Annotated in this window: 47 protein-coding genes and 2 pseudogenes; 13 read left to right on the plus strand and 36 right to left on the minus strand. The window is 67.7% G+C overall.

Features of this window, described 5'->3' with window-relative positions; genetic code table 11:
• Positions 1–199 precede the first annotated feature (199 nt).
• Positions 200–841, plus strand: a pseudogene (locus A5658_RS00515) (phosphoribosyltransferase); the annotation flags it as partial.
• On the opposite strand, the gene A5658_RS00520 reads toward A5658_RS00515, so the two are convergent.
• The 16 genes from A5658_RS00520 to A5658_RS00595 form a co-directional block, all read right to left on the minus strand.
• On the minus strand, positions 838–1,161 hold the full coding sequence (locus A5658_RS00520) for a hypothetical protein (RefSeq protein ID WP_067329557.1): 324 nt from the start codon (positions 1,159–1,161) through the stop codon (positions 838–840). The pseudogene A5658_RS00515 and the gene A5658_RS00520 sit on opposite strands and share 4 nt — an antisense overlap.
• Before the next feature lie 71 nt (positions 1,162–1,232).
• Positions 1,233–2,048: a DivIVA domain-containing protein gene (locus tag A5658_RS00525; RefSeq protein ID WP_067329560.1), complete on the minus strand. Its 816-nt coding sequence runs from the start codon at positions 2,046–2,048 to the stop codon at positions 1,233–1,235.
• A gap of 255 nt (positions 2,049–2,303) precedes the next feature.
• Positions 2,304–2,594, minus strand: coding sequence for a YggT family protein (locus A5658_RS00530; protein WP_067329563.1), 291 nt, complete (start codon positions 2,592–2,594; stop codon positions 2,304–2,306).
• A 106-nt stretch (positions 2,595–2,700) separates the two neighbouring features.
• The gene (locus A5658_RS00535) at positions 2,701–3,333 is read right to left on the minus strand and encodes a cell division protein SepF (protein ID WP_067329567.1); all 633 of its coding nucleotides are present in this window, start codon (positions 3,331–3,333) and stop codon (positions 2,701–2,703) included.
• A 28-nt stretch (positions 3,334–3,361) separates the two neighbouring features.
• Positions 3,362–4,204: a YggS family pyridoxal phosphate enzyme gene (locus A5658_RS00540; RefSeq protein WP_067329570.1), complete on the minus strand. Its 843-nt coding sequence runs from the start codon at positions 4,202–4,204 to the stop codon at positions 3,362–3,364.
• The gene (pgeF, locus tag A5658_RS00545; protein ID WP_067329677.1) at positions 4,201–4,908 is read right to left on the minus strand and encodes a peptidoglycan editing factor PgeF; all 708 of its coding nucleotides are present in this window, start codon (positions 4,906–4,908) and stop codon (positions 4,201–4,203) included. Before pgeF ends, A5658_RS00540 begins: the two co-directional genes overlap by 4 nt.
• Positions 4,909–4,953: 45 nt before the next feature.
• Positions 4,954–6,102 (minus strand): cell division protein FtsZ, encoded by a 1,149-nt coding sequence (gene ftsZ / locus A5658_RS00550; RefSeq protein WP_067329673.1) that lies wholly within the window; start codon positions 6,100–6,102, stop codon positions 4,954–4,956.
• Positions 6,103–6,307: 205 nt separating this feature from the next.
• Positions 6,308–6,670 (minus strand): hypothetical protein, encoded by a 363-nt coding sequence (locus A5658_RS00555; protein ID WP_231997155.1) that lies wholly within the window; start codon positions 6,668–6,670, stop codon positions 6,308–6,310.
• 43 nt (positions 6,671–6,713) lie between these two features.
• Complete coding sequence (locus A5658_RS00560) at positions 6,714–7,646, minus strand: cell division protein FtsQ/DivIB (RefSeq protein WP_067329573.1); 933 nt, start codon at positions 7,644–7,646, stop codon at positions 6,714–6,716.
• On the minus strand, positions 7,643–9,088 hold the full coding sequence (murC, locus tag A5658_RS00565; protein ID WP_067329576.1) for a UDP-N-acetylmuramate--L-alanine ligase: 1,446 nt from the start codon (positions 9,086–9,088) through the stop codon (positions 7,643–7,645). Before murC ends, A5658_RS00560 begins: the two co-directional genes overlap by 4 nt.
• A complete protein-coding gene (gene murG, locus A5658_RS00570) occupies positions 9,085–10,290 on the minus strand; it encodes an undecaprenyldiphospho-muramoylpentapeptide beta-N-acetylglucosaminyltransferase (protein ID WP_067329579.1) in 1,206 nt (401 codons plus the stop codon). Before murG ends, murC begins: the two co-directional genes overlap by 4 nt.
• On the minus strand, positions 10,287–11,831 hold the full coding sequence (gene ftsW / locus A5658_RS00575) for a putative lipid II flippase FtsW (protein ID WP_082992844.1): 1,545 nt from the start codon (positions 11,829–11,831) through the stop codon (positions 10,287–10,289). The genes murG and ftsW overlap by 4 nt, the downstream gene beginning before the upstream one ends.
• Positions 11,832–11,837: 6 nt before the next feature.
• Complete coding sequence (gene murD, locus A5658_RS00580) at positions 11,838–13,295, minus strand: UDP-N-acetylmuramoyl-L-alanine--D-glutamate ligase (RefSeq protein WP_231997156.1); 1,458 nt, start codon at positions 13,293–13,295, stop codon at positions 11,838–11,840.
• Position 13,296: 1 nt separating this feature from the next.
• Positions 13,297–14,379, minus strand: coding sequence for a phospho-N-acetylmuramoyl-pentapeptide-transferase (gene mraY, locus A5658_RS00585; protein ID WP_067329582.1), 1,083 nt, complete (start codon positions 14,377–14,379; stop codon positions 13,297–13,299).
• Positions 14,376–15,875 (minus strand): UDP-N-acetylmuramoyl-tripeptide--D-alanyl-D-alanine ligase, encoded by a 1,500-nt coding sequence (gene murF, locus A5658_RS00590; RefSeq protein ID WP_067329585.1) that lies wholly within the window; start codon positions 15,873–15,875, stop codon positions 14,376–14,378. The genes mraY and murF overlap by 4 nt, the downstream gene beginning before the upstream one ends.
• Positions 15,872–17,401 carry a UDP-N-acetylmuramoyl-L-alanyl-D-glutamate--2,6-diaminopimelate ligase gene (locus tag A5658_RS00595; protein WP_067329588.1) on the minus strand — a complete coding sequence of 510 codons (1,530 nt, stop codon included), beginning with the start codon at positions 17,399–17,401 and terminating at the stop codon, positions 15,872–15,874. The genes murF and A5658_RS00595 overlap by 4 nt, the downstream gene beginning before the upstream one ends.
• Positions 17,402–17,781: 380 nt before the next feature.
• Here A5658_RS00595 and A5658_RS00600 point away from each other — a divergent pair, with 380 nt between their 5' ends.
• Together A5658_RS00600 and A5658_RS00605 are read left to right on the plus strand one after the other, a co-directional pair.
• Positions 17,782–18,171, plus strand: a complete 390-nt coding sequence (locus A5658_RS00600) for a DUF732 domain-containing protein (RefSeq protein ID WP_067329591.1) — start codon at positions 17,782–17,784, stop codon at positions 18,169–18,171.
• Positions 18,172–18,385: 214 nt separating this feature from the next.
• On the plus strand, positions 18,386–18,754 hold the full coding sequence (locus A5658_RS00605; protein WP_197503000.1) for a DUF732 domain-containing protein: 369 nt from the start codon (positions 18,386–18,388) through the stop codon (positions 18,752–18,754).
• Positions 18,755–18,756: 2 nt separating this feature from the next.
• Here A5658_RS00605 and A5658_RS00610 read toward each other — a convergent pair whose 3' ends face one another.
• The 5 genes from A5658_RS00610 to A5658_RS00630 all read right to left on the minus strand — a co-directional run bounded on the left by A5658_RS00610 (position 18,757) and on the right by A5658_RS00630 (position 24,126).
• Positions 18,757–20,664, minus strand: coding sequence for a penicillin-binding protein 2 (locus A5658_RS00610; protein WP_067329598.1), 1,908 nt, complete (start codon positions 20,662–20,664; stop codon positions 18,757–18,759).
• Positions 20,661–21,845 carry a hypothetical protein gene (locus tag A5658_RS00615; protein WP_067329601.1) on the minus strand — a complete coding sequence of 395 codons (1,185 nt, stop codon included), beginning with the start codon at positions 21,843–21,845 and terminating at the stop codon, positions 20,661–20,663. Before A5658_RS00615 ends, A5658_RS00610 begins: the two co-directional genes overlap by 4 nt.
• Complete coding sequence (gene rsmH, locus A5658_RS00620) at positions 21,842–22,855, minus strand: 16S rRNA (cytosine(1402)-N(4))-methyltransferase RsmH (RefSeq protein WP_067329605.1); 1,014 nt, start codon at positions 22,853–22,855, stop codon at positions 21,842–21,844. The genes A5658_RS00615 and rsmH overlap by 4 nt, the downstream gene beginning before the upstream one ends.
• Before the next feature lie 142 nt (positions 22,856–22,997).
• The gene (mraZ, locus tag A5658_RS00625; protein WP_067329609.1) at positions 22,998–23,429 is read right to left on the minus strand and encodes a division/cell wall cluster transcriptional repressor MraZ; all 432 of its coding nucleotides are present in this window, start codon (positions 23,427–23,429) and stop codon (positions 22,998–23,000) included.
• A 295-nt stretch (positions 23,430–23,724) separates the two neighbouring features.
• Positions 23,725–24,126: a DUF3040 domain-containing protein gene (locus A5658_RS00630; protein ID WP_067329612.1), complete on the minus strand. Its 402-nt coding sequence runs from the start codon at positions 24,124–24,126 to the stop codon at positions 23,725–23,727.
• Positions 24,127–24,341: 215 nt separating this feature from the next.
• Between A5658_RS00630 and A5658_RS00635 the strand changes: the two genes are divergently transcribed.
• Both A5658_RS00635 and A5658_RS00640 read left to right on the plus strand, forming a co-directional pair.
• Entirely contained in the window at positions 24,342–24,941 is a 600-nt protein-coding gene (locus A5658_RS00635) for an N-acetyltransferase (RefSeq protein ID WP_067329615.1), read from the plus strand.
• Positions 24,942–25,017: 76 nt separating this feature from the next.
• Positions 25,018–25,701, plus strand: a complete 684-nt coding sequence (locus A5658_RS00640; RefSeq protein ID WP_067329618.1) for a DUF3153 domain-containing protein — start codon at positions 25,018–25,020, stop codon at positions 25,699–25,701.
• 5 nt (positions 25,702–25,706) lie between these two features.
• Here A5658_RS00640 and A5658_RS00645 read toward each other — a convergent pair whose 3' ends face one another.
• Positions 25,707–26,597, minus strand: a complete 891-nt coding sequence (locus tag A5658_RS00645) for a mycobacterial-type methylenetetrahydrofolate reductase (protein ID WP_067329689.1) — start codon at positions 26,595–26,597, stop codon at positions 25,707–25,709.
• Between the two features lie 221 nt (positions 26,598–26,818).
• On the opposite strand from A5658_RS00645, the gene idsA2 reads away from it, so the two are divergent.
• Entirely contained in the window at positions 26,819–27,868 is a 1,050-nt protein-coding gene (idsA2, locus tag A5658_RS00650) for a bifunctional (2E,6E)-farnesyl/geranyl diphosphate synthase (protein WP_156751184.1), read from the plus strand.
• A 5-nt stretch (positions 27,869–27,873) separates the two neighbouring features.
• Positions 27,874–29,391: an alpha-(1->6)-mannopyranosyltransferase A gene (locus A5658_RS00655; protein WP_067329621.1), complete on the plus strand. Its 1,518-nt coding sequence runs from the start codon at positions 27,874–27,876 to the stop codon at positions 29,389–29,391.
• Here the strand turns inward: A5658_RS00655 and A5658_RS00660 are convergent.
• Positions 29,378–29,782, minus strand: a complete 405-nt coding sequence (locus A5658_RS00660) for an Rv2175c family DNA-binding protein (RefSeq protein ID WP_067329624.1) — start codon at positions 29,780–29,782, stop codon at positions 29,378–29,380. The two genes, A5658_RS00655 and A5658_RS00660, sit on opposite strands and share 14 nt — an antisense overlap.
• A 91-nt stretch (positions 29,783–29,873) precedes the next feature.
• Between A5658_RS00660 and A5658_RS00665 the strand changes: the two genes are divergently transcribed.
• A complete protein-coding gene (locus tag A5658_RS00665) occupies positions 29,874–31,076 on the plus strand; it encodes a protein kinase (RefSeq protein WP_067329627.1) in 1,203 nt (400 codons plus the stop codon).
• A gap of 2 nt (positions 31,077–31,078) precedes the next feature.
• Positions 31,079–31,180, plus strand: a pseudogene (locus A5658_RS29230) (2-isopropylmalate synthase); the annotation flags it as partial.
• Here A5658_RS29230 and A5658_RS00670 read toward each other — a convergent pair.
• The 3 genes from A5658_RS00670 to A5658_RS00680 form a co-directional block, all read right to left on the minus strand.
• Positions 31,181–32,569, minus strand: coding sequence for a class II 3-deoxy-7-phosphoheptulonate synthase (locus A5658_RS00670; RefSeq protein ID WP_067329631.1), 1,389 nt, complete (start codon positions 32,567–32,569; stop codon positions 31,181–31,183).
• 70 nt (positions 32,570–32,639) lie between these two features.
• A complete protein-coding gene (locus A5658_RS00675; protein ID WP_067329634.1) occupies positions 32,640–33,131 on the minus strand; it encodes a polyadenylate-specific 3'-exoribonuclease AS in 492 nt (163 codons plus the stop codon).
• A 6-nt stretch (positions 33,132–33,137) separates the two neighbouring features.
• The gene (locus A5658_RS00680) at positions 33,138–34,019 is read right to left on the minus strand and encodes a hypothetical protein (RefSeq protein ID WP_067329638.1); all 882 of its coding nucleotides are present in this window, start codon (positions 34,017–34,019) and stop codon (positions 33,138–33,140) included.
• 83 nt (positions 34,020–34,102) lie between these two features.
• Between A5658_RS00680 and A5658_RS00685 the strand changes: the two genes are divergently transcribed.
• A complete protein-coding gene (locus tag A5658_RS00685) occupies positions 34,103–35,416 on the plus strand; it encodes a glycosyltransferase 87 family protein (protein ID WP_067329697.1) in 1,314 nt (437 codons plus the stop codon).
• 17 nt (positions 35,417–35,433) lie between these two features.
• On the opposite strand, the gene A5658_RS00690 is transcribed toward A5658_RS00685, so the two are convergent.
• Positions 35,434–36,786 (minus strand): S9 family peptidase, encoded by a 1,353-nt coding sequence (locus A5658_RS00690; protein ID WP_067329641.1) that lies wholly within the window; start codon positions 36,784–36,786, stop codon positions 35,434–35,436.
• 130 nt (positions 36,787–36,916) lie between these two features.
• Between A5658_RS00690 and A5658_RS00695 the strand changes: the two genes are divergently transcribed.
• Both A5658_RS00695 and A5658_RS00700 read left to right on the plus strand, forming a co-directional pair.
• Entirely contained in the window at positions 36,917–37,828 is a 912-nt protein-coding gene (locus A5658_RS00695; RefSeq protein WP_067329644.1) for a fumarylacetoacetate hydrolase family protein, read from the plus strand.
• Positions 37,825–38,523: a TetR/AcrR family transcriptional regulator gene (locus tag A5658_RS00700; protein ID WP_067329648.1), complete on the plus strand. Its 699-nt coding sequence runs from the start codon at positions 37,825–37,827 to the stop codon at positions 38,521–38,523. Before A5658_RS00695 ends, A5658_RS00700 begins: the two co-directional genes overlap by 4 nt.
• Here A5658_RS00700 and A5658_RS00705 read toward each other — a convergent pair.
• The 5 genes from A5658_RS00705 to A5658_RS00725 form a co-directional block, all read right to left on the minus strand.
• Positions 38,520–39,251: a 1-acyl-sn-glycerol-3-phosphate acyltransferase gene (locus A5658_RS00705; RefSeq protein ID WP_067329651.1), complete on the minus strand. Its 732-nt coding sequence runs from the start codon at positions 39,249–39,251 to the stop codon at positions 38,520–38,522. The genes A5658_RS00700 and A5658_RS00705 overlap by 4 nt on opposite strands.
• A gap of 135 nt (positions 39,252–39,386) precedes the next feature.
• Positions 39,387–39,761, minus strand: coding sequence for a hypothetical protein (locus tag A5658_RS00710; RefSeq protein ID WP_067329703.1), 375 nt, complete (start codon positions 39,759–39,761; stop codon positions 39,387–39,389).
• Positions 39,758–41,011 carry an ArsA family ATPase gene (locus A5658_RS00715; protein WP_082992849.1) on the minus strand — a complete coding sequence of 418 codons (1,254 nt, stop codon included), beginning with the start codon at positions 41,009–41,011 and terminating at the stop codon, positions 39,758–39,760. The genes A5658_RS00710 and A5658_RS00715 overlap by 4 nt, the downstream gene beginning before the upstream one ends.
• 2 nt (positions 41,012–41,013) lie before the next feature.
• Entirely contained in the window at positions 41,014–41,451 is a 438-nt protein-coding gene (locus tag A5658_RS00720; RefSeq protein ID WP_067329654.1) for an SRPBCC family protein, read from the minus strand.
• Positions 41,452–41,564: 113 nt separating this feature from the next.
• Positions 41,565–41,963: a polyketide cyclase / dehydrase and lipid transport gene (locus A5658_RS00725; RefSeq protein WP_067329706.1), complete on the minus strand. Its 399-nt coding sequence runs from the start codon at positions 41,961–41,963 to the stop codon at positions 41,565–41,567.
• A gap of 125 nt (positions 41,964–42,088) precedes the next feature.
• Between A5658_RS00725 and A5658_RS00730 the strand changes: the two genes are divergently transcribed.
• A complete protein-coding gene (locus A5658_RS00730; protein WP_067329656.1) occupies positions 42,089–43,891 on the plus strand; it encodes a long-chain fatty acid--CoA ligase in 1,803 nt (600 codons plus the stop codon).
• A 26-nt stretch (positions 43,892–43,917) separates the two neighbouring features.
• Here the strand turns inward: A5658_RS00730 and A5658_RS00735 are convergent, their stop codons facing one another.
• From A5658_RS00735 to A5658_RS00750, 4 genes are all read right to left on the minus strand, one after another.
• Positions 43,918–45,012, minus strand: coding sequence for a glutamate--cysteine ligase (locus A5658_RS00735; RefSeq protein ID WP_067329659.1), 1,095 nt, complete (start codon positions 45,010–45,012; stop codon positions 43,918–43,920).
• A 197-nt stretch (positions 45,013–45,209) separates the two neighbouring features.
• Entirely contained in the window at positions 45,210–46,346 is a 1,137-nt protein-coding gene (locus A5658_RS00740) for a glycosyltransferase family 4 protein (protein WP_067329663.1), read from the minus strand.
• A 21-nt stretch (positions 46,347–46,367) separates the two neighbouring features.
• Positions 46,368–47,189: a hypothetical protein gene (locus A5658_RS00745; protein WP_067329666.1), complete on the minus strand. Its 822-nt coding sequence runs from the start codon at positions 47,187–47,189 to the stop codon at positions 46,368–46,370.
• A gap of 13 nt (positions 47,190–47,202) precedes the next feature.
• Positions 47,203–47,458 (minus strand): C40 family peptidase (locus A5658_RS00750; protein ID WP_197503001.1); only part of this gene is annotated, 256 nt, incomplete at its 5' end.

Genomic DNA, 47,458 nt, shown 5'->3' on the forward strand with positions numbered 1-47,458 from the left:
ATCGCCAGACCACGACCCGTGTCGTAGACGGACAAGTCCCCCCTCGGACACCGGATTGAGGCGAGCGAAACGAGAGTTCACTCTCGTTTCCGAGCCGATTGACGGTGCGAGCGGCGAAGCCGCGCTCACCCCCGCATTCCATAAGCGGTAGTTGCACTTTCGGCGTGGCTTGGTGCCGTCAGGTCCACACTGAGGCATGCGCACCTTCCGCGACCGTCACGATGCCGGCCGCGTGCTCGCCGAGAAATTGTCGTCGTACCGCGGAAAAAACGGCCTGCTGGTCGAGGGGCTGGCCCGCGGCGGCGTGCCGGTGGGTTGGGAGGTCGCCGCGGCGTTGGGTGCGGAACTCGACGTCTTCCTGGTCCGCAAGCTCGGTGTGCCGCACTGGCCCGAGTTGGCGATGGGCGCGCTGGCCAGCGGCGGCGGAGTGGTGATGAACGACAGCGTGATGGCGAGCCTGCAGATCAGCGACGAGCAGGTGCGCCGCGTGATCGATCAGGAGACCGCCGAACTGCATCGGCGCGAACAGGCGTACCGGGGAGGACGGCCGCCGGCGGACCCCCGTGGCAAGACGGTCATCGTGGTGGACGATGGAATCGCTACCGGCGCAAGCATCCTGGCCGCTGTGCGGGCCCTGCGGGCCAGCGCTCCGGACGCGATCGTCGTCGCCGTCCCGGTGGGACCACCCTCGGTATGCCAAGTGCTGGCAGAGGAGGCCGATGAGGTGGTCTGCGCGACGATGCCCGAGGATTTCGCTGCCGTCGGACAGGTTTTCGCCGACTTCCACCAAGTCAGCGACGACGAGGTCCGTGAGCTGCTGGCGACCCTGCCCCGGCCCTAGTGGTTGGTGTGATCGTCGCTGACGGCGTCGTCGGCAGGCTCAGAATCCGGGTGCGCCGAACTGTGTTCGCCCGCCTCGGTCTCGTCCGCCGGGTACTCGGCGGTCTCCTCGTCGTGGTGGTCGTCGTGCGTCGATGCGTCGTGCGCGGTGGTGCCCGCCTCACGTCGCTGGCGTTCCTGCAGCGCGTCGACGATCAGCAGCACGACACCCAACACGCTGGCGCCGATGCACACCCACGCGACCAACTCATTGCTGGTGATCACCGCGAATACCAGGGCGGCCAGGCCGATTACTGCCAATACCAGCGAGATAATCAGCATCGGTTAACCTCCAGCGGACTTCGGCGACATTGCCAACTGTGCACGATAGCCGCAGTTGGGGTCGGTATCGCCTAGTTATTACCCCGATTGAACTGGTTGAACCCCGCCGCGTCGTTGGTGGCGCTGGAATCCACCGGTGCCGCAGAACCGCGCTGGCCCAATTCTTCGAGCTGGGATTCCAGGTAGGTCTTGAGTCGGGTGCGGTACTCGCGCTCAAAGGTCCGCAGCTGCTCGAGGCGGCCTTCCAGCACAGTGCGCTGCTGGTTGATCGTGCCCATGATCTCGGAGTGCTTGCGCTCGGCGTCGGCTTGCAGGGCGTCGGCCTTCTCCTGGGCCTGACGCAGCTGAGTTTCCGACCGGGTCTGCGCGTCGGCCAGCAGCGCGTCGGCGCGCTGACGGGCTTCGGAAACCGTGGTCTCGGCCTCGCGGCGGGCATCGCCCACGATCTGGTCCGCGTTCGTGCGCGCGTCAGCCAGCAGCTTGTCCGCCTCCGCCTGGGCGGTGCTGGTCAGACGGTCGGCTGTGTCCTGCGCCAGGCTGAGCACGCGGGCGGCCTTGATGGCCTGCTCCTCGCCGAGCGGCTGGGGGGTGGCCACCGGCGCGGCGACAGGCGCAGGAGCGGGCTTGGCCGGTTCGGGCTCGGGCTCGTAGACCGGAATCGTTTGGGTGGCTTGAGCACTGGCGCCGCCACCGGCTCGCGCGCCGGCCAGTTCCTGGTCGAGTTCGGCGACTCGCTGACGCAGGTCGGAGTTCTCCTCGATGAGGCGGGTCAGCTCGTTCTCGACCAGATCGAGAAAGGCGTCGACCTCGTCCTCGTTGTAACCACGCTTGCCGATCGGCGGCTTGCTGAACGCCACATTGTGGACGTCTGCGGGTGTCAGCGGCATTCTTAGCCCCCTCGAGTGTGGACGGTCATACCGACCAGGAAAGTGTAGAACGGGTTGAACGGTGTCGTAGCCATAGTGCAACTGCCGCCCATCCTGTCACACCAGACCCGCCGGTTGCCGAATCGGTCGATAAATAAGACCGAATTTCACAGATTAAGAGGTAACAAATCGACCCCTTATGAAACCTATATCCCGGCGCCAGCAAACTGCCTCAGCGGAGAAATGCGCGACCCCGCAGGCCGGCTCCGCGAGGGGTCAGGCGCGGTAGTCCAGCGCCATCGTCATGCCGATGAACGCCACCAGCAGCAGCACCATGATCGACAGGTCGAAACGCACCGCACCGACGGTGAGCTGCGGTATCAGCCGTCGCAACAGGTTCACTGGCGGATCGGTGACCGACAGGATGATTTCGAGCACCACGACGGTCAGCCCGCGCGGGTGCCAGTCGCGGCTGAACGACCGGATGAACTCGACGACGACGCGGGCGATCAGCAATAGCCAAAAGATGAACAGCGCAAAACCGATGATGTGCACGATCAGCGTCAACGAGAGCCCGACCTTAGTGATGAAGATGTGACCATGACGACAGCCCAGGCTGCTTCCAGCAGGGCGGAAGTCAGCCTACCGGCTCGGCGGGCGGACCGCCGGGCGGTTACTGGTAGGCGTAAAACCCGGTCTCGGCGATGCGTCGGCGCTCTTCGGGGGAGACATCAACGTCGGCGGGTGAGAGCAAGAACACTTTGGTCGCCACTTTGTCGAACGAGCCACGCAGAGCGAATGCCAGACCCGCGGCGAAATCGACCAGGCGCTTGGCGTCGGCGTTGTCCATCGAGACCAGGTCCATGATCACCGGGGTGCCGTCGCGGAACCGCTCACCGATCGTGCGGGCTTCGCTGTAGTCCTTGGGGCGCAAGGTGGTGATCTTCGACAGCGGGCTGCTCTCGTCGAACAGCATCGCCATCCGGCGCGGATCCATGGCCAGGGCGCCGCGGGTGGAGCCGCGCAGCGAACCGAATCGCGGCCGGGACATCTCGCCCCGGTCGTAGTCCGGCCCGCGGAATCGCGGTTCGTCGGCGTAGCCGCCGCGGTAGCCAGCGTATTCGGCGGGCTCGCCGCGCGGATCGTCGTACTCGCGGCCCTCGTAGCGGCCGTATCCGTCGTCGGCGAATCGCTGCCGCGGGTAGCCGCCGGTCCGGGACGGGCCGTGGTCGTCGTAGTACTCGTCGTCGTAGTCCTCCATGGGAGCCATGCCGAAGTAGGCCTTGACCTTGTGCAGTGTGCTCATCGCTTGACCCTTCTACAGCTCTGGGGACTTAGGACTCTGGGGATGGGGTGGTCTGTGATGAAGATGTGACTGGAGTGACTATTGACGGTGACGATAGAGGCCTTTGGCCCAACAATGCGGTACCGACACGCACACACGTCGAACCATGTTTAACGGCCGTTTCGAGGTCATTCGACATCCCCGCGGACAACCCGGCCGCGTCCGGGTGCGACCGGCGCACCCGCTGGTGTTCCGACTGCAGGCGCGCGAACGCCCGGTCCGGCTCCCAGTCCAGCGGCGGGATGCCCATCAGGCCAACCAGTTCGAGGAATTCTGCGGCGTCGACCTGCGCGCAGATCTCGTCAACGGCCGCGGTATCGGAGACGTCGACGCCGCCGCGGGTCATGTCGCCGTCGAGGCTGATCTGGACGTAGATACGCATCGGATGGGTCCGGCGTCCATCCCCGAGTGCCCCCTCGACGGCCCGGTCGAGCGCGCTCACCACCCGGGTGCTGCTGACCGAATGGGCGGTGTGCGCCCAGCCGGCCAGCGACCGCGCCTTGTTGCGTTGGATCTTGCCGACCATGTGCCAGTGTGGGCGAGCCGATCCGTGGCCGCCGCCGCCCGGACCGTCCAGCAACCGATCGACTTCGGCCACCTTTCCTGCCGCTTCCTGGTCGCGGGATTCACCGAAGTCGGCGCATCCCAATCGCGACAAAATCGCCACATCGGTTGCCGGAAAGAATTTGGTAATAGGCAGGAGTTGAATTTCGCCGAGTTTGCGGCCGGCCGACTCGGCAGCGGCGGCAAGCCGCGAACGTAAGGCCGACAAAGAATCCGCCAATTCCATTTCCCGCCCCGGCCGGGTTGAACCGTTTACCGCCACACTCATTCCATCCACACCAACGAGGCGAGCCGTCCGGTCGGAGCACCACGGCGATGGCTGAACAGGTTGGCGTCGTCGACCGTGCACCGCGGGTCGACATCGATGGCGCTCACGCCCAAAGCCTGTAACTGACAAGCGATTCCGGCGCGCAGATCCAGACCGGGCGTTCCAGCCGAGGTGGTGGTGCGACTGCCCGGCAGCGCGGCCTCGACCTCGTCGGCCATCGCAGCGGGCACCTCGTAGTTGCGGCCACTGACCGCCGGCCCCAACAGCACCGAGATGTCCGACTCGTGCGCGCCCAACTCGACCATGGCCTCGATCGCGCGGGCCACCACCCCGTCGCGGGCGCCGACCCGGCCGGCGTGCACGGCCCCGACCACCCCGGCGCGCGCGTCGGCCAGCAACACCGGAACGCAGTCGGCGGTCACCACCGCCAACGCCAATCTCGGTGTGCGCGTGACCAATCCGTCGGTGTTGTCTAACGGGGTGTCGCGTGGGCCGTCGATGACCTCGATGTGGGCGCCGTGCACCTGGTTCATCCACACCACCCGATCGGCGCCCAGGCCGATGGCTGCACCCAACCGCTTGCGGTTGGCGGCGACGGCGGCCGGATCGTCGCCGACGTGGTCGCCGAGGTTGAAGCTGTCGAACGGCGGCGACGAGACACCGCCCGCGCGGGTCGTGCTGACCCGCCGGATGCGAACGCTCACCCGTCCAGTATCCGGCCGGAGCAAGGCCGCCATCGCGTCGTACGGCTAGCGCCGCATGAACGGCGGCACGTCGACGTCGTCGTCCTCGCCGCCGATGTCGAAGGTCGCACCGTTGGTCGGTACCGAGACGCTGACCGCGTCGGGGGGCTCGAACAAAGTGGAGCTGACCTTGCCGTGCTTGCCCGACGCGACGATTCCCGACGACGACCCGGCGCCGGCGTTACCGACGACCGGCTTGCGACCGGGCCCGGCGGCGTCGAAGCCCGCGGCGATCACGGTCACCCGGACCTCGTCGCCCAGCGAGTCGTCGATGACCGTGCCGAAGATGATGTTGGCGTCCTGATGTGCGGCGTCCTGCACCAGCGAGGCGGCCTCGTTGATCTCGAACAGGCCGAGGTCGCTGCCGCCCGCGACCGACAGCAGCACGCCCTGAGCGCCTTCCATCGAGGCCTCGAGCAGCGGCGAGTTGATCGCGATCTCGGCGGCTTTCAGGGCGCGCCCGTCACCGCGCGCGGACCCGATACCCATCAGTGCTGTGCCCGCCCCGCTCATGACGCCCTTGACGTCGGCGAAGTCGACGTTGATCAGGCCGGGCGTGGTGATCAGGTCGGTGATGCCCTGCACGCCGTTGAGCAGCACCTCGTCCGCACTGCGGAAGGCGTCCATCAGCGACACCGCGGCGTCGCCCATCTGCAGTAGGCGGTCGTTGGGGATGACGATCAACGTGTCGCAGCTTTCCCGCAACGCCGTGATGCCGTTCTCTGCCTGGGTGCTGCGGCGTTTGCCTTCGAAGGAGAACGGCCGGGTGACCACGCCGACCGTCAGGGCACCCAATTTGCGGGCGATGCTGGCCACCACCGGCGCCCCGCCGGTGCCCGTTCCGCCGCCTTCACCTGCGGTGACAAAGACCATGTCGGCCCCGCGCAGCAGTTCCTCTATTTCGTCCTTGGCGTCGTCGGCAGCCTTTCTGCCGACCTCGGGGTCGGCGCCGGCGCCCAGCCCACGGGTGGAGTCGCGGCCGACATCGAGCTTGACGTCGGCGTCGCTCATCAACAGCGCCTGCGCGTCGGTGTTGATGGCGATGAACTCCACGCCCTTGAGCCCTTGCTCGATCATGCGGTTGACAGCGTTGACGCCGCCGCCGCCGATCCCCACGACTTTGATGACGGCCAGGTAGTTGTGCGGCGGGGTCATCATGCTGTCTTCCTCCCTGGTGGGACTGCTTGGAGCGAACCGGTGGCAAACCTCAACCTCTAGTAAAGGGTTAGAGTTATGTCAAGTTGATTCGCGCAAACAGAACGGTATGGCCGCCGCGTGCGGGATCGAAGCAGGCGCGCCGAGGCGTGGCGGGCGAATTTCGGCGAAATTTATGCCTGCGTGAGCGTGCGGGCTCGGCGCACTACTCGAAATAGGCGAAGCTGCAGGTGGGTCGCGGCTCGGTCTTGAACGACAGCAACTTGCCATCCATCGTGATCGTGCAGGTGACTGCCGTGTCGCCGGCGTCGGCGGTGACCGACGTGGAGATCTCGTTGTACACGGGATATTGCTTCTCCCAGGGCAGCGTGACGCCGGTTTCGGTCTGTTGCGGGCCGCCGTTGATGTGGTATCGCAGCGTCACCGGCCCCGGGGCGCCGCTCACCCGCATGGTCGCGGTGCCGAGCTGCGGTCCGGGGTCAGCCATGGCTTCTGGTGCGGACACGACGGCGAGGGTGAGCGCCGCGGCGATGGCGACGTAGGCGACGTAGGCGACGTAATTTTTCACGGTTCGAACTTACGACGGCTCGATTGGCCTCGTGGACGCTAATTCATCGGATGGTCGGCAGATCCGGGCTCGACACGTCGTAGGTGCGGCCCGGGCGGGTCAGCAGGGCCGCCAGCTTCTGCGCTTTTTCCTCGGTGCGGTCGTTGGTCCCCCAGATCACGGTCCGCCCGTCGGTCAGCGTCAAGGTGATCGACGCGACCGAGGGCGCCGCGATGCGGCTCACCTGCGCGACGACTTCGGGACGCAGCGCGGTCAGCACCGCGAGCGCGGCCTTGGTCGGAGGGTCGGCCGGCCCCGGATTGTCGACGTCGATGTAGGGCAGCGCCGGTGGCGGCGGCGCGGTCGCGAAGTCGACGCCGTCGCGGTCGAACAGGTGCGGGCCGTCGGGAAAGTCTTTGACCACCACCGGGATTCGCTCGATGACCGTGATCATCAACGCCGACGGGTAATCGCGTTGCACGTGTGCGCTGGCCACCCGGCGGATCGCCGCGACCCGGTCGGCGACGCTGTCGGTGTCGATCTGCAGCAGCGGGGTTCCCAGCTTGACGTGCGCCGCGTCGAGTACCTCGTCGCGGCTGACCGCGCCGAGGCCGTTGACGATGATGCCGCGGGCCGCCATCAGCGGCGTGAAGTACAGGATGAGCCCCGCCCCGGTGATCGTGACGACCATCAGCAGCGACACCAGGAACAGCTTCAGACCCCGAACTGTCCCGCGCGCAACGGGTTTGGGGCCGGTCGCGCCGTGACCGCGCGCTGCGCGCTTGGCCTCGCGACGGGCCTGCTCGATCGCGGTCGCGCGGGCTTGAGCCTCGCGGCGCTCGGCGCGTTCCCGGCGCTCTCGCCGTCGCCGGCCTTCGACCGGTTCGTCGGTCTTGTCTGGTTCGGCGGTGTCGTCGCGCTTGTCGGCCGCCGTGCTCGGCTCGGCCGCGATGTCGTCGGCGGCCTCGTCCGGCGCCACACCGTCGGGCTCAGTCACCGCGACGCTCCGGGCGCGCTGCGGTTGGCCCGCACCCGCAGCGCGGTGACGATCTCCGGCGCGAGCATCGTGACGTCGCCCGCCCCCATCGTCACGACGACATCACCGGGCTCGGCCGCGGCGGCCACCGCCTCGGCCACCGCGGACAGGTCGGGCAGGTACTGGACCGGCACGCTGACGTGCTCGGCGACGCTCGCCCCGCTCACTCCGGCGATCGGTTGTTCGCGGGCGCCGTAGACGTCGAGCACGAACACCTGGTCGGCGCCGTCGAGGGCCGCTCCGAAGTCGGCGGCGAAAGCCTGTGTCCGCGAATACAAGTGGGGCTGGAACACCACCAGCGACCGGCCGGCGCCGGCCTGCTCCAGCAGAGTCCGGACCGCCTCCAGGGTGGCGCGGACCTCGGTCGGGTGGTGTGCGTAGTCGTCGAAAACCCTTACCGCGGCAGCGGTTCCGATCATGTCGAACCGACGTCGCACGCCCTCGAAACCGGCCAAGCCGTCCAGTACGCAGTCGGCATCGGCGCCGATTTCGACGGCTGCCAGCAAGGCGCCGAGCGCGTTGAGCGCCATGTGCCGGCCCGGCACGGACAGTCGCATCACCCACGGATGGATTTCGCCGGCGAGCTTGATGTGCGCGACCGCCTCGGTGCCAACCTGTTCCCACGACAGCAACGTTCCGGCCAGCCCATCGCCGGCGGAGCCGTAGCGCAGCACCCGAATCCCCAGCGCGGCAACGCGTTCCGCCAGCGACGCGGCCCCCGGATCGTCGACGCAGACCACCAGTGCACCGCCCGGGGCGATGCGCTCGGCGAAGGAGTCGAAAACCGCGACGTAGGCCTCGGGGCTGCCGAAGAAGTCGAGGTGATCGGCCTCGATGTTGGTGACTACCGCGACATTCGGGGTGTATTCGAGCAGCGACCCGTCGCTCTCGTCGGCCTCGGCGACAAAGCAGTCACCGCTGCCGTGATGGGCGTTGGTGCCGGCCTCTCCCATCTCACCGCCGACGGCGAACGACGGGTCCCGGCCGCAATGCTGAAGCGCCACAATCAACATCGAGGTGGTGGTCGTCTTGCCGTGCGTTCCGGTCACCATCAGCGTGGTCCGCCCGGCCATCAGCTTGGCCAGCACGGCCGGTCGCAGCACCACCGGAATGCCCCGACGGCGGGCCTCGACGAGTTCGGCGTTGGTCTTCGGGATCGCGGCGTGGGTGGTGATCACCGCGGTCGGCCCGCCCGGCAGCAGGTCCAGCGACGATGCGTCGTGGCCGATTCTGATCAGCGCGCCGCGGGCCTGCAGCGCGCGCACGCCGCGCGACTCCTTGGCGTCTGACCCCGAGACCTGTCCACCCCGGTCGAGCAGGATGCGGGCGATGCCCGACATGCCCGCTCCCCCGATGCCGACCATGTGGACGCGCTGCAGCTCGGGAGGCAGCGGCTGACTCATCGGGCCGCTCTCCCCGACCGAGCGACATCCAACGCACTACGCCGTTTTTTCGCGCGCCTCCCGTTCCGCGCTTCGCGAGCGACATCCAACGCGACCTGCGCAACCTGACGCGCGGCTTCCGGGTGGCCGACCAGCGCCGCCGCCGTCGTCATCGCCGCCAGCCGCGACTCGTCGTTGAGGAGCCCGGCCACCTGTTCGGCGACGAAGCCCGGCGTCAGGTCGGCGTCGGCGACCAGCATGCCACCGCCGGCATTGACTACCGGCAACGCGTTGAGCCGCTGCTCGCCGTTGCCGATCGGCAGCGGCACGTAGATCGCGGGCAGGCCCACCGCGGTCACCTCGGCGACCGTCATCGCGCCGGATCGGCAGATCGCCAAATCCGCCGCGGCGTAGGCCAGGTCCATCCGACTCAGGTACGGCACCGCGACATACGGCGGATCGCCGGGCTGCGGGTCGCGCAGGTCGATGGTGTTCTTGGCGCCGTGCGCATGCAACACCGCCACTCGCGCGGCAGCCAGGTCACCGGCCGCCGCGGCCACCGCGCGGTTGAGGGACGCCGCTCCCTGCGAGCCGCCGAACACCAGCAGCACCCGGGCGTCGTCGGCGAAGCCGAAGTGCGCCCGCGCCGTCGACCGCAGCGCGGCGCGATCCAGCGACGTGATCGCCTCCCGGACCGGGACGCCGACGACCTCGGCGCCACGCAGGCCGGGATCGGGCACCGCCGAGAGGATGCGATGCGCACTGCGGGCCCCGACGCGGTTGGCAATTCCGGCGCTGGCATTGGCTTCGTGAATCACCACCGGCACCCGTCGCCCGCGCCGCACCACGCCGCGGGCGGCCAGGTAGGCGGGCAGCGAGACATAACCGCCGAACCCGATCACGACGTCGGCGTCGACCTTGTCCAGCACGGCCCGGGCCTGCCGGACCGCGCGCAACACCCGCGCCGGCAACCGGGCCAGATCGCCGGTCGGCTTGCGCGGCAGAGGCACCGGGGTGATCAGCTCGAGGGAGTAGCCGCGCTCGGGGACCAGCCTGGTCTCCAAGCCTCGCGCAGTGCCCAGCGCGGTGATGCGGACATCGGGATCGAGGCTGACCAATGCGTCAGCGACGGCCATGGCGGGCTCGACGTGACCGGCTGTGCCGCCGCCCGCGAGCACAACCGACAACGAAGGCCCGGTTGGCTCCCTGACCGAGTCGTTCACCCGTAGCGCTGACCTTCCAGTGCTCGACGGCCGTGTCCTTGACGCTGGCCGGTGTACCGCTGTCCGCCTACATGATGCCTTGCCCGTGCACCGCGTTTGTCCACTGCTGGCGGCCTGGGCTTTCGGGCTGCTCGAGCCGGTGGCGGCTTGCGCTGCGGCTTGGCCGGCTTCGGGTTACCCCGCAGCCGGTCGCGCAGCGCCTCGACCCGGGTCGGCGAGTAGGGCTCCGGCAGCGGTAGCCGCAGGATGCGGGTCATCCGGTCGTCGCGGCCGGCGCGTAGCGCCGCGACTGCCTCGGGCTCGTGGCGGGCCGCGTTGGCCATCATGCCGATCATCAAAAGTGTTGTGGCCGTAGATGTTCCACCGGCAGAGATCAGGGGCAGCTGGATACCGGTGACGGGCAGCAGGCCGATGACGTAGCCGACGTTGATGAACGACTGACCGATCACCCACAGCGTGGTAGTCGCGGTCAGCAGCCGCAGGAATGGGTCGGCAGAGCGGCGCGCGATCCGCATCCCGGTGTAGGCGAACAATCCGAACAGGCCGAGCAGGCCGAGCGCGCCGACCAGGCCGAGTTCCTCGCCGATGATGGCGAAGATGAAGTCGTTGTGGGCGTTGGGCAGGTAGTTCCACTTCGCGGTGCCCTGGCCCAGTCCGTCGCCGAAAACCCCGCCGTTGGCCAGCGCGTACTTGGCCTGGCGCGCCTGATAGCCCGAGTCCTGGGGATCCTGACCCGGGTCCAGCCACGACCGCACCCGGTCGGAGCGGTAGCCCGCCGACACCGCGAGGACCGCGCCCGCCGCGATCGCGGCGAACAGCGAACTCAGAAACACCCGCAGCGGCAGACCGGCGTACCACAGCAGGCCGAGCAGGATGATGCTCATCGACACGGTCTGGCCAAGGTCGGGCTGGGCAACGATCAGGGCCAGCGCGATCACCGCGGCCGGCACCAGCGGAATCAGCATCTCCCGCAGCGACGCCCGCTCCATCCGTCGCGCGGCCAGCAGATGCGCGCCCCAGATCGCGAAGGCGATCTTGGTCAGCTCGGAGGGCTGCATCGAGAAGCCCGCCACGACGAACCATCCGCGAGAACCGTTGGCTTCCTTACCGATTCCCGGTATCAGCACCAGCACCAGCATGGCGATGGTCGTGGCGAAGCCGGTGAACGCCATCCGCCGCATGAATCGCACCGGCAACCGCAACGCCAGATAACAGGCGAACAGCCCGATGATGGTCCAGAGCACCTGACGGCCGAAGATGGTCCAGGCCGAGCCGTCGTCGTCGTAAGAGCGCACCCCGGACGCCGAGAGCACCATGATCAAGCCGAGCGTGGTCAGCAACGCGGCCACCGCGATGATCAGGTGAAACGAGGTCATCGGGCGGCCGAGCCAGGCCCCGAACCGGGTCCGTGGCTCGCCGACGATCAGGGTCGCACCTTTGGCGGCTGTGGCGGGCTTGTCCTTACCGGTCTCCGCGTCGTCCGCCGCCGGTTGGCCGTCGTTGGGTTCCCGGCGCAGCAGCCGGGCCAGCGCGTGCTTCACCCGCTGCTACCGACGCGTCGCGCGAGCGGCGGCGGCGAACGCGTCGCCGCGGTCCGCATAGCCGGTGAACTGGTCAAATGAGGCACCGGCCGGTGCCAGCAGCACGGTGTCGCCGGGACGGGCGAGGTCGCGAGCGGCGGCCACGGCTGCGTTCATGACGCGAGTGCCGACGGTCTCGTCCGACGCGGGAGCCACATATGTCACAGGAGACTCAGCAGTCGCATGCATATCAACATCCTCGCGTGCCACCACCTGTACGACGGGCACATCCGGCGCGTGTCGCGATAACGCGTCGGCAACCATCGCCCGATCACGGCCGATCAACACCACTCCGACCAGCCGTGACGCGACCCTTTTGACCGTCTCCTGCACCGACGCGCCCTTGAGCAGACCGCCGGCGATCCACACCACCCCCGGGTATGCCAGCAGCGACGCCTCGGCGGCGTGCGGATTGGTCGCCTTGGAGTCGTCGACGTAGCTGATCTGGTCGACGACGGCGACCAGCTCGGCGCGGTGCCGGCCCACCCGAAACGATGACAGCGCGGCCGCGATCGCCTCCGCCGGCACCCCGATGCTGCGGGCCAGCGCGGCCGCGGCCAGCGCGTCGAGCACGCCGACCGGGCCCGGCACCGGGATGGACGACGCCGGGGCGAGAACCAACCCGTCGGCGAATGCCCGGTCGATCAGCAGGCCGTCGCGGACGCCGAGTTCGCCCGCGGCCGGTTCACCCAGCCGGAAACCCACCCGGACCGGCGCGGGCGCCGTCGACAACAGCTCGGCTGCGCGTGGATCGTCCAGTCCGGCCACCGCGACGCGGCCGCGCAACACACCGGCCTTCGCCGCGGCGTACTCGGCGAGGGTGCCATGCCAGTCCAGGTGGTCTTCGGCGATGTTGAGCACCACGCCGGCCTCGGGCCGAAGTGACGGCGCCCAATGCAATTGGAAGCTGGACAATTCGACGGCCAACACGTCGGCGGGCTCGGGTAATTCGTCCAGCACGGGGTTGCCGATGTTTCCGCACAGCCGGCTGTTCACGCCACCGGCGACGAGCATCGCGTGCAACATCGAGGTGGTGGTGGTCTTGCCGTTGGTGCCGGTGACCGTCAGCCACCGTCGGGGTGGGCCGTAGCGACCGGCCTGATCGAGCCGCCAGGCCAGCTCGACGTCGCCCCAGATCGGGACCCCGGCCGTGGCGGCCGCGACGGGGACCGGCGCGGACGGCGGGAAACCGGGGCTGACCACCACCAGCGCGTACTCGGCGACGTGGGCGGCGGCCGTCGCGGAATCCACTGTCGGCGTGCCGGCGTCGGCGAAGTGCTGACGGGCGGCCGAGGCGTCGTCGCACAGCGTCGCCGCGGCGCCCAGTGCGCCGAGCGCCGCCAGCACCGCGCGGCCGGTCACGCCGCCGCCCGCGACCAGCACCGGCGCGCCGGCCGACAGGTGCTCGAGGGCGGGGTCGGTCACGTCAGCCGCCGCCGGTGGAGGCCAGCCACTCGCTGTAGAACAGCGCGACACCCAGGCCGCAGCTGATCGCGGTGAGCAGCCAGAACCGGATGATCACCGTGGTCTCGGCCCAGCCGGCCAACTCGAAGTGGTGATGGAAGGGCGCCATCCGGAATACCCGTCGGCCGGTGGTGCGGAACGCCAGTATCTGCACCACCACCGAGACGATCTCGGCCACGAACAACGAGCCGAGCACCACCGCGAGGATCTCGGTGCGGCTGGTCACCGAGATGCCGGCGATGATGCCGCCCAGTGCCAGCGATCCGGTATCGCCCATGAAGATCTTGGCCGGCGCGGCATTCCACCACAGGAATCCGATGCAGGCGCCCGTGGTTGCGGCCGCGACGATCGCCAGGTCCAGCGGGTCGCGCACGTTGTAACAGCCGAGACCGGGCGCCGTCGCACACGCATTGCGGTACTGCCAGAACGTGATCAGCACGTACGCGGCGGTCACCATCGCCATCGAGCCCGCGGCCAGGCCGTCCAGCCCGTCGGTGAAGTTGACCGCGTTCGACCACGCGCTGACGACGAGCACGCAGAACAGCACGAAAAGGGCGGGAGCCAGTGTGACCGTGGCGATTTCGCGCACATACGACAGGTCCGAGGTGCCAGGCGTCAGGCCGGCGTCGTTGCGGAATTGCAGCACCAGGACGCCGATCAGGACCGCTGCGGTGATCTGGCCGAGTGTCTTGGCGGTCTTGTTCAGCCCGAGGTTGCGGGAACGCCGGATCTTGATCAGGTCATCGACGAACCCGACCGCGCCCAGCGTGGTGGCCAGAATCAACACCAGCAGACCCGACGCGGACGGGCCGTTGCCGTTGAACGCCAGACCGGCCAGGTGGGTGCCGAGGTAGCCCGCCCAGATGCCGGCCAGAATCGCGACCCCGCCCATCGACGGCGTGCCGCGCTTGGTCTTGTGACTCGGCGGCCCGTCCTCGCGGATCTCGTGACCGAAGCCCTGCCGGTTGAACAGCCGAATCAACATGGGGGTCAGCAGGATCGAGACCGTCAGCGAAATCGCGACGGCGATAAGAATGTCGATCATCGGGTATCGCCCTGGCTCTCCGCCGTCAGCGAATCGGCCAGCGCCCCGAGCCCGGCCGCGTTGGAGGCCTTGACCAGCACCACGTCGCCAGGCTGCAGTTCAGCCCGCAGGACGGCCAGAGCGGCGTCGGCGTCGGCCACGATCGCGGCCTCTTCACCCCATGAGCCCTCCATGACCGCACCTTGGTGCATGGCGCTCATAGACCTCCCCGTTCCGACGACAATGAGTCGAGACACATCTAATCGCACCGCCAGCCGCCCGATGCGGTCATGCTCGGATATCGCGTCGTCGCCGAGCTCGGCCATCTCCCCCAGCACCGCCCAACTCCGGCGCCGCTGGTCACCGGCACCGGCCGAAATCCAGGCCAATGCCTGCAGCCCGGCCCGCATTGAATCCGGGTTCGCGTTGTAGGCGTCGTCGATGATCGTCACCCCGTCGGCACGCGTGCTGACCCGCATCCGGTGGCCCGACACCGGGCCCGCTCCGGCCAACGCCTCGGCGAGCTGCGCGGCGGTGGCGCCGCATTCCAGCGCGACGGCGGCCGCGCACAGCGCGTTGCTGACGTGATGATCGCCGTGCACGGCCAGGCTGACGTCGACGGCCCCGGCGGGTGAGTGCAACGTGAACTGCGGCCTGGCGAGCTCGTCGAGCGTGACCGGCCCGGCCCACACATCCGTCTCACGGTTCCGGCTGACCCGCACCACGCGGGCCGCCGTCACATCGGCCATCGCTGCGACGGCCGGATCGTCGACGTTGAGCACGACCACGCCGGACCGCGGAACAGCCTGCGGTAGCTCGCTTTTGGTTTGCGCGATGACTTCCCGCGAGCCGAATTCGCCCAGATGCGCAGTGCCGACATTGAGCACCACCCCGATGGTCGGCGGCGCGATCGCCGCGAGCGCGGCGATGTTGCCGGGGTGCCGTGCCGACAGCTCGAGGACCAGGTAGTCGGTGTCGGGTGTGGCGCGCAGCACGGTCCACGGGTGGCCGAGTTCGTTGTTAAAGGATCCCGGCGGGGCGATCACCTCGCCAAGCGGCGAAAGAACCGCGGCCAGAAGGTCTTTCGTCGACGTCTTGCCCGACGATCCGGTGATGCCGATGATCGTCAGGCCACCGGCCACCAACTCGGCGGCCACCGCGGCGGCAAGTTTGGCCAGTGCGGCCAGCACCGCGGCGCCCGATCCGTCGCTGTCGTGCTCGAGGACACCGGCGCCGGTATCGGCGATGTCCGCCGCCGGGGCGACCACGATCGCGGGCACGCCGACCGGCCGGGCCGCCAACACCGCGGCGGCACCGGCCGCGATCGCCGAGGCGGCGTGATCATGCCCGTCGACGCGGGCGCCCGGCAACGCCAGGAACAGCCCGCCGGAAGTGACTTTGCGGGAATCGAATTCGACGGTTCCGGTGACATGCAGGCGGGCGGCGTCCTCGGCGGAGATGTCGGCGAGTTCGCCGCCGACGATGGCCGCGATCTGCGCGACGGTGAGGTCGATCATCCGCGGGCCTCCAGCGCGGCGGCGAGTTCGACCCGATCGTCGAAGGGCTGCGTCTGCCCGTTGCGGGTCTGGCCGGTTTCGTGACCCTTGCCCGCGACGAGCACGACATCTCCGGCGCCCGCCCAGGCCACGGCGTGCTCGATCGCCGCCCGCCGGTCCCCGATTTCGATGATGTCCGCGTCGGTGCCGGCTTCGGCTGCGCCGGAGAGGATTTCGCGACGGATCGCGGCTGGGTCTTCGCTGCGGGGATTGTCATCGGTGACGACGACCAGGTCGGCCAGTTCCGCGGCGACACGCCCCATCTCCGCGCGCTTGCCGGGATCGCGATCGCCGCCGGCACCGAACACCACGGCCAGTCGACCGTCCGGGCGCCGCAGCGTGCGCAGCACCTCGTGCAGCGCGCCCGGCTTGTGCGCGTAGTCGACCAGCGCGAGGAAATCCTGGCCGCGGTCGATTTGTTCGAGTCGCCCGGGAACCTGCGTGTGCCGCAGACCGGCCGACGCCTGCTCCGGCGAAACGCCAACGGAGTCCAGGACCGCCAGTGCGACAAGACAATTGGCAATGTTGTAGTCGCCGGGCAGGGTGATGCCGACCCGGTGGTGGACCCCGGCGGGGTCGACCGCCGTGAACTCCTGGACACCCGCGTGCGCGATGACGGCCTCGGCGCGCCAGTCGGCGGGCCGACCTTGGGTGCTGACCGTGACGGCCTTGTCGGCGCGGTGGGCCATCGAGCGGCCGGCCTCGTCGTCGACGCAGACCACCGCACGCCGGGCACGCAGCGGGGAGGCCGGGTCGAACAACCGCGCCTTGGCCTCGAAGTAGTCGTCCATGGTCGGGTGGAAGTCGAGGTGGTCGCGGGACAGGTTGGTAAAGCCACCGACCGCGAACCGAATGCCGTCGACGCGGCCCAGGGTCAGCGCGTGACTGGACACCTCCATCACCACCGTGTCGACGCCGCGCTCGGCCATCGCCGCGAGAAGCGCCTGCAGCGCAGGCGCTTCCGGCGTGGTCAGCACGCTCGGGATGTCGTTGCCGTCGATCCGCAGTCCGACCGTGCCGATCAGCCCCACCGACCGTCCAGCCGAGCGCAGACCGGCTTCGATCAGGTAGGTGGTCGTGGTCTTGCCCGACGTGCCGGTGATTCCGACGACCGAGAGATGTTCGGACGGATGCCCGTACACGGTGGCGGCGATCTCGCCAAGCACGCCGCGAGGCTGTGGGTGCACGAGCACCGGAACCATGCCGGCGTCGCGGTTCACCTGCGCCAGCCCGTCGGCATCGGTGAGCACCGCGACGGCTCCGCTCTCGACCGCCTCGCCATAGAACCGCGCACCGTGCGTCGACGCGCCCGGTAGCGCCGCGAACAGGTCGCCGGGCTGGACATCCTGGGCGCGCAGGGTCACTCCGGTGATCTGCAGGTCGGATTCGGTGCTGCCCTCGGCGGGAATCGCGCCCACCTGGGCGGCCAGCGTCGACAGCGGCACGCCCGCACAGGAAGTGGGACGCAGCGCAGCGGGCACCGTCATCACCTCCGTCTGCAGATCGGCCCTGACACCTTATCGAGCAGGCGACATTCGACGGAAAGACCGTTACGCGGCCCCGAGTCGGCACGGCGCCAGTCCCACACCAAAGGTGAACAAAACATGAACGCGACCCAAACGCTAGCGTGCCGGTTTTTGCGTGAATGTCCGGGTGTTGCCGCTGCTCGCCGCGTACCCATAAGCGGGGGCGGTACGCCCTGAGCTTCCCGGCCGCCTCGTGAAAGTGCAGGTAGGAAAGTTTTTCGGTGGCGTCGCGGTGCGGTCGGCAAGAACCCCAACACGCCCACAGAGAACCTTAAGTTTAGGCATCCATGCTATGAATTACAGTTATACTCACGATGAACGCCGAGTGAACGGAGCTACTCGTGATCGCAAAAGTCCTCATCGGTGCTGCAGGAGCCGCGATCTCCATCGGGCTGGCCGCGCCGGCCGGTGCCGACCCGGCGCCGCCAAATCCTGACCTCGTGGGCGTCGCCACCCCGGCGCCGCCGCCAAATCCGTCGACCCCGGCCTTCCTGGCCGCCGCACGCGCGGCGGGCGTCACCGGGACGGATCCGGCGATGGTGGAAGACGGCAACAACGTGTGCTTCCAACTGTGGGATGCGCACGCCCAAGGCACTGACGTAGCCGCCGGCATCTCTCGGGACCACCCAGGGGTCACCATCGCCGAAGCCGCCAATTTCGTGCTGGCCGCGTACCACAACCTGTGCCCGGCGCCCGGCGAGTACGACTACTGGGCTTATAGCACCAGCTAAATCAGCTGGCTCCCAACAACAACGAGGCGCTCACCCGGCACGACCCCGTGCCGGATACCAACCAAAGGCCTTGACACCAAGGTAGTTACCGGCTGAACGGTTGGTTTGACGACGCGAATCAACGGCGGTGGTTATGCACGTCACCTATCGGTCGCTGCTAGCGAAATACGTTCTACACAAACACGATTCGTCGTCTGACGAACAGGAGTCCACCATGATCCCAAGAGTTCTCATCGGTATAGCCGGCGCGGCGCTCGCCCTCGGCCTGGCCGCGCCGGCCGGTGCCGACCCGGTCTCGACAGCCGGCGCTGTCGCGGCACCGCCTGCCACCGTCCCGGGCTTTTTGGCGGCCGCGCGCGCGGGCGGAGTCACCGGATCGGATCCGGCAATGCTGGCCGACGGCTACGACGTGTGCTGGAAGCTGTGGAATGGACGCGTCGAGGGCACCGCGGTGGCCGCGGGCCTGGTGCACGACCATCCCGGGGTCACTACCCCGGAGGCGGCCAATTTCGTGCTGGCCGCATATCACAACCTGTGCCCGACGCCTGGTGCGTATGACTATTGGGCGTACAGCACCAGTTGAAATCAGCTGGCCTGCAACAACAACGGTGGGCCGGGATCGGGTGAGAGCGGCACATTGCCGCGCTGGAGCAACCAGCCCGCAATGTCGTGGAACAGCGGGGCGGCCGAGTGGCCCGGCGTTCCGTCGGAGTTACGCGACGGGTTGTCCATCATGATTCCGATGACATAGCGCGGATCGTCCGCGGTTGCCATGCCCGCGAAGGTGATCCAGTAGACGTTGTCGTAATAGCAACCGCACGCCGGGTTGATCTGCTGCGCGGTGCCGGTCTTACCGGCGATCTGATAGCCGTCAACCGCGGCCGCCGGCCCGGTCCCCTGCTGTACACCCCTCGGGTCGCGCTGCACCACCGCACGCAGCATGTTGCGCACCGTGCGCGCGGTCTCCGGCGACACCACCCGAACTCCTTCGGGGCGCGGCTCTTCGGTGCGCGACCCGTCGGCGCTGACGGTGGATTTGACGATCCGTGGAGGAACCCGCACCCCGTCGTTGGCGATCGTTTGGTACATGCCGGCCATCTGCACCAAGGTCATCGAAAGACCTTGCCCGATCGGCAAGTTGGAGAACGAGCTACCCGACCATTGCCCAATCGGCGGCACCAGCCCCGCGCTCTCACCCGGCAGTCCGACCCCGGTGCGCTGACCCAGCCCGAACTTCTCGACCATGTCGTAATACCGTTGCGGCCCAACGCGTTGCGCCAGCATCAGGGTTCCGACGTTCGACGACTTACCGAATACACCAGTTGTCGTGTAGGGCGCGACGCCGTGCTCCCAGGCATCGTGCACTGTGACCCCGCCCATGTTGATCGAGCCCGGTACCTGCAGCACCTCGTCGGGATTGGACAGGCCGTACTCGATCACCGACGCGGCGGTGATGACCTTGTTCACCGAACCGGGCTCGAACGGTGAGGACACCGCCGGGTTACCCAGCTGTTTGTTGCCCTGGCGCCCGATATCCTGCGACGGGTCAAAGGTGTTGTCGTTGGCCATGGCCAGCACTTCGCCGGTCTTGGCGTCCATCACGACCGCGGAGACGTTGCGGGCGCCCGACACGTTCTTGGCCTGCTGCACCTGCTGCTGGACGTGGAACTGGATGTCGTCGTCGATGGTCAGCTGGATCGTCGCGCCGTTGACCGCCCGGTGCTGGTTGCGGTAGCTGCCGGGGATCACCACGCCGTCGGAGCCGCGGTCATAGGTGACCGAGCCGTCGGTGCCGGCGAGCTCGGCGTCCATGGCATCTTCCAGGCCGAGCAAACCGTGCCCGTCCCAGTCAATTCCGCCGACGACGTTGGCCGCCAGCGATCCGCCCGGATATTGGCGTAGGTCTTGACGTTCGGCACCGACCTCGGGGAACTTCCGGGTGATCGTGGTGGCGATGGCAGGATCGACCGCGCGGGCCAGGTAGACGAACGACTCGTCGCTGCGCAGCTTCTTCAGAATGGTGGCTTTGTCCGGCTTGTTGTTCAGCCGGACCGCCACGTCGTTGGCGATCTCGTTCAACCGCCGTTGCGGGTCAGGCGCTTTCGCGTTTTTCTGCTTGGCCTCGGTCAGCTGCTTGAGAATGCGCTTGGGTTGAAAGGTCAACGCGCGGGCCTCGATCGTGAACGCCAGTTGGTTGTTGTTGCGGTCGACGATGCTTCCGCGAACGGCTTTTTCGACGTCGGTTACTTTGAGTTGCCCGGCGGCCTCGGCGCGCAGACCCGCCGCCTTGGGCACCTGCAGGTAGAACAGCTGGGCGCCGGCGATCAGCAGCGCGAGAAAGATGACGCCGTTGCCGACCCGGTGCCGGAAGACGAATGACGCGCCGCGGCTTCCGATCTCCGTCGCCTGGCGGGTGCGGCGTGCGCGCGCCGAACGGTCAGCTGGGCCGGGCTTGACTCGAAGTGGCTTGCGGGACTGGGCCGGCCGCTTCATCGGCCGGGCCCGGGAGTTGTCACCGTCAGCGGGCCGAACTGCTCACCCACGAGTGGCCCGGCGGGACCTGGGTGGTGTGGCATGCCCGGCAGATCGGCGGGCGACGACGCGGCGGGCGGCGGCAGCGGCGCGGGCACGGCGGCTGCGGTGGGCGGTGGCAGCACGGGCGCGACCGCGGGTGCTGGCGCGACGACAGGCGCTGGCCCAACCGCCGGCGCGGGCGCAACGGGGACCACCGGAGCCGCCGGTGCGCTCGGCAGCGGCTGCGTTCCGGGTGCCAGCGGCACTCCCGGTACCGGCATCCCGGGCACCGCCGCCGGCCCCGCACCGGGCATCGGAAGCGGACCGTCCGGCGACGGCAGGTGCTGGGTACCCAAGGTCGTCGCGCCGTCGGGCGTGCGGACCATCGCGTCAGGGCCAGGCGCCAGCGGGACCGGCGGCACACCGTTCCCGGGCGACACCAGCGCCGGCACCTCGACCGCGTTGGCTTGCGGCGGCGCCACCGGCTTATCTTCGGGCAGCTTGCTGTTCAGCGGTGGCGGCGGAACACCCTGCGCCGGTTTCGGGGTGCCGACCACCACCCAGTTGCCGGCGGGATCCTGCACCAGATGCGCGGTATCGCGGGTCGGAATCATGCCCAGCCCGCGAGCCGCCTCGGCCAGCGCCGGCGCGGACTGCGCCTGCTGCACGTCGCGCTCGAGCGCTTCCTTTTCCTGCTGTAGCAACTCGGTGCGCTGGCGGGCACTACCGAGCTGGTAAGACCGCTCAGCGGCGTCGGTGGACAGCCAGAGGGTGAGACCGAGCCCGGCGCCGAGCGAGCCGATGACGAACACGACGAAGGGGACCTTGGCCGCCAACGTGCGGGGTCGCAGGTCGATCGAAGCCAACCGGTCGATGAGGCGCTCGCGCAGTGGAGGGCGAACAACCTTTGGCGCCTTGGCTTTCCGGGCCTTGGCGCGAGCCTTGGCCTGGGTGGCGCTCTTCGCGCGAGACGGTCGTTCTACCGGCCGGGCGACCGGCGTGGTCTGTGAGGTCCGCGGTTCGCGGGCAGGCGCGGTGGGCTTTCCGCGGCGCGGGCGGCCACGACGAGCCGGGGCCGGGTCGGCTACCCGGGAAGCCTTGGCCGGGCCGCGACGCCGTTCGCCGGCGCGCTGCGGTTGCGCTGGGCCCTTGGCTTTCATGAGCCTCCCTTCCTCGCTGCGTCTGATTTCGATTGCACCCGTTCGATGGCACGCAATCGCACCGCGGCACTGCGCGGATTCTGTTCGACTTCGATGTGGCCGGCACGTTCAGCGCCACGCGTCAGCAGCCTGAATTGCGGTGCATGCCCAGGCAATTCGACCGGCAGACCCGACGGCGTGCTCGAGGTGGTCGCCTCGGCGAAAGTGCGTTTGACGATCCGGTCTTCCAGCGACTGATAAGCCATCACCACGATCCGCCCGTCGACGGCCAGCGCGTCGAGCGCGGCGGGCAACATGTCCCGCAATGCGTCCAGCTCACCGTTGACCTCGATGCGCAACGCCTGGAACGTCCGCTTCGCGGGGTGTCCCCCGGTGCGACGTGCCGGTGCCGGAACCGCTTGGTAGATAACCTCGACCAGCTCAGCGGTCGAGACGAACGGCGAGCGGGCGCGTCGGCGGACGATGTGTGCCGCAATGCGACGGGCCAACTTCTCGTCGCCGTAGCGCCGCAGGATGTCGCTCAGCGCGGCCTCGTCGTAGGTGTTCACGATCTCGGCGGCGGTCAGCGGCGACGTGGGGTCCATCCGCATGTCCAGCGGCGCGTCTTGCGCGTAGGAGAAACCCCGCTCGGCCCGGTCGAGTTGCATCGACGAGACACCGAGATCGAAGAGCATGCCGTCGACGGATTCGGTTGGTGCATAGCCCGATTCGGCCAACGCGTACTCGATACCGTCGTACCGGGTTTGCACCAGGGTGAGCCGGTCGGCGAATCGGGACAACCGGTCGCGGGCAATGTCCAGAGCGGTCGGATCGCGGTCCACACCTATCAGGCGTAGCCCGGGCAACTCGGTGAGAAAGCGCTCGGCGTGCCCACCGGCGCCGAGCGTGCCGTCGAGAAGTACCGCGCCCGATCCGTCGGTGTGGTGGCGGGTCAGCGCCGGAAGCAGCAGTTCGAAGCAGCGGTCGAGCAATACGGGCACATGACCGAACCCACCCGTGGCGTCAGGCATGAGAGCGCTCTCCCGGCGTGAGAAGTGTTGGGCGGCAGGGCTGGCCGGTGCATCGAGGTCCCTGTCCGATGGCACGAACCTGGCGTTGGGGAAGTACGTCAGGGTCGGTTCGGACAGGGGCCACGTTGCACGGGCACGCGCCTCAGATAATGTCGCCGAGTGCTTCATCGCTGGCTGCGGAGAAGTTCTCTTCGTGGGCTTGTTGGTACTGCTGCCAGGCCGCGGCGTCCCAGATCTCCAGGTAGTCAATCGATCCGATGACGACGCAGTCTTTGGAAAGGCTCGCGTAGCGACGATGGTCGGCCGACAACGTGATCCGGCCTTGGGCGTCAGGGTGTTGTTCGTCGGTGCCGGCGGCCAGGTTGCGCAGGAACGCCCGCGCCTCAGGATTACTGCGCGACGTCTGACTGGCTTTGCGGGCGAGTTCCTCGAACGCGGCTCGCGGGTAGACGGCGAGGCTGTGGTCCTGACTCTTGGTGACCATCAACCCCCCTGCCAGCGCGTCGCGGAACTTGGCGGGCAACGTGAGTCGCCCTTTGTCGTCGAGTTTTGGCGTGTAGGTGCCGAGAAACATCTGGCTACCTCCATGCCTTTCGACTTCCGCCACGATACCCCACAATCCCCCACTTCGCTCCATTTAACGGCACGAATGTCACCTATTGGTGTCGTTTCTGCAGGTTCTTGGCCACCACAGCGACCACAGGAAGCGAGGTCCGCGCCTAGAAGGCCCGACAAAAATAGCCGCGACCTGGTATTTCGAGCCGCGGTGGGGCGTAGTGGGTGATGGCGCGCCGCTCAGACCGCCAAGCCGCCGTCGGTGGGGCACAAAAAAGGGCAGCCAGGAGGCTGCCCTTTACGCGTCCCGCCCGCTACTCCTCGAAGCGGCGGCGAAACCGGTCTTCCATGCGGCTGGTGAACGATCCACCGGCGCCCTTGCTGCGGCGCTGACGCGACGCGGCTGCGGCTCCGGGACGCTCGCCCCGGCCGGCAAGCCGAGGTCCGGTGATGGCAAACACCACACCACCGAACATCACGATAAAACCGAGCACGGACAGGACCGGGAACGTTCCGATCATGGTGGCCTTAAACGCCACACCGGAAACCAGCATCGCCAGCCCGAGCACAAACAACGCCGCACCCTGCAGGCGTCGCCGCGCCGTCGGCGCGCGCAATCCGCCACCGCGGACGCTCGAGGCGAACTTAGGGTCCTCGGCATAGAGAGCGCTCTCGATCTGGTCGAGCATCCGCTGCTCATGATCGGAGAGTGGCATTCGTCCCTCCTTGCCGAAATCCTGTCACGTTAATACCGATAGCACGCTTGCCCTCGCTGCGGGGACAACTAATAAGAATGATACGAGGTCAATCTGCGCGTTACCACCGCTTCGCTCGCTGATTGTAATCGCGACGGTCGGCGAGCCATGCGCCGGCGCCGCGCCCGATAATGGGATGGCCCACCGCACTGGACGACTGAGGAGGGGACCGCACGTTGGTGACATTCCTCATCAACCTGCCGCCGCAGGACATGCAGCGGAGGCTTTCTGAGGCCTTGGGCGTCTACGTCGACGCCATGCGCTATCCGCCCGGCACCGAGAATCAGCGCGCCGCGATGTGGCTCGAACACACCCGCCGGCGCGGCTGGCAGGCCGTGGCGGCGGTCGAAGTCGACACCCCAGCCGGAACCGAGCCCTCGTCGGAGCAACTGAGCAACGCACCCCTGCTCGGCGTGGCGTACGGCTACTGTGGCGCCCCCGACCAGTGGTGGCAGCAGCAGGTCGTCGCGGGACTGCAGCGCAGCGGCTACCCCGACCCCGAGATCGCCAAGTTGATGGCCAGCTATTTCGAGCTGACCGAGCTACACATCGCGCCCCGGGCGCAGGGGCGCGGCCTCGGCGAAGCGCTGGCCCGTCGGCTGCTATCCGAACGCGGCGAAGCCAACGTCTTGCTCTCGACGCCGGAGACCAACGGCGAAGCCAATCGAGCCTGGCGGCTGTATCGGCGACTGGGCTTCAACGACGTGATCCGCGGCTACCACTTCACCGGCGACCCACGGGCATTCGCGATTCTGGGTCGCCAGCTGCCGCTGTAGTGGCACCGGCTCCGTCGCGGTCTGGCACGATGACCTGGTGCGCGCCAGCGGTATACAGCTCTCGTCCCGGGGTTTGATGGCACGGCCGGCGGGCCGCCGCCTGACGGCATGGGCGTTGCTGCTGCTGGTGATCCCGATGCTGGCCGGGTGCGTGCGAATCAAGGCGTCGATCACCATCTCCCCCGAGGATCTGGTATCCGGCGACATCATCGCGGCGTCTAAGCCACGCAACGAAAAAGACAATGGTCCGCAGCTGGATCCCAATCTGGCGTTCGGCCAGAAAGTCGCGGTGTCCAAGTACGACCGCGACGGCTACGTGGGATCGCAAGCCACCTTCGCCGACCTGACCTTCGCCGAATTGCCGGAGCTGGCGCGGATGAACTCCGACGCGCAGGGAGTAAACCTGTCGCTGCGCAGAGCCGGCGACCTGGTGATCCTCGAGGGACGCGCCGACCTGACGTCGCTGAACGATCCCGATGCCGACGTGGAGATCTCCGTCGCGTTCCCAGGATCGGTGACCTCGACCAACGGCGATCGCGTCGACGACCAGACCGTGCAGTGGAAACTCAAGCCCGGCGTGGTCAGCATGCTTATCGCGCAGGCCCGCTACACCGACCCGAGCACCCGCTCATTCCAGGGTGCGGCGATGTGGCTGGCGTTGGCATCGCTGGTGGTCGCCGCCGCCGTAGCAGGCCTGGCCTGGTACACCCGCGACCAGTCGCCGAAGATCGGCGAGCCGAGCGACCCGCCGTCGAGCTGACCCGATTAGCGGGTCGGTGACCAGTAATCCAGCATTTCGGCGAACGTCTCGAACGCCGGCGCGGAATTGCCGTAGGTGGCTTCCAGATGGATGCTCAGCGGATAGCCCAATTCGGCGACGCCATCGATCACCCGCTTGTACAGATCGAGCAGAAGCGCCCGCCGTTGCACCGGTTCGGTATTCGCCAGCTTGGTGACGAACGCTTGTTCCTCGGCGACGGCGGGATTTCCCGGATCCTGGATCAGCCAGTTGATGAAGCCGATCTTCTCTTCGAGCTTCGGCACGAACCCGAACCCCAGCAGGACCTCTGGGCGATGGTCGGTCTTCTTGGCGAAGTCGGTCAAAAAGCCCACGATCGCATCGGAATACAGCAACTGCGTCTGCGCGAAGGTCGCACCTTGCTCGCACTTGAAATTCAGCCGGCCCGTTTCGCCTTCGCGGGTCGGAATGAGGATGACACCCCGATTGTCCACCAGCCCTTGATAAATCGACAGAGCGTCGGTCGGCGCCACGCCGGAGCCCTCGCCGTCGGCCATCGTGCGCGGCACACCGACGAACACGATGCCGTCGATCCCGGCGCCGACCAAGGCGCCGAGCCGCTGGCGCAGGGTCGGCTCGTCCATGAAAGCCGTGACCTGACTGCACAATCCGCGCACCCCGGGCAGCTCGGGCCTGATCGTCGACCAGAAGTCGAGCACATCCAGCTTGGGCTTCATCTCGATCGGGCGGTCGTCGTCTTCTTCGATCAACCCGGGCATCATCACGTGGCCGATCTGGCCGTCGATCCCACATTTCGTCGCCAGCTGCACCACTTTGTGAGCGTCTTCGAGAGCCTTCTCGGTGCCGCTTTCCAGGTTCGGCGGTACCAGCTCAAGCGCGATGGTGTTCAAAGTCAACGAGCTGCTCCTCATTCAACGACTAGTCCCCCGCCGCAGCAGGCCACCCGGCACCGTGCTGCACGACAGCATAGTGACGTCCATCCATCGCTCCGCCGGGCCAACCCGAGGCAGGCAAAACCCGCTGCACAACGCCGCGCCGAATAGACTTGGCGAGCCATGATCACCAGGGACCGGGAAGAGGTGTCGCGCTGAGCGCAGGAGCAGCGGCAACCGTCGAGCTGGCCGACGCCGTCACCGACCGGCTGCGCGGGTATCTGCGCCAGCGTCGAGCCGAGTCCGCCCACATCGGAGCGGGGTTCGATGCGCTGACGGCCGGCCTGCAGGATTTCGTCCTCGGCGGAGGCAAGCGGCTGCGCCCGGTCTTCGCGTACTGGGGCTGGCGGGCGGTCTCCCACGACGACGCCGATGAGCGGGCGCTGCTGTTGTTCGCCGCGCTGGAGCTGCTGCACGCCTCGGCGTTGGTGCACGACGACGTGATCGACAGTTCGGCGACGCGACGCGGGCGACCGACCACGCACATCCAGTTCGCCGACGTGCATCGCGACCGGGGCTGGCGTGGATCGGCCGAGCAGTTCGGGATGTCGGCGGCGATCCTGCTCGGGGATCTTGCGCTGGCGTGGGCAGACGACATCGTCGCCGGCGTCGAACTGCCGGCCGCTGCCCGCGATCGAGTGCGCCAGGTATGGGCCGATATTCGCACCGAGGTCCTCGCGGGCCAGTACCTCGACATCGTGGCCGAGGCAGGCGCCGCGGAGTCGATCGCATCGGCGATGGCCGTCAACACCTACAAGACCGCGTCGTACACGGTGTCGCGGCCGCTGCAGTTGGGGGCTGCCGCAGCGGCCGATCGGCCGGACGTCCACGCGCTTTTTCACGAGGTCGGCGATCGACTGGGTGTGGCGTTTCAGCTACGCGACGACGTGCTGGGCGTGTTCGGCGATCCGGCCGTGACCGGCAAGCCGTCCGGCGACGACCTGCGCTCCGGCAAGCGAACCGTGCTGCTGGCGACCGCATTGGAGCTGGCCGACGCGTCAGATCCGGCCGCCGCCAAGCTGTTACGCGCCGCGGTGGGCACTGATTTGAGCGACACCCAGGCGCGCGAGCTGTGCGACGTGATCGAGCGGGTCGGTGCGCTGGCCAGCGTGGAGGAGCAGATCGCCACGCTGACCCGTCGCGCGCTGGATTTGATCGCCGACGCACCCATCCACGCGGCGGCCAAGGTCGGCCTCGCCGATCTCGCCGACCTGGCCGCGAACCGATCGGCCTGACACCCATGTCCATTCCGACGTCCGCCCCGGCCTCTGACGCGGCTACCCCTGCACCCCAACAGCTTTCGCGACTACGAGTGTTCGCCACCGCCGCCGAGGGTCGGCCCGCGCTGCTGGGCTTCCTTGGCGCAGTGCTCATCACGACCGGCGGGCTGGGCTCGGGAAGCACCAAACAGCACGACCCGCTGCTGGAGACGTTGCATCTGTCGTGGCTGCGCTACGGGCACGGCCTGGTGCTGTCGTCCATTCTGCTGTGGATCGGCGTGACGTTGATGCTGAGCGCGTGGCTGTGGCTCGGCCGCCGCGCATTGGCCGGTAACGCAAGCGAATACGCCATGATCGCCAGCGCCGCATTCTGGCTGGCGCCGCTGCTGCTGTCGGTGCCGCTGTTCAGCCGCGACACCTACTCCTATCTCGCCCAGGGCGCACTGCTGCGCGACGGGCTGGATCCTTACGCCGTCGGGCCGATCGACAACCCGAATCCCCTGCTGGACAACGTCAGTCCGATCTGGACCATCACCACCGCGCCCTACGGCCCGGCGTTCATCATGATCGCCCGGCTGGTGACGATGCTGGTGGGCAATCATGTGATCGCCGGAACGATGCTGCTGCGGTTGTGCATGCTGCCCGGGCTGGCGCTGCTGGTGTGGGCGACTCCGCGGATCGCCCGCCACATCGGCGCGAATGTGCCCATCGCGCTGTGGATCTGCGTGCTCAACCCGCTGGTGATCATCCACCTGATGGGTGGGGTCCACAACGAGATGTTGATGGTGGGCCTGATGGCCGCGGGCATCGCGCTGACCTTCGAGCGACGCCACGTCGCCGGCATCGCCGTGATCGCGGTGGGGATGGCGGTCAAAGCAACCGCCGGGCTCGCCCTGCCGTTCATGGCCTGGGTGTGGATGCGTCATCTGCGCGATCGTCGCGAATACCGGCCGCTGCTCGCGTTTTCGATGGCATCGCTCGCGTCGGTGCTGATTGTCGTCGCGGTGTTCGCCGTGCTGTCCGGGGCGGCCGGAGTGGGACTCGGCTGGCTGACCGCGTTGGCCGGCTCGGTGAAGATCATCAACTGGCTGAGCATTCCGACGGCGGCCGCGAACTTGGTTCACGCTGTGGGCGGGCTGTTCTTCTCGGTGAGTTTCTATGGGACGCTGCAGGTTACCCGCGCGATCGGGATCGCGATCATCGCGATCGCACTGCCGCTGTTGTGGTGGCGGTTCCGCCACGACGACCGCGAGGCACTCACCGGCATCGCATGGGTGATGCTCGTCGTGGTGTTGTTCGCGCCCGCCGCCCTGCCCTGGTACTACTCCTGGCCGCTGACGGTGGTGGCCCCGCTCGCCCAGTCACGCCGCTCGGTCGCGTCGATCGCGGCGTTCTCGACGTGGATCATGGTCATCTTCAAACCCGATGGGGCCCATGGGATGTACTCGTGGCCACATGTCCTGCTGGCGACGGCGATCGCGCTGTTCGTCTGGCGCATCCTGGACCGGCCCGAACCGGCGGAGGTCAGTACGCCATAGCTTGCGCCCGGCGCAGCACTTCGCGCGCCTGGTGAGCGTGTAGCGCGTCGATCGGTCGGGCGTTGCTGAGTGCGTCGCGCGACCCGTCCCGCGTCACGGTCAGCGACGGATCGGGGGTGAACAGCCAGCGGACGATCTCGGTGTCCTGGTAGCCGCCGTCGCGGAGGACCATCAGCAGACCGGGCAGGCTCTTGACCACTTCGCCGCTGCTGGTGAAGAACAGCTGCGGGATCACCACGTCACCCGCGCGCCGCACCGCGACCAGGTGACCTTCCTTCAGATGCTGCTGAACTTTGGTTACCGCGACGCCCAGCAAATCGGCGACATTGCGAAGATCGTAGGTCGGTTCGTCAGGGTCGAGAACATCCTCCCCGGCCGGAATCCTGCTCACCCGACGTAGTGTACGGCGGCTCACACCGCTAGGGCAGGCTCGCGGCGTAAAGGTTTCCGGCGCAGCGTCGGACGCCGCCTACGATGGGCGCGTGACTGCAGCGGCAAGCGGCGACCTCGAGGGCACCTTGCTCGACGGGCGCTACCGCGTCGCGACCAAGATCGCTACCGGCGGCACCTCGACGGTGTACCGCGGCCTCGATACCCGACTGGACCGCCCGGTCGCGCTGAAGGTGATGGACTCCCGCTACGCCGGCGATGAGCAGTTCCTGACCCGATTCCAGCTGGAGGCCCGCAGCGTGGCCCGGCTGAAGGATCCCGGACTGGTGGCTGTCTACGACCAGGGCCTGGACGCCCGGCACCCGTTCCTGGTGATGGAGCTCGTCGAGGGCGGTACGCTGCGCGAACTTCTGACCGAGCGCGGGCCGATGCCGCCGCACGCGGTCGCCGCGGTGCTGCGCCCGGTGCTGGGCGGGCTGGCCGCCGCGCATCGCGCCGGTCTGGTGCACCGCGACGTCAAACCCGAGAACGTGTTGATCTCCGACGAGGGCGACGTCAAGATCGTCGACTTCGGGTTGGTGCGCGCGGTCGCCGAGGCCGGAATCACGTCCACCAGCGTCATTCTCGGCACTGCGGCCTACCTCTCCCCGGAGCAGGTCAAAGATGGAAACGCCAGCCCACGCAGCGATGTCTACGCGGTGGGGATCGTCGCCTACGAGCTACTGACCGGCCAAACGCCGTTCTCCGGCGACACCTCATTATCGGTCGCCTATCAGCGGCTGGACACCGACGTGCCGCCGCCAAGCAGCGTGATCAGCGGAGTGCCCACACAATTCGACGAACTGATCGAGCGCGCCACCGCGCGCGGCCCCGCCGATCGCTACGCCGACGCCCAGGAAATGGGCACCGAATTGGATGCGATCGCCGACGCATTGCAGCTACCCCACTTCCGGGTGCCCACGCCACGCAACTCGGCGCAACACCGCTCGGCCGCGGCGCACCGCAGCCAGGACACCGCCGACCAGAACCGCACCGCAGGTCTGCGTCAGCCGACGGCCGCGCGTCCGCCGGTGCACCGGCCGACCCGCGAGCTGACCCGCGAGCCGCAACGCCAGCCCGCCGAATCCCGGGATGCGGCAAGGCGATTCGCCGGTATCGACCTGATTGAATTCGCCTTCGAGCGCGAGCGATCCCGACGCATGATGTTGATCTGGATCGCGGTTGTGTTGTCGATTACCGGGATGGCCGCCGCCGCCGCCTGGACCGTCGGCAGCAACGTGGCCGGGCTGCTCTAGTCGCCGTGGCGATCGCGAGCGCGGCGGAGCCGGGCGAAGCGGGTCGCCACTTAGTCGCCGTGGCGATCGCGAGCGCGGCGGAGCCGGGCGAAGCGGGTCGCCACTTAGTCGCGCAGCATCTCCGCGACCAGGAACGCCAGCTCCAGCGACTGCTGGGTGTTCAGCCGTGGGTCGCAGGCGGTTTCGTAGCGTCCGCTGAGGTCGGTGTCCGAAATGTCTTGCGCACCACCGAGACACTCGGTGACATTCTCGCCGGTGATCTCGACGTGGATACCGCCCGGGTAGGTGCCCAGCGCGCGGTGCACCTCGAAGAAGCCCTGCACCTCGTCGACGATCCGGTCGAAGTGCCGGGTCTTGTAACCGGTCGACGACTCGTGGGTATTGCCGTGCATAGGGTCGCACTGCCAGATCACCTGATGCCCTGTCGCCTGGACCTTTTCGATGATCGGCGGCAACAGGTCGCGCACCTTGTTGTTGCCCATCCGGCTCACCAGGGTGAGTCGGCCCGCCTTGTTGTGCGGGTCGAGACGCTCGACGTACTCGACAACCTGATCCGGCGTGCTCGACGGACCGATCTTGACGCCGATCGGGTTGGCCACCACCTCGGCAAACGCGATGTGCGCACCGTCGAGTTGCCGGGTGCGGTCACCGATCCAGAGGTAGTGCGCCGACATGTCGTACAGCTGGGGCTCGCCGTCCTCTTCCGTGGACAGCCGCAGCATCGCCCGCTCGTAGTCGAGCACCAATGCCTCGTGGCTGGAGTAGATTTCGGCGGTCTGCAGGTTGGTGTCGGCCACCCCGCAGGCGCTCATGAACTTCAGGCCGCGGTCGATTTCGGAGGCCAGCGCCTCGTAACGGGCGCCGGCCGGCGAAGTGCGGACGAATTCGCGGTTCCAGTCGTGGACCAGGTGCAACGACGCCAGGCCCGACGAGGTCAGCGCCCGCACGAGGTTCATCGCGGCCGCGGCGTTGGCGTAGGCGCGCACGAGCCTCGACGGGTCGTGTTCGCGCGCGTCGGCGTCGGGGGCGAATCCGTTGACCATGTCGCCGCGGTAGGACCGCAGCCCCAGCGCGTCGGTGTCGGCGGAACGCGGCTTGGCGTACTGGCCGGCGATGCGGGCCACCTTGAGCACCGGCATGCTGGCGCCGTAGGTCAGCACCACCGCCATCTGCAACAGCGTGCGGATGTTGCCCTTGATGTGCGGCTCGGTGTTGTCGACGAACGTCTCCGCGCAGTCGCCGCCCTGCAGCAGAAACGCCTCGCCGCGGGCGACCTGGGCCAGCATGTCCTGCAGCCGCACGATCTCCGACGCCACCGTCACCGGCGGCACGCTCTCCAGCACCGTTCGCCATGGCTCGACCTGCTCACGGGTCCAGCTCGGCTGCTGGGCGGCGGGCTTGGCCAGCGCGGCGTCCAGCCGGGCCCGCAAGTCCGTCGGCAGCGGCGGCAGTGCTGGCAGCTGCTCGATGGGAAGGTCGACGGTCGAATTCACCCGTCTATGGTAACCGGGCCGCGGACGCCCCCAATCCGGCCGCGATCAGCGCCAATGCGAAACGTCCTGGCTAGCGCCCGTCGTCATCCCCCATGATCACCCGGTATCGCATCAGCTGATCGCGGGCGTCGACGATCGCATCGTGCACATTCTCCGACCGGCGCGGCATCGGCGGGCTGCCGCGGTCCTCCCAGAGCTGGCGCAGCTCGTGGGTGAATCGCGGCATCGGCGGTGGCAGATGGGTCATCGGACCCCACAGCTGACACAGTGCGACATGGTCGTAGGCGCAGACCCACGCCCACAACTCGATCGGCTCCGGGCCGTCGATGTCGAAGAACGTCTCGAGGTCGTTGCGGATCTGCGACCGCGACCGCCACACCTTCGACGACGGTGACGGCAGCTTGGGCAGCACATTCGCGCGCACCCACTTCCCGGCCCGCTCTGGATTGAATTCCGTTGAGACGGCGTAGTATTCGCGGCCGTCCTCGCTGACTACCCCGATCGAGATCAGCTCGATGGTGTAGCCGTCGTCGATGAACTCGGTGTCGTAGAAGTAGCGCACCGGCTGCTACCCCACACCGAGCCCGCTGGCCAGCACGCCCGGCACCTGCTCGGGCGGGGGTGCCGGATGCACTTCACGGTCCAGCTGCGCGTCGACCATCCGGTGCGACGGCACCCGCGGCGTGCCCGCGATGGTGTATTGCAGCCACAGCTTGGCCCGCACCACCGGCCGGCGCAGTGTCCGCTCGCGCTGCAGGGCGCGGCTCATCTTGTCCAGCCGTCGCATGTAGAGGTAGCGCGCCCACGGCGCCTGCGGTCGGGACAGCCTGATCGCCCCGATGACCAGCAGCGGAACGAAGAACATGCCGATCAGCCCGGTCCACACCTTGCCCTTGAGTACGACAAGCACCGCCAGCGGCAGCGTCAGCACCATCGCGAACACCACACCGGCTCGCAGCACCGTCGAGTGGGTGGTGTCCTGCCAGAGGCTGATGAAGAACATCAACGGGTGCAGGCCCAGGACCAGCAAACCGCCCACCGCCACCGCGGCGAACACGGCGTCGACCGAGGTCCGTCCGTCTTCCTCCCAATACACGTCCGACAGATGCAAGATCAATGCGTACTCGTCGAGCACCAGCGCGGCGCCGATCCCGAAAATGATTGCCACCGCAGTGAATTCGGCCTCGTTGCCGGTGACCGACAGTGTCACGAGCGTGATGCCGGAAATCATCACCAGCACAACACCGATCACCACGTGGTGGATGTGCTTGGACCCGATATGGAGGTTGCGCGGCTCCCACCACCGTGGTGGCCTGCCGATGCTCTGGCGACGACGGATCAGGCGCACGGAGGTCCGCGTCACGAAAAACGTCAGGATGAAGGCGATCAGGCAGCACAGCAGCGGCAGTCGACCGCGACCGATGATGTCGTGTTCGAACCAGTGCAGCACGCATAAAAAGCTACGCGCACGTCACGCAGATGACCGTCCGCGACACCGTCCAAGGCCCGAGCACCGATAGTCTGTTCCTCGATATGACTAAATGGCGCTCGCCCGACGCGGGCAGTTCGCGCGGGCCAGAAGCCACAGCGCAACCGGATCGCTGGCGACAGGCCGGCTGGTTGCTGCTGCAACTGGCCGCGCTGGCGGCGCTGGGATACGCCAGCTGGCATGTGCTCGGCAGCACGGTCTACCGGATCGACATCGACGTCTACCGGATGGGCGGTCAGGCCTGGCTGGACGGGCACCCGCTGTACAGCCCGGACGTCAAGTTCCACACACCGATCGGCCTCAATTTGCCGTTCACCTACCCGCCGCTGGCTGCGGTCATCTTCGCGCCCTTCGCCTGGCTGGGCATGCCGGCCGCCAGCGTCACCATCACGGCGATCACGCTGGTGCTGCTGCTGGTCTCCACGATGATCGTGCTGACCCGCCTCGAGGTGTGGACCACCAGCCGGGTGATGCCCGGCCCCGCGTGGTTGCGCCGCTGGTGGTTGACCGCGCTGGTGGTGGCCTGGGCGACGCTGTACTGGGAGCCGATCCAGGCGAACTTCGCCTTCGGTCAGATCAACGTCGTGCTGATGACGTTGGTGATAGCGGAGTGCGTGCCGCGACACACGCCGTGGCCGCGCGGGCTCCTGCTGGGGCTGGGCATCGCACTCAAGCTCACGCCGGCGGTGTTCCTGCTGTACTTCCTGCTGAACCGGGACCGCCGCGCCGTCCTCACGTCGCTGGTCTCCGTGGTGGCTGCGGTCGCGGCCGGATTCGCGCTGGCCTGGCGGGACTCGTGGGAGTACTGGACCCACACCGTGCGCAACACCGATCGGATCGGATCGGCGAGCCTGAACACCAACCAGAACATCGCCGGCACGCTGGCGCGGCTCGGCCTCGACGACCATCAACGCTTCCTGCCGTGGGTGCTGGCGTGCTTCCTGGTGTTGGCGCTGACGGTGTGGGCGGCGCGCCGGGCGTTGCGGGCCGGCGAGCCGGTGTTGGCGGTGGTCTGCATTGCGCTGTTCGGCCTGGCGGTGTCGCCGGTGTCGTGGTCGCACCACTGGGTGTGGATGCTCGAAGCGGTCATCGTGACCGCGGTACTGGGCTGGCGGCGACGCAACGCCGCGCTGGGCTTCGTCAGTGCCGCCGGGGTGGCCGCGATGGTGTGGACGCCGATCGACCTGATGCCCAAGCATCACGAGGTCGGCATCGCCTGGTGGCGCCAACTGGCCGGGGTCTCGTATCTGTGGTGGGCGCTGGCCACACTCGTCGCGACGGGGGCCACCGTCGGTGTCCGGGCGACCACGGCGACGGCGCCGCGCCCATCGAACACGCCCGCGCCGGTCTCCGCCTGATCCGCTAGCCGACCGGATCACCTCACGGCGGCCGTGAGGTGCTCGGTAAGCCAGCGCTGTGAGTAGTCGAGCCATTGGCGGTAGTGGCCCATCGCGCAGTGATCGTCGTCGGGGTACAGGAGCAGGGTGGCATTGGCAGCGGCACGGGCGAGGTCGCTGCTGTCTTGAGTGCTCATCAGGGTGTCGTGGTCGCCGTTGATGACCAGCAGCGGAATCGTGATGTCCGGGTAGAGATCTCGAATCGACAACGCCCTGAGCTTGCTGATCAGATCGATCGGGTGGGCAGCGCCGACTGTTCTGGCTAGGGCGTGCAGGATGATCTGCGGGGTGCCCAGTGCGCCGCCGTGAAAGGACCTGTGTGTCGGCGCACCGCACGCGATCGCGCAGGCCAGCCGATGGTTGGTGGCGGCCAACCGGGCGGTCCAGTAGCCGCCGAAGCTGACCCCGACCATCGCGATGCGGTCGGCGTCGATCCGCTCGTCGGCGGCGAGGTGGTCGATGACCCGGTGGTAGACCGCCTCGGATTCCGGGCTCATCGGATCGATGTAGGCGTAACTGCCTGGCATCTCCATGACGAAAATTGCCATGCCCGAATCGCGGTAGCGCAGTTGCGGGATCGCCAGCTCCTGGACCGTGCCCTCCAGACCGTTCGTGGTCAACACCACCGGATGAGGCCCGACTCCCGGGGGCACGATGAGGTAGCCGCGGGCGGCGTCACCGCCGACCAGCGGAATCTCGACGCGTTCGAGCGTAAGCCCCAGCGTGGGTGCCACCGCTCCCACCAACGCGTCGAATAGGCAGGCTGAGCGCCAGTAGGCCTGCATCCGGTCCGGGTCATGCCCAGGGAACGCACTCACCTGGTAGTAGGTGATCGCCTTGACCCACGCGTCAAGAGCCCGGTACGCCAAGGTGACGCGGGGACGATCCCCGGTGGGCACGTGCTCGTCGACCAGCGCGGTGAGCGTGCCGGTGTCCGGTTGCGGTCCGTGGTCGGCGAACAGCTCCACTGCGGGCGCGATCCATTCGGTCAGCCGGTCGACGTGCTCAGCAGTGGACACCGGGTCGCTGATATCGAGGACGGCAGCGGGCTCGGCGCCGGCCAGGCTGCGCAGCAGGTCGGTGGCTTGCCCGGCGTGCGCACCGGCGATGCGATTCCAGTACGCGCACCAGCGGTCGCCCCGGAAAGACCGGGCCCCCCGAATCTGCCGGGCGAATGAGCTGTGGTCGAGTCCACCCATGTTGGCGTAGCGCAGCACAAACAGAGCGGGCAGAAACGGCGCAGCCCCGGTCCACCGTGCCGCCAGATCAGTGCTGCGGGTGACGGCGCAAGCAGTCACGAAGAGCTTCTGCAGCAGGGTGGGCTCGGCCATCGGCGTCCTTTCAGAGCGCGGCGGACGGCGTCCTGAACACACCGCCAATCCGGAACGATTGTTCCGACACTAGCATCGATCTGCGATAATCTGGAACGACTGTTCCGCTCCGAAATGAGGTCACTTTACGATGAAGCTGAGGCGGGTGCGCACCACCCAGGGTGTGGAGCTGCAGGCGCAGGACGCCGGTGGTTCCTGGCATTCCACCGACGACCACACCGCGCTCGGTGGTCGCATCTTCAACCCTGACTGGGAGTTGGCCCGCGCCGACGAACACCTTCGTCACAGCACCGTGTTGTTGCCGTTTCAGCCGGCGTCCTTTCGCGACTTCATGCTCTACGAGCAACACGTCCTGGACGCCAGCCGAGGCCTCGTCAGGCGCTTTCATCCCGGGCAGTACCGACTCGTCGATGCCGTTGAAACGGTCACCCGGCGCCCGTTCCCGCTGCTGAAGCCCAAGCAACTGTTCTACGCCCAACCCATGTACTACATGTCGAACGCGTTGACGTTCGTGCCCTCGGGAACACCGATCGCCGCACCGGCCTACACCAAGGCCCTGGATTACGAGGTGGAGATCGGGTTCGTCTTGGCCCAAGGCCTGTTCAATGCCACCCCGGCCGAAGCGCTCGACGCCATCGGCGCGTTCGTCGTGCTCAACGATTGGAGTGCCCGCGACGTGCAGCGCGCCGAGATGAACAGCGGATTCGGGCCCCAGAAAGCCAAACACTTCGCCAGCTCGATGTCGGAGGTTGCCGTCACCGCCGAGGAGATCCTGCCCCACATCGACGCCCTTGAGGGCACGGTGATGATCAACGGATCGACGGTGTCCACGGTGTCTAGCGCCGGCATGCAACACGGTCTCGGCGAGGTATTGGCCCACGCCTCCCGAAGCGAACACCTACGCCCCGGCGAGCTCTTCGGCACCGGCACGCTTCCCGGCGGCAGCGGCATGGAAACCGGACACTGGCTGCATCCTGGAGACACCCTGGGGCTGAGCATCACCGGCATCGGCAGCATCGAACACGCGATCGTCAGCTCGTGACCGCGCCAGCCAACCAGCCCCCGCGCGCCGCGCGAGCGGCCAACCGCGAGAACCTTCGGGAGCGGCTACTCGACAGTGCCGAAGAACTCTTCGCCGACCGTGGCTACTTCGGCGTCAGCGTCCGCGACATCACCGACCACGCCAGCACCCGGCTCGCCGCAGTCAGCGAGCAATTCGGCGGCAAGGAAGGCCTCTTCCGCGCGGCCCTGCAACGCCGCATCCGACCGCTCAACGACGACCGACGAACCCGGCTCGAGGGACTACCCGTCCGCGGCACCCGGGCCCGGCGTCTGCGCGCGATCATCGACGCATTCACCGAACCGATGCGCCAACGAGCCGGTAACCCCGGATGGGACAACTACTTTCGCTTCATCGCCCAACTCGCCAACTCCGGACACCCGATCGGACGCTTCATCGCCGACGACTACAACGTCATGGCCGCCGACTTCATCAGCCACCTACAAGCGCTGTTCCCCGCCGCCACCGACGCAGCCGTCCACGACGCCTACCTGCACCTAGTCGCAGCCACTCTGCACACCTACTCCAACAACCTGCGCCTGGACAGCCTCACCGAAGGCCGCATGCACACTGACGACATCGAAGAACGCCACCATGCACTCGTGCGCTTCGTCGAAGGTGGGATCATCGCCCTGGCGACAGAATCAGCGCCCAGACGGCCACCTACCGAGTTTTAGCCGGCCGCCGTCTCAGGAATCCGAGACGGCGATGCTTTTCCCGGTGACTCCGAACCGTCGCCGTTCTTCAGCGTCGCGGCGTAGATGTCGACGTACTCCTGCTCCGACAGTCCCATCAGTTCGTAGATCACCTCGTCGATGACCGCGCGTTCGATGAAGCGGTTGCCCGCCAGCCCATCGAACCGGGAGAAGTCCATCGGCTTGCCGAAGCGAACGGTGACCTTGCCGAACCGGAGCATCGAGGTTCCGGGTGGGTTCACTTTGTTGGTGCCGATCATCGCGACCGGGATCACCGGGACGCCGGTCTCCAGCGCCAGTCGCGCGAGCCCGGTCTTGCCCTTGTAAAGCCGGCCGTCAGGCGATCGCGTCCCTTCGGGGTACATCCCGAGCAGCTTGCCCTCGTCCAGCACCCGCTTGGCGGTGTCCAGCGCGGCCTGCGCCGCGTCGGCGCTGCTGCGGTCGATCGGCACCTGGCCGACGGCCGTGAAGAACCACCGGCTCCACCAGCCCTTGAATCCGGTTCCGGTGAAGTATTCCGACTTCGCCAGGAACGTGATCCGGCGACGTACGACCAGCGGCAGGTAGAAGCTGTCCATCACCGCGAGGTGGTTGCTGGCCAGGATCGCCGGGCCGGAGTGCGGAACATGTTCCAGTCCTTCGACTTTCGGGCGGCCAAGCAGGGCGAGCAGCGGGCCCAGAAGGATGTACTTGAAAATCCAGTACGCCATCAGGCCTCCTTCTCAGCCGCGCCAGCAGTGTTCAGCGCCAAGAGTACCGACCCAGTGTGTGTGCGACCACATGACATCTGCGACTTGTTGACACGGCAACGTTTATCCGGCCGATGTGCTAGGCGGCCGTCGCCGCTATTCCTCGACGGTTACGGTGATCGGCTGGTAGCGACTCGTCGGTGCGGGTTTGTCCGCGGCGTTTGCCGTGCCGCTGCCGTCGGGTGGACCATCCGGCGGTGGCGGGGCGGGCCGGTCGACTTGATCGACGATCGCGCGGATCACGCCCAGCAGCGCGACGCTGTGTTCGGCGATCACGGTCAGCAGCGGATGCTCGTCGCCGGTGACGACGGCGGCCAGTGCGCATACCGGGCACCAGACCTGCTGACAGGTTCCGGTGCCGGCACCGTCGCCGACGGCGCGCGCTGCGGCCAGGCGGACCGCGGGGTCGATCTGCTCGAGAATCTTCTGGGCGAGCCTGCGCAACTCCGGACCGATGTCGGGGTGGGTCATCTGGGCCACACCTCCGGATCGGGTTGGAAACGTACAGTCAATTCGCTGCCGCGAAGATGCGCGTCCATCACAGTGCATCGACGCAGAACGGACGCCAGTCGGACTCTTCGCCGCATGCCGCCGGCGCCGACGATCAGGTCGTCGCCGACGCGGCCCAGAGTAAGCGCGCCGGATTCAATCTGCGGCAACTCTAGCCGCATTCGGTAGACCGACTCGAGTCCGGATCCTGATTCCAGATCCACCACCGGACGCAGCGGCCCCGGCGGCGCGGACCCGTCCCGCCGGCGGGCGCTGTCCAGCAATTCGGCTAACGCTTTGGGACCGATCGGCTCACCCGCCAGATGCGGTGTGAGAACCAGCGCCACGTCGCCGATGGCGGCGTCGAGTTCGGCGAGCACCGTCCGCTGCTCGTCGATCCGCTCCGAGTACCAGTCGAAGGCCGGGTGCGCGGGCAGGTTGCTGTATTCGTACGAATCGTCTTGCATCAGAATCTGGTTGACGATTAGTTCCTCTACGCGCACGCCCATCAACGCCAGCGAGCCCAGCGTCCGGATCGCTTCGGCCGCCACCACCCGCTCCGCAGTGAGCACCAAATGCGCGCCCACGAGCGTGCCGTCGGCGAGCAGCGCGCTGAGATTCTCCACGCTGGCACTGATCCGTTCCAGCAGCTCCACCACCGCGGCGGACCGCACGTCGTCGGCGCCGGTGGAAAGCCTGCGGTGACGCGGCCATGCGCGCTCGACGTACAGCGCGAATGTTGCCGGCAGGGTCAGCATCCGCAAGGCGTCCGCGGTCGACGCGCAATCCACCACCAGGTGATCCCATTGTCCGCACCGCGCCAGCTCCCCGACCTCGTGCAAGCCGAGCACTTCCTGGACTCCGGGCAACGCCGAAAGTTCCTCCGGCGCAATATCTCCCAGCTCAGATTGGGGGAATCGGCGGTCCAGCGTCTCGACCACCGTGCGCCAGCGCGCCTCAAGCAGCGCCAACGTGTCCATCGCCAGCGCGTCGAGCGAACCGGTTTCAAGATCGGCCATCACCCGGACGGCATCGCGGTGGCCGGTCGGCAAGACCGGGACGCCCAGCACGTCACCCAACGAGTGCGCCTGGTCGGTGGACACCAGCAGCACGCGCTGACCCGCGCGCGCTTCATGCACGGCCGTCGCGGCCGCCAATGTGGACTTCCCTACCCCGCCCTTGCCAACGAAAAGACTGATTCGACTAGAGGAGGGTGGGACTGATTCACCCAGACTCACTCAGCCTCGACTCGTTTCTTCAGGTCCTTCAACGCGGTATCGGTCAGCCTGCGCTCTGCTTTTCGCTTGAGCAACCCGATCATCGGCATCGCGAGATCGACGGTCAGCTCGTAAGTCACCTCGGTTCCAGATCCCTTGGGCGCCAAGCGATATACACCGTCCAGCGATTTGAGCAGCGAACTGGAAACCAGCGACCAGCTCACCGACTTACGGTCTTTGGACCACTTGTAGGAGAACACCAAGGTGTCCTTGAGCACGGCGGCGTCCATCACAAAGCGCGCCACCTTGGGCTTGCCGGCGGAGTCGGATTCGAGGACCTCGGCTTCTTTGTACTCCGAGACCCAGTCGGGGTACGAGCCGATGTCGGCGATCACGTCCATCACCGTGCCCGGGTCCGCGTCGATGTAGATCGTCTGGGCCGTCTTCTCCGCCACCTGGTTGCTTCCTTCTCCGCGCTACGCGGCTCGGGCCGCCGTGCCCGCCGCTATGCCTGCGTCACTGGGCTCGAACGTCTGCCCACGGCAGAAACGGTACTCCCCGACCGAGCTCAGGCCTGGTCAAGCACCGGAGAAACCCCGACCGGGCGGGAACTCTCCAGCGTCGTCTTCACTTCGAACGCCATCTTCTTGCCCGCGACGCGACGCCGGTGCGTCATCTTCGCGAGGTTGAGCTTGGCCAGTTGCGGTGCCTGCACGCCGGTGGGCTCGGCGTGCAGAAAATAATGCAGCAGTGCGCCGCCCAGCATCGGCTCGAGCCAGATTTCCATCGTGCCGGTCAGCGGGCCGGCCACCGCCCACCGAACGCCCTGCGGCCCTCGATCTTCGGTCACCTCCAGGCGCAGGTCGGGCCACCACTTCCGCCAGTTGGACGGATCGCCGACCACAGCTCCGATGCGCGCCGGGTCCGCGGCGACGTACGTCTCGTCGGCAATCTGAACGCTGTGCACGGCCAATAGCTTCACATACCGCCGCGCCGACCGGGAACCGCCTGCTCACCAACGGCCCGTCCGGCGCACGTCGTCATCGGACTACACTTTCGATCGCCTGAAATCGTTGAAGCGAGGTCTGAAGAGTGCGCGAATTATCTGTTCCCGCCGGGTTCACGGTCGGTGAGCACGACAACATCGTGGCCACGGTGTTCGAGCACGAGCGCGACGATCCCGACGCGGTGATCTTCAACCGTCTGGTCGACGGGAACTGGGTGGACGTGACCTGCGCCCAGGCGGCAGCCCAAATCCGTTCGACCGCACTGGGTTTGATCGCTGAAGGGGTGAATGCGGGCGACCGGGTGGCCATCTTCTCCGCCACCCGCTATGAGTGGGCGATCCTCGACCAGGCCATCCTCGCGGTCGGCGCGGTCACCGTCCCGATCTACGAGACCTCCTCAGCCGAACAGGTGCGCTGGGTGCTGAGCGACTCAGGCGCGGTGCTCGCATTCGCCGAGACCGATGCCCACGCGAAGATCGTCACCGAGCTCTCGGGCGAGCTGCCAGGACTGCGGCGGGTGCTGGTCATCGACGGTTCGGCTCCCAAGGCGCTCGACCACCTCCAGGAGGCGGGTGCGTCGGTGGAGCCGGCCGAACTCACCGCTCGCCTGGAGGCGCTGCGCAGCGGCGACCCGGCGACGTTGATCTACACCTCGGGCACCACCGGTCGCCCCAAGGGCTGTCAGCTCACGCACGCGAATCTGGTCTACGAGACCCGCGGGACCAAGGAAGTGCTGCCGACCCTGCTCAAGAAAGGTGAGCGGCTGCTGATCTTTCTGCCGCTGGCGCACGTCTTGGCCCGCGCGCTGACGTTGTGTGCGTTCCACAACAAGGTCGTCGTCGGATTCACCAGCGATATCAAGAATCTGGTGCCGATGTTCGGGGTGTTCAAGCCGACCGTCGTGGTGTCGGTTCCGCGGGTGTTCGAGAAGGTGTACAACACCGCGGCGCAGAACGCCGCCAACGACGGCAGGGGGCGCATCTTCGAGATGGCCGCGCAGACGGCCGTCGACTGGAGTGAAGCCTGCGATCGCGGCGGCCCCGGCCTGCTGCTGCGCGCCAAGCACGCGCTGTTCGACAAGCTGGTGTACCACAAGCTGCGCGCCGCGCTGGGCGGTAACTGTCATGCGTCGGTGTCTGGTGGCGCACCGCTGGGCGCGCGGCTGGGCCACTTCTACCGCGGCGTCGGCTTGACCGTCTACGAAGGCTACGGGCTGACCGAGACCAGCGCGGCGATCACCGTCAACCAGGTCAACGCCTTGAAGATCGGCACGGTCGGAAAGTTGGTGCCCGGCAACAGCATGCGGATTGCCGACGACGGCGAGTTGCTGCTGCGCGGCGGTGTGGTGTTCCACGGCTACTGGCACAACGACCAGGCCACCGACGAGTCGTTCGAAGACGGCTGGTTCAAGACCGGTGACTTGGGCGCGGTCGACGACGACGGGTTCTTGACGATCACCGGCCGCAAGAAGGAGATTATCGTCACCGCCGGCGGAAAGAACGTTGCCCCAGCGGTTTTGGAAGACCAGTTGCGCTCGCATCCGCTGATCAGCCAGGCGATGGTGGTCGGCGACGCCAAGCCGTTCATCGGCGCGCTGATCACCATCGACCCCGAAGCGATCGAGGGATGGAAGCAGCGCAACGGTAAGCCCGCCGGCGCGTCGGTGGCCGATCTGGCCGACGATCCCGACCTGCTCGCCGAGGTGGACACGGCCGTCAAACAGGCCAATCTTTCTGTGTCGCATGCGGAGTCGATCCGCAAGTTCCGCATTCTGCCGGTCGACTTCACCGAGGACAGCGGCGAGCTGACCCCGACGATGAAGGTCAAGCGCAAGGTGGTCGCCGAGAAGTTCGCCAACGACATCGAGGCGATCTACAGCAAGGACTAGTTGATCGGCCTACGCATCGCCGATGGTCAGCTCAGCGTGGCCACTGCCGCTTCGGCGATGACGTCCATCACCTCGTGGCGTTTCTGCCATGCGCGGAGCTGCCGCATCGCCCCATTCCCGTGTGCGACGATGCGGTCGAGTTCGCCCGTGACGCGGTCGAATTCACCGAGCGTCTCCAGGGCCGGCCGCATCCGTCGTACCAGGGTATCCAGCTGCACACGTGCCGGCACCAGTCCGCCGCCGTGGGTCAAATCGATTGCGCTGCCTGATAGTCCGTCGTGGGCGGCCTTCCAGTACGCAGCGCGCAAGGCACCCGCCGGAAGGCGTCCGATGTCATCGCCCCGCACAGGCTCCTCGAGTGCTGTCATCACGGCCGCTCGGACCAGAGTGGCCAATAGCACCGTTTCGGCGACCGTTGCCGGTACATCGGCCACCCTGACCTCGACCGTCGAGAAGTTCGCCGATGGACGCACATCCCAATAGATCATCTTCTGGTCCAGGATTACATCGGCGTCAACCAACATGGCGACCGAACGGTCGTACTCTTCGACAGAAGCGAAGAACGGTGGCGCACCCGCAACCGGCCACCGTCTCCACAAGACGCTGCGCCAGCTCGCGTAGCCGCTGTCGGCATTACGGTACAGCGCCGAATTAGCCGACAACGCAAGCAAAGACGGTAGCCAGGGCCGCAGCCAATTGCTGACCCGGATGGCAGCCGCGCGGTCGGACACGTGCACGTGCACATGACATCCGCATATCCCCGGCTCGTGCGCGATCATCCCAAACTCCATCCCGATCCGCCGATACCGCTCGGTGCCGCTGACCGGGAACTCGTGCGGCACCGCCGGCGGGAGCCCCAGCGCCACAAGCTGGACGCCGGCGGCCCGAGCCGCCTCGGCCGCGATACGCCGCAGCCGGGTGAGGTTTTCGCCAAGTTCGGCGCTGGTGGTGGCCACGCTGGAAGTAGTTTCGACCTGACAAGCGCTCAATTCCAGCTGCAGTGCCAGGCCGCGGTGCTCGGCCTCGGCGGCCACCGCAGCGTTACGCGGGGTCGGCTCACCGGTCCGTGGGTCAACCAGGAGGAACTCTTCCTCCACCCCAACAGTGGGGAGTTCGCCCATTCAGCCTCCCGGCATCCAGCTCGCACCCTCATTATCGCCGTTTGCTACGCAGAGCCGAGTCAAATCGCGATCGGAGGTGGGATCCGCCGTGAGAACCCACCGCGCAGCTCGTCCAAAATTATTCTCGCGCAACGCTCTTCGGGACCAATTTGTGTCTGCCACGTCTATCCGGGCGATAGCCTCGTCACGACGGATCATTAGCCGCGGATCAGATCCGACAGGCGCTTGGCCAGATCGTCGGATCGCCACTGCGCGGTGACCCATTCGCGGCCGGCGGCGCCCATCTCGGCGGCACGGTCGGGGTCGGCCAGTAGCTGGCTGACCGCGTCGGCGATCTGCCGCACCGAGGTGCCGTCGACCACCATCCCAGTCTTGTTGTGCTGCACCGTTTCCGGCGCACCGCCGGAGGACCCTGCGACGACCGGTACGCCGGTGGCCGACGCCTCGAGGAAGACGATGCCGAGCCCTTCGACGTCGAGTCCCGCGCCCCGAGTGCGACACGGCATGGCGAACACGTCGGCCATCGCGTGGTAGGCCGGCAGTTCGGCGAACGGCACGCCGCCGGTGAACGTGACGTGATCGGTGACGCCGGATCTCTCAGCCAGCCTGCGCAACGTGTCCAGATACGGCCCGCCGCCGACGATGACCAGAGCGGCGCCGCCCACCCGTTGCCTGATCGCGGGCAGCGCGCGGATCAACATGTCTTGTCCTTTGCGCGGTACCAGCCGCGACAGGCACACCACCGTGGGCCGCTCACCCAGGCCGTAGCGGGTACGCATCTCGTCGCGGCTGGCCGGGTCGGGCCGGAATCGCTCGGTGTCGACACCAGGTGGCAGGTGTTCCAGCGCGGCTCGCGATCCGAACGCCGAGGCGAAGCGCCCTCGCGTGTAACGGCTGACGTAGGTGACGACGTCGCAGTCGTTCCCGATACGGCGCAGCACCGAGCGGGCCCCCGGCAGCATCGACCAGCCCACCTCGTGGCCGTGCGTGCTCGCCAGCACGCGACGCGCGCCGGCCTGCCGCGCGCGCCCGGCCAACAGCGCCAACGGCGCGGCGGCCCCGAACCAGACGGTGTCGATGTCGTGCTCGGCGATCAGCCGTCGCATGCGGCCGTCGACGGTGGGTACCGGCAACATCAGCGTCCCGGGATGGCGAACGACGCGGTAGCCGGCGGTGTGGGCGTCGAAGACGTCGGCGTCCTTCCACTGCGGCGCGTACACGGTCAAGGTGTGCTCACCCGCGGCGGCCAGCCTGGTCACCAGGTCGACCAGATACGACTGGATCCCGCCGCGCCGAGGCGGAAAGTCGTTGGTTACCAGCAGGACCCGGGACACCTAGGAAGGCTAGCGTGACGCTCAGCGGGTGGGCTGACGGGTCAGCCACCGCTGCCAGTCGGCGACTATCCCGGCTTCGTCGGTGCCGAGCACGTCGTGGACGGCGGAGGGCAGGTCGGCATGCCGGTAGCCACAGGCGGCGACGTAGAGCGCGCGCAGCGTCGGCGCCCCGCGGGTGTCCGCGACGAACAACGCGAACAGCCAGGCGCGGTCGTAGGCCTGCGACCGTTGCGGGCCGGGGTCGGCGAGGTCGGTGTCGGACGGCAGGGCGGCGGGCGGCGGTATTTGAGGCAGCGGGGTGTGCGGCCGTGCGACGTAGTCCGCGACGCCTTCGGTGAGCCACCGGGGCGCGTCCAACGCCGTGTCGGCGCGGGCGGCGTAGTGAAAAAGCTCGTGGGTCAACACGATTCGCAATGCACGCTCGTTCATGTCCGCCGCGCCGGGCGCGAACACGATCCGCTGACCGAACGCGATCCGCCGCGCCGGGTCGACGCGGTCGGCGACCGCGATCGCGGCGATATCGGCCCACTGTCCGGCCGGACCGCCGCCGGCCTTCGCCTCGAACTGCGGCTGGGTGCCGGTGGCGAGGACGTCGATGTCGTGGGGCCAGTCGCGGCCCCAGAATGCGTCCACTGCGGCGATCGCCGGGCCCATGTCCGCGGCGATGCGAGTCAGCAGGACGTGCTGCCGCGATCCGCCGAGATTGGCCATCCGCACGGTGCGGTCGCCGACGTCGAGACGCTGCGGTGCGCTGACCGACGGCGGCGGCGACGGGGCGTGGCTCGGCCTGGCCGCCAGGAGGGCGCCGACGATCACCTCGGCGAGCAAAACGCAGGCCAGCAGCCGGCGCTTGGCGTTAGTAGCGGCGGGCGTCGTAGATCGGGCCGGAGGAGTTCATCGGCACGACCCGCACCGGCACGCCATAGGTGGACGAGTGGATCATCAGGCCGTCACCGATATAGAGGCCCGCGTGCGAGGCATCGGAGTAGAAGGTCAGCACGTCACCGGGCTGCAGGTCGGACAGCGCGACCGGCTGTCCACCGTGTGCCAGCGCCTGGCTGGAGTGCGGCAGCGCGATGCCGGCCTGCTGGAACGCCCACATCACCAGGCCC

This window comes from Mycobacterium sp. 1245111.1 (genome assembly GCF_001673405.1).
Classification (GTDB): Bacteria; Actinomycetota; Actinomycetes; order Mycobacteriales; family Mycobacteriaceae; genus Mycobacterium.

Coding starts and splice junctions, on each gene's coding strand:
- A5658_RS00520 (WP_067329557.1), bottom strand. CDS start 1,161: ATGCTGATTATCTCGCTGGTATTGGCAGTAATCGGCCTGGCCGCCCTG.
- A5658_RS00525 (WP_067329560.1), bottom strand. CDS start 2,048: ATGCCGCTGACACCCGCAGACGTCCACAATGTGGCGTTCAGCAAGCCG.
- A5658_RS00535 (WP_067329567.1), bottom strand. CDS start 3,333: ATGAGCACACTGCACAAGGTCAAGGCCTACTTCGGCATGGCTCCCATG.
- A5658_RS00540 (WP_067329570.1), bottom strand. CDS start 4,204: ATGAGTGTGGCGGTAAACGGTTCAACCCGGCCGGGGCGGGAAATGGAA.
- ftsZ (WP_067329673.1), bottom strand. CDS start 6,102: ATGACCCCGCCGCACAACTACCTGGCCGTCATCAAAGTCGTGGGGATC.
- murC (WP_067329576.1), bottom strand. CDS start 9,088: ATGAGTCAGCCGCTGCCTCCCGAGCTGCAGCGCGTCCACATGGTCGGC.
- mraY (WP_067329582.1), bottom strand. CDS start 14,379: ATGATCGACATTCTTATCGCCGTCGCGATTTCGCTGACGGTCTCGATC.
- murF (WP_067329585.1), bottom strand. CDS start 15,875: ATGATCGACCTCACCGTCGCGCAGATCGCGGCCATCGTCGGCGGCGAA.
- A5658_RS00595 (WP_067329588.1), bottom strand. CDS start 17,401: ATGACGGTGCCCGCTGCGCTGCGTCCCACTTCCTGTGCGGGCGTGCCG.
- A5658_RS00605 (WP_197503000.1), top strand. CDS start 18,386: ATGATCCCAAGAGTTCTCATCGGTATAGCCGGCGCGGCGCTCGCCCTC.
- A5658_RS00610 (WP_067329598.1), bottom strand. CDS start 20,664: ATGAAGCGGCCGGCCCAGTCCCGCAAGCCACTTCGAGTCAAGCCCGGC.
- A5658_RS00615 (WP_067329601.1), bottom strand. CDS start 21,845: ATGAAAGCCAAGGGCCCAGCGCAACCGCAGCGCGCCGGCGAACGGCGT.
- rsmH (WP_067329605.1), bottom strand. CDS start 22,855: ATGCCTGACGCCACGGGTGGGTTCGGTCATGTGCCCGTATTGCTCGAC.
- mraZ (WP_067329609.1), bottom strand. CDS start 23,429: ATGTTTCTCGGCACCTACACGCCAAAACTCGACGACAAAGGGCGACTC.
- A5658_RS00630 (WP_067329612.1), bottom strand. CDS start 24,126: ATGCCACTCTCCGATCATGAGCAGCGGATGCTCGACCAGATCGAGAGC.
- A5658_RS00640 (WP_067329618.1), top strand. CDS start 25,018: ATGGCACGGCCGGCGGGCCGCCGCCTGACGGCATGGGCGTTGCTGCTG.
- A5658_RS00655 (WP_067329621.1), top strand. CDS start 27,874: ATGTCCATTCCGACGTCCGCCCCGGCCTCTGACGCGGCTACCCCTGCA.
- A5658_RS00685 (WP_067329697.1), top strand. CDS start 34,103: ATGACTAAATGGCGCTCGCCCGACGCGGGCAGTTCGCGCGGGCCAGAA.
- A5658_RS00690 (WP_067329641.1), bottom strand. CDS start 36,786: ATGGCCGAGCCCACCCTGCTGCAGAAGCTCTTCGTGACTGCTTGCGCC.
- A5658_RS00695 (WP_067329644.1), top strand. CDS start 36,917: ATGAAGCTGAGGCGGGTGCGCACCACCCAGGGTGTGGAGCTGCAGGCG.
- A5658_RS00705 (WP_067329651.1), bottom strand. CDS start 39,251: ATGGCGTACTGGATTTTCAAGTACATCCTTCTGGGCCCGCTGCTCGCC.
- A5658_RS00710 (WP_067329703.1), bottom strand. CDS start 39,761: ATGACCCACCCCGACATCGGTCCGGAGTTGCGCAGGCTCGCCCAGAAG.
- A5658_RS00735 (WP_067329659.1), bottom strand. CDS start 45,012: ATGGGCGAACTCCCCACTGTTGGGGTGGAGGAAGAGTTCCTCCTGGTT.